General features: G+C 65.3%; 50 protein-coding genes and 1 pseudogene (1 of these 51 running past the window's edge). 22 read left to right on the plus strand and 29 right to left on the minus strand.

The genetic code is table 11. The annotated features are described in order from the left end of the window. The first annotated feature begins 8 nt into the window (after positions 1 to 8). The gene (locus RhoFasB10_RS07915; protein ID WP_277345856.1) at positions 9 to 7,532 is read left to right on the plus strand and encodes a non-ribosomal peptide synthetase; all 7,524 of its coding nucleotides are present in this window, start codon (positions 9 to 11) and stop codon (positions 7,530 to 7,532) included. A gap of 103 nt (positions 7,533 to 7,635) precedes the next feature. Beyond that, a complete protein-coding gene (locus RhoFasB10_RS07920) occupies positions 7,636 to 8,253 on the plus strand; it encodes a hypothetical protein (protein ID WP_206030658.1) in 618 nt (205 codons plus the stop codon). Between the two features lie 67 nt (positions 8,254 to 8,320). Here the strand turns inward: RhoFasB10_RS07920 and pabB are convergent, their stop codons facing one another. The 3 genes from pabB to RhoFasB10_RS07935 all read right to left on the minus strand — a co-directional run bounded on the left by pabB (position 8,321) and on the right by RhoFasB10_RS07935 (position 11,430). Then, positions 8,321 to 10,366, minus strand: coding sequence for an aminodeoxychorismate synthase component I (gene pabB, locus RhoFasB10_RS07925; RefSeq protein WP_068425844.1), 2,046 nt, complete (start codon positions 10,364 to 10,366; stop codon positions 8,321 to 8,323). 9 nt (positions 10,367 to 10,375) lie between these two features. Next, a complete protein-coding gene (locus tag RhoFasB10_RS07930) occupies positions 10,376 to 10,753 on the minus strand; it encodes a chorismate mutase (protein ID WP_068424077.1) in 378 nt (125 codons plus the stop codon). A 338-nt stretch (positions 10,754 to 11,091) separates the two neighbouring features. Then, positions 11,092 to 11,430 (minus strand): RNA polymerase-binding protein RbpA, encoded by a 339-nt coding sequence (locus RhoFasB10_RS07935; protein ID WP_068424075.1) that lies wholly within the window; start codon positions 11,428 to 11,430, stop codon positions 11,092 to 11,094. A gap of 199 nt (positions 11,431 to 11,629) precedes the next feature. Here RhoFasB10_RS07935 and RhoFasB10_RS07940 point away from each other — a divergent pair, with 199 nt between their 5' ends. Both RhoFasB10_RS07940 and RhoFasB10_RS07945 read left to right on the plus strand, forming a co-directional pair. Continuing rightward, entirely contained in the window at positions 11,630 to 11,953 is a 324-nt protein-coding gene (locus RhoFasB10_RS07940) for a hypothetical protein (protein ID WP_114331000.1), read from the plus strand. A gap of 41 nt (positions 11,954 to 11,994) precedes the next feature. Continuing rightward, positions 11,995 to 12,549, plus strand: a complete 555-nt coding sequence (locus RhoFasB10_RS07945) for a DUF6328 family protein (protein ID WP_222634166.1) — start codon at positions 11,995 to 11,997, stop codon at positions 12,547 to 12,549. Here the strand turns inward: RhoFasB10_RS07945 and RhoFasB10_RS07950 are convergent. The 3 genes from RhoFasB10_RS07950 to RhoFasB10_RS07960 form a co-directional block, all read right to left on the minus strand. Further along, complete coding sequence (locus tag RhoFasB10_RS07950) at positions 12,546 to 12,824, minus strand: Rho termination factor N-terminal domain-containing protein (RefSeq protein ID WP_167675889.1); 279 nt, start codon at positions 12,822 to 12,824, stop codon at positions 12,546 to 12,548. The genes RhoFasB10_RS07945 and RhoFasB10_RS07950 overlap by 4 nt on opposite strands. A 50-nt stretch (positions 12,825 to 12,874) precedes the next feature. Beyond that, positions 12,875 to 14,368 (minus strand): amidase, encoded by a 1,494-nt coding sequence (locus RhoFasB10_RS07955; protein WP_068424071.1) that lies wholly within the window; start codon positions 14,366 to 14,368, stop codon positions 12,875 to 12,877. Positions 14,369 to 14,445: 77 nt separating this feature from the next. Then, entirely contained in the window at positions 14,446 to 15,474 is a 1,029-nt protein-coding gene (locus tag RhoFasB10_RS07960; protein WP_068425838.1) for a pirin family protein, read from the minus strand. A gap of 123 nt (positions 15,475 to 15,597) precedes the next feature. On the opposite strand from RhoFasB10_RS07960, the gene RhoFasB10_RS07965 reads away from it, so the two are divergent. Continuing rightward, entirely contained in the window at positions 15,598 to 16,089 is a 492-nt protein-coding gene (locus tag RhoFasB10_RS07965) for a carboxymuconolactone decarboxylase family protein (RefSeq protein ID WP_254303468.1), read from the plus strand. Positions 16,090 to 16,101: 12 nt separating this feature from the next. Beyond that, complete coding sequence (locus tag RhoFasB10_RS07970; RefSeq protein ID WP_068424067.1) at positions 16,102 to 16,452, plus strand: GNAT family N-acetyltransferase; 351 nt, start codon at positions 16,102 to 16,104, stop codon at positions 16,450 to 16,452. A 344-nt stretch (positions 16,453 to 16,796) separates the two neighbouring features. Here the strand turns inward: RhoFasB10_RS07970 and RhoFasB10_RS07975 are convergent, their stop codons facing one another. Next, positions 16,797 to 17,342 carry a TetR/AcrR family transcriptional regulator gene (locus RhoFasB10_RS07975; protein WP_167676025.1) on the minus strand — a complete coding sequence of 182 codons (546 nt, stop codon included), beginning with the start codon at positions 17,340 to 17,342 and terminating at the stop codon, positions 16,797 to 16,799. A gap of 113 nt (positions 17,343 to 17,455) precedes the next feature. Between RhoFasB10_RS07975 and RhoFasB10_RS07980 the strand changes: the two genes are divergently transcribed. Next, positions 17,456 to 18,370 carry an alpha/beta fold hydrolase gene (locus RhoFasB10_RS07980; protein ID WP_167675891.1) on the plus strand — a complete coding sequence of 305 codons (915 nt, stop codon included), beginning with the start codon at positions 17,456 to 17,458 and terminating at the stop codon, positions 18,368 to 18,370. Beyond that, entirely contained in the window at positions 18,367 to 19,164 is a 798-nt protein-coding gene (locus RhoFasB10_RS07985) for an SDR family oxidoreductase (protein WP_167675893.1), read from the plus strand. Before RhoFasB10_RS07980 ends, RhoFasB10_RS07985 begins: the two co-directional genes overlap by 4 nt. 10 nt (positions 19,165 to 19,174) lie before the next feature. On the opposite strand, the gene RhoFasB10_RS07990 is transcribed toward RhoFasB10_RS07985, so the two are convergent. Beyond that, positions 19,175 to 20,140 (minus strand): DMT family transporter, encoded by a 966-nt coding sequence (locus tag RhoFasB10_RS07990; protein WP_167675895.1) that lies wholly within the window; start codon positions 20,138 to 20,140, stop codon positions 19,175 to 19,177. Between the two features lie 39 nt (positions 20,141 to 20,179). Between RhoFasB10_RS07990 and RhoFasB10_RS07995 the strand changes: the two genes are divergently transcribed. Beyond that, complete coding sequence (locus tag RhoFasB10_RS07995) at positions 20,180 to 20,731, plus strand: CGNR zinc finger domain-containing protein (protein ID WP_167675896.1); 552 nt, start codon at positions 20,180 to 20,182, stop codon at positions 20,729 to 20,731. Positions 20,732 to 20,853: 122 nt separating this feature from the next. Then, on the plus strand, positions 20,854 to 23,028 hold the full coding sequence (gene helR / locus RhoFasB10_RS08000; RefSeq protein WP_167675898.1) for an RNA polymerase recycling motor ATPase HelR: 2,175 nt from the start codon (positions 20,854 to 20,856) through the stop codon (positions 23,026 to 23,028). On the opposite strand, the pseudogene RhoFasB10_RS08005 reads toward helR, so the two are convergent. Beyond that, a pseudogene (locus tag RhoFasB10_RS08005) lies at positions 23,003 to 23,355 on the minus strand (VOC family protein). The gene helR and the pseudogene RhoFasB10_RS08005 sit on opposite strands and share 26 nt — an antisense overlap. A 123-nt stretch (positions 23,356 to 23,478) precedes the next feature. Between RhoFasB10_RS08005 and RhoFasB10_RS08010 the strand changes: the two are divergent. Then, positions 23,479 to 24,273: a DUF2470 domain-containing protein gene (locus RhoFasB10_RS08010; RefSeq protein WP_068431119.1), complete on the plus strand. Its 795-nt coding sequence runs from the start codon at positions 23,479 to 23,481 to the stop codon at positions 24,271 to 24,273. A 6-nt stretch (positions 24,274 to 24,279) separates the two neighbouring features. Here the strand turns inward: RhoFasB10_RS08010 and RhoFasB10_RS08015 are convergent, their stop codons facing one another. The 8 genes from RhoFasB10_RS08015 to RhoFasB10_RS08050 all read right to left on the minus strand — a co-directional run bounded on the left by RhoFasB10_RS08015 (position 24,280) and on the right by RhoFasB10_RS08050 (position 32,037). Further along, the gene (locus RhoFasB10_RS08015) at positions 24,280 to 24,936 is read right to left on the minus strand and encodes a nitroreductase family protein (RefSeq protein ID WP_068431122.1); all 657 of its coding nucleotides are present in this window, start codon (positions 24,934 to 24,936) and stop codon (positions 24,280 to 24,282) included. Positions 24,937 to 25,044: 108 nt separating this feature from the next. Continuing rightward, complete coding sequence (locus RhoFasB10_RS08020; protein WP_068431125.1) at positions 25,045 to 25,857, minus strand: ATP-binding cassette domain-containing protein; 813 nt, start codon at positions 25,855 to 25,857, stop codon at positions 25,045 to 25,047. A gap of 6 nt (positions 25,858 to 25,863) precedes the next feature. Then, positions 25,864 to 26,922 carry an ABC transporter permease gene (locus RhoFasB10_RS08025; protein WP_068431127.1) on the minus strand — a complete coding sequence of 353 codons (1,059 nt, stop codon included), beginning with the start codon at positions 26,920 to 26,922 and terminating at the stop codon, positions 25,864 to 25,866. A 64-nt stretch (positions 26,923 to 26,986) separates the two neighbouring features. After that, positions 26,987 to 28,027, minus strand: a complete 1,041-nt coding sequence (locus tag RhoFasB10_RS08030) for a substrate-binding domain-containing protein (protein ID WP_068431130.1) — start codon at positions 28,025 to 28,027, stop codon at positions 26,987 to 26,989. A gap of 152 nt (positions 28,028 to 28,179) precedes the next feature. Further along, a complete protein-coding gene (locus RhoFasB10_RS08035) occupies positions 28,180 to 29,508 on the minus strand; it encodes a hypothetical protein (RefSeq protein WP_068431133.1) in 1,329 nt (442 codons plus the stop codon). Further along, positions 29,505 to 29,921, minus strand: coding sequence for a hypothetical protein (locus RhoFasB10_RS08040; protein ID WP_068431136.1), 417 nt, complete (start codon positions 29,919 to 29,921; stop codon positions 29,505 to 29,507). The genes RhoFasB10_RS08035 and RhoFasB10_RS08040 overlap by 4 nt, the downstream gene beginning before the upstream one ends. Next, a complete protein-coding gene (locus tag RhoFasB10_RS08045; protein WP_068431138.1) occupies positions 29,918 to 30,139 on the minus strand; it encodes a hypothetical protein in 222 nt (73 codons plus the stop codon). Before RhoFasB10_RS08045 ends, RhoFasB10_RS08040 begins: the two co-directional genes overlap by 4 nt. Continuing rightward, a complete protein-coding gene (locus RhoFasB10_RS08050; RefSeq protein WP_068431141.1) occupies positions 30,136 to 32,037 on the minus strand; it encodes a hypothetical protein in 1,902 nt (633 codons plus the stop codon). Before RhoFasB10_RS08050 ends, RhoFasB10_RS08045 begins: the two co-directional genes overlap by 4 nt. Before the next feature lie 285 nt (positions 32,038 to 32,322). On the opposite strand from RhoFasB10_RS08050, the gene RhoFasB10_RS08055 reads away from it, so the two are divergent. Continuing rightward, positions 32,323 to 33,717, plus strand: coding sequence for an NAD(P)/FAD-dependent oxidoreductase (locus RhoFasB10_RS08055; RefSeq protein ID WP_068431144.1), 1,395 nt, complete (start codon positions 32,323 to 32,325; stop codon positions 33,715 to 33,717). A gap of 28 nt (positions 33,718 to 33,745) precedes the next feature. On the opposite strand, the gene RhoFasB10_RS08060 is transcribed toward RhoFasB10_RS08055, so the two are convergent. The 9 genes from RhoFasB10_RS08060 to RhoFasB10_RS08100 all read right to left on the minus strand — a co-directional run bounded on the left by RhoFasB10_RS08060 (position 33,746) and on the right by RhoFasB10_RS08100 (position 41,340). After that, the gene (locus RhoFasB10_RS08060) at positions 33,746 to 34,132 is read right to left on the minus strand and encodes a metalloregulator ArsR/SmtB family transcription factor (protein ID WP_068431147.1); all 387 of its coding nucleotides are present in this window, start codon (positions 34,130 to 34,132) and stop codon (positions 33,746 to 33,748) included. Next, a complete protein-coding gene (locus tag RhoFasB10_RS08065) occupies positions 34,129 to 34,794 on the minus strand; it encodes an urease accessory protein UreD (RefSeq protein WP_167675900.1) in 666 nt (221 codons plus the stop codon). The genes RhoFasB10_RS08060 and RhoFasB10_RS08065 overlap by 4 nt, the downstream gene beginning before the upstream one ends. Then, positions 34,784 to 35,476, minus strand: coding sequence for an urease accessory protein UreG (gene ureG, locus RhoFasB10_RS08070; RefSeq protein WP_167675902.1), 693 nt, complete (start codon positions 35,474 to 35,476; stop codon positions 34,784 to 34,786). The genes RhoFasB10_RS08065 and ureG overlap by 11 nt, the downstream gene beginning before the upstream one ends. 34 nt (positions 35,477 to 35,510) lie before the next feature. Beyond that, complete coding sequence (locus RhoFasB10_RS08075; RefSeq protein WP_068431155.1) at positions 35,511 to 36,167, minus strand: urease accessory UreF family protein; 657 nt, start codon at positions 36,165 to 36,167, stop codon at positions 35,511 to 35,513. Continuing rightward, positions 36,164 to 37,885: an urease subunit alpha gene (locus tag RhoFasB10_RS08080; protein ID WP_068431158.1), complete on the minus strand. Its 1,722-nt coding sequence runs from the start codon at positions 37,883 to 37,885 to the stop codon at positions 36,164 to 36,166. The genes RhoFasB10_RS08075 and RhoFasB10_RS08080 overlap by 4 nt, the downstream gene beginning before the upstream one ends. After that, entirely contained in the window at positions 37,885 to 38,517 is a 633-nt protein-coding gene (locus tag RhoFasB10_RS08085) for an urease subunit gamma (protein WP_114330977.1), read from the minus strand. Before RhoFasB10_RS08085 ends, RhoFasB10_RS08080 begins: the two co-directional genes overlap by 1 nt. Positions 38,518 to 38,635: 118 nt before the next feature. Further along, positions 38,636 to 39,919, minus strand: coding sequence for an aldolase/citrate lyase family protein (locus RhoFasB10_RS08090; protein ID WP_167675904.1), 1,284 nt, complete (start codon positions 39,917 to 39,919; stop codon positions 38,636 to 38,638). A 5-nt stretch (positions 39,920 to 39,924) separates the two neighbouring features. Then, positions 39,925 to 40,350 (minus strand): PaaI family thioesterase, encoded by a 426-nt coding sequence (locus RhoFasB10_RS08095; RefSeq protein WP_114330975.1) that lies wholly within the window; start codon positions 40,348 to 40,350, stop codon positions 39,925 to 39,927. A 267-nt stretch (positions 40,351 to 40,617) separates the two neighbouring features. Then, on the minus strand, positions 40,618 to 41,340 hold the full coding sequence (locus RhoFasB10_RS08100) for a hypothetical protein (RefSeq protein WP_254303651.1): 723 nt from the start codon (positions 41,338 to 41,340) through the stop codon (positions 40,618 to 40,620). Positions 41,341 to 41,600: 260 nt separating this feature from the next. Here RhoFasB10_RS08100 and RhoFasB10_RS08105 point away from each other — a divergent pair, with 260 nt between their 5' ends. Genes RhoFasB10_RS08105 through RhoFasB10_RS08115 form a run of 3 tightly spaced genes read left to right on the plus strand, consistent with a single transcriptional unit; the run spans position 41,601 to position 45,012 of the window. Beyond that, complete coding sequence (locus RhoFasB10_RS08105) at positions 41,601 to 43,061, plus strand: iron chelate uptake ABC transporter family permease subunit (RefSeq protein ID WP_206030673.1); 1,461 nt, start codon at positions 41,601 to 41,603, stop codon at positions 43,059 to 43,061. After that, positions 43,058 to 44,164: an iron chelate uptake ABC transporter family permease subunit gene (locus RhoFasB10_RS08110; protein ID WP_084424014.1), complete on the plus strand. Its 1,107-nt coding sequence runs from the start codon at positions 43,058 to 43,060 to the stop codon at positions 44,162 to 44,164. Before RhoFasB10_RS08105 ends, RhoFasB10_RS08110 begins: the two co-directional genes overlap by 4 nt. Continuing rightward, positions 44,161 to 45,012 (plus strand): ABC transporter ATP-binding protein, encoded by an 852-nt coding sequence (locus RhoFasB10_RS08115; protein ID WP_167675907.1) that lies wholly within the window; start codon positions 44,161 to 44,163, stop codon positions 45,010 to 45,012. The genes RhoFasB10_RS08110 and RhoFasB10_RS08115 overlap by 4 nt, the downstream gene beginning before the upstream one ends. Here RhoFasB10_RS08115 and RhoFasB10_RS08120 read toward each other — a convergent pair. Together RhoFasB10_RS08120 and RhoFasB10_RS08125 are read right to left on the minus strand one after the other, a co-directional pair. Further along, positions 45,009 to 47,534 (minus strand): phosphatidylglycerol lysyltransferase domain-containing protein, encoded by a 2,526-nt coding sequence (locus RhoFasB10_RS08120; protein WP_240930972.1) that lies wholly within the window; start codon positions 47,532 to 47,534, stop codon positions 45,009 to 45,011. The two genes, RhoFasB10_RS08115 and RhoFasB10_RS08120, sit on opposite strands and share 4 nt — an antisense overlap. Positions 47,535 to 47,617: 83 nt before the next feature. Next, positions 47,618 to 48,919: an alpha/beta hydrolase-fold protein gene (locus tag RhoFasB10_RS08125; protein ID WP_167675909.1), complete on the minus strand. Its 1,302-nt coding sequence runs from the start codon at positions 48,917 to 48,919 to the stop codon at positions 47,618 to 47,620. 180 nt (positions 48,920 to 49,099) lie between these two features. Here RhoFasB10_RS08125 and RhoFasB10_RS08130 point away from each other — a divergent pair, with 180 nt between their 5' ends. From RhoFasB10_RS08130 to gndA, 4 genes are all read left to right on the plus strand, one after another. Further along, positions 49,100 to 49,516: a BlaI/MecI/CopY family transcriptional regulator gene (locus tag RhoFasB10_RS08130; RefSeq protein WP_167675911.1), complete on the plus strand. Its 417-nt coding sequence runs from the start codon at positions 49,100 to 49,102 to the stop codon at positions 49,514 to 49,516. Positions 49,517 to 49,540: 24 nt separating this feature from the next. After that, positions 49,541 to 50,503: a M56 family metallopeptidase gene (locus RhoFasB10_RS08135; RefSeq protein WP_068431184.1), complete on the plus strand. Its 963-nt coding sequence runs from the start codon at positions 49,541 to 49,543 to the stop codon at positions 50,501 to 50,503. Between the two features lie 256 nt (positions 50,504 to 50,759). Further along, positions 50,760 to 52,511 (plus strand): DEAD/DEAH box helicase, encoded by a 1,752-nt coding sequence (locus RhoFasB10_RS08140; protein WP_167675913.1) that lies wholly within the window; start codon positions 50,760 to 50,762, stop codon positions 52,509 to 52,511. Positions 52,512 to 52,678: 167 nt separating this feature from the next. Further along, complete coding sequence (gene gndA / locus RhoFasB10_RS08145) at positions 52,679 to 54,130, plus strand: NADP-dependent phosphogluconate dehydrogenase (RefSeq protein WP_167675915.1); 1,452 nt, start codon at positions 52,679 to 52,681, stop codon at positions 54,128 to 54,130. Between the two features lie 67 nt (positions 54,131 to 54,197). Here the strand turns inward: gndA and RhoFasB10_RS08150 are convergent, their stop codons facing one another. After that, the gene (locus RhoFasB10_RS08150; RefSeq protein ID WP_240930965.1) at positions 54,198 to 54,704 is read right to left on the minus strand and encodes a DUF4262 domain-containing protein; all 507 of its coding nucleotides are present in this window, start codon (positions 54,702 to 54,704) and stop codon (positions 54,198 to 54,200) included. Between the two features lie 165 nt (positions 54,705 to 54,869). Here RhoFasB10_RS08150 and RhoFasB10_RS08155 point away from each other — a divergent pair, with 165 nt between their 5' ends. The 3 genes from RhoFasB10_RS08155 to RhoFasB10_RS08165 form a co-directional block, all read left to right on the plus strand. Beyond that, complete coding sequence (locus RhoFasB10_RS08155) at positions 54,870 to 55,727, plus strand: DMT family transporter (RefSeq protein ID WP_167676029.1); 858 nt, start codon at positions 54,870 to 54,872, stop codon at positions 55,725 to 55,727. An 18-nt stretch (positions 55,728 to 55,745) separates the two neighbouring features. Continuing rightward, the gene (locus tag RhoFasB10_RS08160; RefSeq protein ID WP_167675919.1) at positions 55,746 to 57,182 is read left to right on the plus strand and encodes a GuaB1 family IMP dehydrogenase-related protein; all 1,437 of its coding nucleotides are present in this window, start codon (positions 55,746 to 55,748) and stop codon (positions 57,180 to 57,182) included. Between the two features lie 361 nt (positions 57,183 to 57,543). Beyond that, positions 57,544 to 57,671, plus strand: partial view of a hemolysin family protein gene (locus RhoFasB10_RS08165; RefSeq protein ID WP_167675921.1) — the beginning only. It continues 1,255 nt past the right edge of the window; only the first 128 of its 1,383 coding nucleotides appear in the window; the start codon lies at positions 57,544 to 57,546; the stop codon falls past the right edge of the window.

The raw sequence follows: 57,671 nt of genomic DNA on the forward strand, positions 1-57,671 counted from the left end.
GGCAGGCACTGGGCGGGTTCGATCGTCCGCAGGTCAGCTTCAACTACCTCGGCCGGTTCGCGACCGCGTCGACCGAGGGCATGGACGACGTCGGCTGGATTCCGGTGTCCGACGCGTCCCTCGGGGATGCGCAGAATCCGACGATGCCGGTCCCCGCGCTGCTCGACATCAACGCAGTCACCAATTCGACGCCTGCCGGCCCGGTGCTCGACGCGACGTTCGCGTTCCCGACGGGTGTGTTGTCCGCGTCCGAGGTGGAGCGGCTCGTCGAACTGTGGATCGAAGCGCTGACGGCGCTGACCGTGCACGCGGCAGGTACCGATGCGGGTGGATACACCCCGTCCGACCTCGAGCTCGTCGATCTCGACCAGGCGACGATCGTGGACCTCGAACAGCGCTTCCCGGCGCTCGACGACGTCTGGTCGATGTCGCCTCTGCAGTCGGGTCTGCTGTTCCACGCGCGCCTCGCGGGCGAGGTGGGACACGGCGTCGCAGCGGGTGCCGACGACGGCGTCGACGCGTACATGGTGCAGCTCGGCCTCGAGCTCCGCGGAACGGTCGACGCGACGCGCATGAAGGCGGCAGCTCAGACGCTGCTGGATCGCCATGCGAACCTGCGTACCGCGTTCGTGCACGACGCCGCAGGCCACTCCGTGCAGGTCGTACAGACCGGGGTTCGGGTGCCGTGGAAGCAGGTCGACCTGCGCGGCGCCGACGACGCCGAGAGCGCGTTGGAATCCGTCCTGGCCGAGGACAGGGGCACGCGGTTCGTGCTCGATCGTGCGCCGTTGCTCCGGTTCACCCTGATCACGAAGGCCGACGGCGAGTGGCGACTGCTGCTGACCAATCACCACATACTGCTGGACGGCTGGTCCACCCCACTTCTCATCAAGGAACTGCTGACGCTGTACGCGACGGCGGGCGACGACTCGATGCTGCCGCGGGTGCCTGCATACCGTGACTATCTGTCGTGGATGAAGAAGCAGGACCCGGAAGTGTCGACGGCACAATGGGTTCGGGCGCTCGCGGGTGTCGAGGAGCCGACGCTGCTGGCCGCCGCGGACCGCGGCCGTCAGTTGTCGACGGTGTCGCTCGAGACGACGCGATCGCTGTCCCTGGAGACGACGGCGGCACTTCGCGACCGTGCGGCTCAGCGCGGTGCGACGCTCAACACGTTCGTGCAGAGCGCGTGGGGAATCGTGTTGGCCACGTTGACCGGTCGTCACGACGTCGTCTTCGGCGCCACCGTCTCGGGTAGACCGCCGGAGATTCCGGGCATCGAGTCCATGATCGGCCTGTTCATCAACACGCTGCCGGTCCGCGTCACACTCGACCCGGCAGAGCCGATCGGCGATCTCGTCGACCGGATCCAGGTGGAGCAGGCGTCACTGCTCGATCACCACTACATGGGTCTCACCGAGATCCAGCGTGCCGCCGGCGCCGGCGTCGCGTTCGACACCCTCACCGTGTTCGAGTCGTATCCTGTCGATCGCGCGGGACTGTCGGAGGACACCGACATCGCAGGCATGCGCGTCGCCGACGTCGTGGGCAAGGACGCCGCGCACTATCCGCTGACGCTCGTCGCGTCGGTGGACGATCGACTGCATCTGAAGGCGAAGTATCTCCCAGATCTGTTCGCCGAGAACGAGGTCGAGCGCATCGTCGGCCGCGTCGAACGCGTGCTCCACGCGATGCTGTCCGACGACCGCAGGCCGGTCGCAGGCATCAGGCTGGTCGACGACGCGGAGCACGACGCCCTGGCACCCGTCTCGGGACTCGAAGGCGGGTCGACGCGGTTGCTCGCGCAGGTCTTCGAGCGTGCGGCGTCGATGGACCCCGATCGGATCGCGCTGCGCTACGACGGCAGGTCCGTCGACTACCGCGAACTCGATCGCCGGTCGTCGCAGCTGGCACGCCTGCTGCTGCGCCGCGGAGTGGCAGCCGAAACGTTCGTTGCGCTCGGCCTGCCTCGGTCGGTGGAGTCGGTCGTCGCGGTGTGGGCCGTCGCCAAGACCGGAGCGGCATTCGTTCCGGTGGACCCGGGTTATCCACGCGATCGCATCGACCACATGCTGTCCGATTCGGCCGCCCGATTCGGCATCACGACGACGACGAATCGCGACGATCTTCCGGCCGCACTCGTCGGCGGTGAGCCCTGGATCGTCGTCGACGACGTCGACACCGAGTCCGAACTGGCGTCGTTGTCGTCCGAGCCTCTCACCGAGACCGAACGCGTCGCAGGCGTCGACATGTCCAGCGCGGCCTACGCGATCTACACATCGGGTTCGACGGGTCTGCCCAAGGGCGTCGTCGTCACCCACAGCGGCCTGGAGAATTTCGCGAACGAGCAGATCGATCGGTACTCGCTGACGCCGGACGCACGGACGTTGCACGTGTCGTCGCCGAGCTTCGACGCATCCGTACTCGAATATCTGCTGGCGTTCGGTGCAGGCTCGACCATGGTGATCGTCCCGCCCACCGTCTACGGCGGCGACGAACTACGGGCCATCATCGCGGCGGAAGGCGTCACGCACGCGTTCATCACGCCCGCTGTGCTGGCCTCGGTGAATCCGATCGGGCTCGACACGTTCGAAAACGTCGTCGTCGGCGGCGAAGCAGTGCCTGCCGAGCTCGTGACGACGTGGGCGCCCGGCCGTGCCCTGTTCAACGGATACGGCCCGACCGAGACCACCATCATGTCGAACATCAGCGATCCGCTCGACGGCGATTCGCTGCTCACCATCGGCGGCCCGATCCGCGGCGTGGAAGCGGTCGTCCTCGACGGCCGGATGCAGCCGGTTCCCGTCGGCGTGCAGGGAGAGCTCTACCTCGCGGGCGCAGGCCTGGCACGCGGCTACCACGATCGTCCCGGCCTCACCGCGGAGCGGTTCGTCGCCAATCCGTTCGGCAAGCCGGGAACGCGGATGTACCGCACCGGTGACGTCGTTCGGTGGACGCCGGAACGCACCGTCGAATACGTGGGACGCAGCGACTTCCAAGTCAAGGTGCGCGGCTTCCGTATCGAGCTCGGCGAGATCGACGCAGTGTTGTCCTCGCACCCGAGCGTCGACTTCGTCGCGACGGTGGGCGCCGAATCACCCTCCGGCACTACGGTTCTCGTGTCATACGTTCGTCCGGTGGACCGGACGGCGGAACTCGACGTGTCGGTACTGACCGAACACGCGGCCGCCAGCCTGCCCGGACACATGGTGCCGTCGATCATCGTTCCGCTGGAACAGATTCCGCTGACGCCCGTCGGCAAGCTCGATCGCCGAGCACTGCCGACACCCGAGTTCGGTGCCGAGACCGCCGACTACGTCGCGCCGCGCGACGCGGAGGAAGAAGCGGTCGCCGCGGTGTTCGCCGACATCCTCGGAGTCGACCGCGTCGGAGCACTGGACGGATTCTTCGACCGCGGTGGCGACTCGCTGTCCGCAACGCGCGTGATCGCACGTGTCAATGCGACGACGTCGAGCAGCCTCGGTGTCCGAGCCATCTTCGAAGCCCCGACGGTGGCGGCGCTCGCCGCACTCGTCCGCGGATCTTCGGCTGTGGACGGCCGTCCGGTACTCGGCGCGAAGGCGCGACCTGCGGAGATTCCGCTGTCGCTCGCGCAGCAGCGGATGTGGTTCATCAACCGCTTCGACCCGTCGTCACCGGCGTACAACGTGCCTCTCGTCGTCCGGCTGACCGGCGAGCTCGATCCGGCCGCTTTGACGGCGGCGGTGTCGGACCTGCTGGATCGGCACGAGTCGCTGCGCACGACGTTCCCCGCCGGAGCCGATGGACCGCAGCAGCTCGTACACCGCACCGAGGACGTCCTTCCGACGGTCGTCGTGACGCCGGTGGAGGAGAACGACATTCACGAGGCCGTCGGACGCTTCGTCGGCGTCGGTTTCGACGTGGCGACCGAGATTCCGATCCGCCTCGCGGTGTTCGAGGTCCCGTCGCCCGACGAGCCCGTCCACGTCCTCACCGTCGTCGTGCACCACATCTCGGCCGACGGCGCGTCGATGGCGCCGCTGGCTCGCGACGTCATGACCGCGTACCTGGCACGAACGCAGTCGACGGCTCCCGCGTGGGAACCGCTCGAGGTGCAGTACGCCGACTACACGCTGTGGCAGCGCGAGCTGCTCGGCGACGAGGACGATCCGACGAGCATCGCCTCACGTCAGCTCGAGTACTGGCGCACGACGCTGCGCGGTCTGCCCGAGCTGCTTCCGTTGCCGACGGACAAGCCCCGTCCGACCACGCAGACATTCGTCGGTGGCCGCGTCCGATTCACGATCGACGCCGAACTGCACGTCAGGCTGACCGAGTTCGCCCGGACTCACCCGGCGACGATGTTCATGATCGTGCACGGTGCGTTCGCGGTGACTCTGTCCAGGCTCAGCGGCACCGACGACATCGCCATCTCGACTCCGATCGCCGGCCGCGGCGAGGCGGCACTCGACGACATCGTCGGCATGTTCGTCAACACCCTCGTGCTGCGGACCGTCGTCGTGGGCGCCGAGTCGTTCGATGCGCTTCTGCGACGCCTCGTACACGACGACCTCGAAGCGTTCGCGCGCGGTGACATCCCGTTCGAGCGGGTGGTCGAAGTGCTCAACCCGTCGCGTTCCACCGCGTATGCGCCGTTGTCGCAGGTCGCGTTGTCGTTCCAGAACAACGAACGGGCGCGACTCGACCTGCCGGGCCTGGTCGTGGAAGGCGTCGACATCGACGTGCCGGTGGCCAAGCAGGACCTGCAACTGCTGCTGTCCGAAACGTTCGACGAACAGGGCGCACCCGCCGGTATCGACGGTGCGATCGACTATGCGACCGCGCTGTTCGAACCGTCGACCGTTTACTCGTTCGCCGAACGCTTCGTACGCATCCTCGATGCGGCGATCGGCGCACCCGATGCTCCAATCGGCGACATCGACATCCTCACCGAGACCGAACGGCCGCTGTTCGCGCCTGCGCGCGGCGACGACGGGGGAGAACCCTCGACGTGGCCCGAAATTCTCGCGCATGCCGTCCGGGAGAATCACGACGGCATCGCCCTCGAGTACCTCGACCGAACGCTGACGTACGCCGAACTGGACTCCGTCTCGACCCAGATCGCGCGCATGCTCATCGATTACGGCGCGGGACCGGAGACGTACGTGGCGCTCGCGATGCCGCGGTCGATCGAATCGGTCGTCTCGACATGGGGCGTCACCAAATCGGGCGCCGCGTTCCTCCCCGTCGATCCGAACTACCCGTCCGAGCGCATCGCTCACATGCTGGACGACTCCCGGTCTCCGATCGGCCTCACGTTGTCTGCGTTCCGAAATCAGTTGCCGGACAGCGTCACCTGGCTCGTCGTGGATGACCCGGAGTTCGTCGCCGACGCCGAGCAGTACCCGACGGATCCGGTGACCGATGCGGACCGAACGTCGGCTCTGCAACTCGACCATCCGGCGTACTTGATCTACACGTCGGGGTCCACGGGTCGTCCGAAGGGTGTGGCCGTCCGACACCGCGGAATGTCGAACCTCGAGCACGAGGTGACACTGCGGTTCCACCCGACGCGGCAATCGCGCATCTCGCACAACGCGTCACCGAGTTTCGACGCGTCCGTGTACGAGATGACGATGGCCATCGGCGTCGGTGCGATTCTGGTCATCGTCCCGCCCGGCCTCTACGGCGGCAGTGATCTGGCCGACTACCTCGAAGCGCACCGGGTGACGCACACGTTCCTGACACCCGCGGCGCTCGCGTCCATCGACGCCGACAGGCTTCCCGACGTGGAGGTGCTCGCACTCGGCGGCGAGGCGGTGACGTCCGAACTCGTCGCCCGCTGGGCGCCCGGACGCGAACTGTTCAACGGGTACGGCCCGACGGAGACGACCATCCAGGCCAGCGTCGGCGGCCCGCTCGCGGCCGGTGCTTCGATCGACGTCGGTAGCCCGGCGATCGGGTTCCGGTACCTCGTGTTGGACGAGCGACTCAGGCCCGTGCCTGCGGGGGTCGCCGGCGAGCTGTACATCGCCGGACCCGCGACGGCCCGCGGTTACCTGCACCGGTTCGCGTTGACCTCGGAACGGTTCGTCGCGGATCCGTTCGGCGAGCCCGGCGAGCGTATGTACCGCACGGGCGACGTCGTCCGCTGGACGAGTGGTCACACGATCGAGTTCGTCGGACGCAGCGACTTCCAGGTCAAGGTGCGCGGCTTCCGCATCGAACTCGGTGAGATCGACGCCGCGCTCACCGAGCACGACGCGGTCGGCTTCGCGGCGACGATCGGTCACACCGCGCCGTCGGGTGACACGGTTCTCGTCTCCTACATCCGGGTGAACGACGAGCACAGCGTCTCGACGACGCAGCTGACCGACTTCCTCGCCGCATCCCTTCCGCGGCACATGGTGCCGACGGCGATCGTCGAACTCGACGAGATTCCGTTGACTCCCGTCGGCAAGCTCGATCGCCGTGCTCTTCCGGTACCGGAGCTGGGGTCGACATCGACGCCGTACCGTGCGCCGTCGACCCCGACGGAGACCGCGGTCGTCGCGGTGTTCGCCGACATCCTCGGAGTCACCACGGTCGGAGTCGACGACAACTTCTTCGATCTCGGTGGTACCTCCCTCGTCGCGACGAGGATCGTGCCCGCACTCGAAGCGGCCGTCGGCGTCCGGGTTCCGCTGCAGGCGCTGTTCCTCGATCCGACGGCAGGCGGTCTCGCCGCGCGGATCGACGCAGGGGAAGGCACGTCGACATCCCAGCTCGACGCCGCGTTCTCGGTCGTGATCCCGTTGCGCGCGGAGGGCAACGGAACGCCGTTGTTCTGCGTCCACCCGGGAATCGGCCTGTCGTGGGGTTACTCGGGAATCGTGCGGCACCTCGACGACGACCGTCCCGTCTACGGTCTGCAGCTGCCGAGTATCTCCGAAGGTGGGCGGTTCGAGTCCATCCAGGAACTCGCACACCGGTACGTCGAGGAAATCCGCGCGGTTCAGCCGGACGGGCCGTACAACGTGCTCGGGTGGTCGCTCGGCGGCGCCATCGCGCATGCCGTCGCCGTCGAGTTGCGTGCGACGGGTGCGGAGATCGAGTCGCTGACGATCATGGACAGCTACGTTCTCGATCCTGCCGAGACGACCGCGGGTGAACTGACCGTCGAGGAACTTCTCGAGGGCCTCGGCGTGGACGTCTCGCGTGACGAGTCCGAACCTGCCCTGACCTACGACGGTGCCGTGACGTTGCTGAACGACGCCTTCGGACAGGACACCGGCCTGACTCCCGGTCACCTCGAACGAATCAATGCGGGATTCTCGAATTCGACAGCTTTGATGAATGCATTCGTTCCGGATGAGTTCGACGGTGATGTTCTGTTCTTCGCGGCCGCACGGGGATCCGGTGACGGAGTTCGACGAGAACCGTCGCAGTGGAATTCGTTCGTGTCCGGAGAAATACGTATTCGATCGATCGATTGCGCGCACAATCAAATGATCGAGCCGGAGGTTCTCGCGGAAATCGGAAAGGAACTCGAAGAGTATCTCGACAGATGATTTCTGGTTCCGACGAATTTTGCTTCATTCGGTCACAGAACGCGCGGTAGCGAATACCATCGTGACCTACGCACGATCCATTTCGCCGAACTACGGTCTGGGGATGCCTGTGAAACGAATCAAGTCCGTGTCAGCAACCATCGTGGCGGTCGTGGCCACGACCGCGGTCACCGTGGCTCTCGGCAGCGGCCCTGCGAATGCTGCACCCGCAGCAGAGTCGGTCGGCTTCGAAACGTCGGCCACCCCCGAAGGATCGGTGAGGACCGTCCTCGACGGCGGCGCCTTCCGCCTCGACGCGTCGGCGTCGGCGGTTCAGGTCGTCGGTGATTCGGGGGCGGTGCTCGCGAGCCTGCCGCTGACGTACACGGTGAACGGAACGCAGTATTCGATCGCACCGTCGATCACAGGGGAGCGGCAGCTTCTGCTCACACCGCAGCCGGCCGCGTTGGTCACCGACGTGGCCGGACCGGTGACGAAACAGCAGGCGCTGGACAACCTGCTCAGCCAGACCGGAATCGGACTGGCCAACGGGGGAGCGGCAGGAGCAGCCGTAGGTGCGGCACTCGGACTTGCGATCGGGTGTGTGTCGATCTTCCCCAATTTCATCGCGGGTTGCATCATCGGTACAGCGATCGGTGTCGTGGCGGGCACGATCATCGGGACGAACAACGCGAACCCCAACATCGGGCCTGCGGCGTTCGAGTACTTCAACACTCCGTAGACGGCACGACGAAAGATCGGGCCGCAACGGTGTCACCGTTGCGGCCCGATCTTTTTCGATGGGTAGGTCAGTTGTTCGTGTTGTCCAACGCGCGGCGCATCGAGACGGCCTTCACCATGGTCTCGGTGAATTCCTCCTCGGGATCCGACAACGCCACGATTGCGCCGCCGACACCGAAGGTCACCTCGTGCTCGGTGGAGACGATGGTTCTGATCACGATCGAGAAGTCGGCGGTGCCGGTCAACGAGAAGTAGCCGATCGCTCCGGAATACACCCCGCGAGGGCCGTCTTCCAGCTTGTCGATGATCGCCATCGTACGGATCTTCGGCGCTCCCGTCATCGAGCCGCCCGGGAATGCAGCCCCGATGCAGTCCACGGCCGACGCGTCCTCACGCAGACGGCCCCGAACAGTCGACACCAATTGGTGCACAGGAGCATAGGTTTCGACATCGAACAGCTTCGGTACGTGCACCGAACCGGGCACGCACACGCGAGCGAGATCGTTACGGACCAGATCGACGATCATGAGGTTCTCGGCGTTGTCCTTCTCGTTCGAGAGAAGATCCGCCCGCAGCAACTCGTCTTCCGCCTCCGTTGCGCCCCGGGGACGCGTGCCCTTGATGGGCTTCGACTCCACGATGCGGTCGGCGTCGATGCGGAGGAAGCGTTCGGGCGATGCGCTGGAGACGGACAGGTCGTCGAACCCGAGGAACGCGCTGTACGGGGTCGGATTGATCTCGCGCAGACACGAATACGTGCCGAGCGCGTCGATCGGTCCCGGGAACGTCGCCATGTTGGTCAGACACACCTCGTAGGTCTCACCCGACCGGATGTCGGCGAGACACTGTTCGATCAGTCCGATGTACTTCGCGCGATCGTGGCGGAGCTGCAGATCCGCTTGCACCGTCGGAGCGACCAACGGCTGTTCGGGCTCCGGCTCGGAACGACCTCGAACTCCGTCGAGACGCCGCAGCGACTCGGTGATCGATGCGAACCAGTCGAGTGTCGCCGGCTCCTCGTGATCGGCGACCAGCGCCAGAACATGGCACCGCCCGGCGTCGTGATCGAACACGAGCGCGCGGTCGGCGAAGACCATCGACGCGTCCGGAGTCGGGGCAGTGTGGACCAGCTGACCTCCCACGTCTGCCTTCAGTTCGTACCCCAGATAGCCGACGTACCCGAGACCGAAGGCGAACGGATGGTCGTGCAGCGGCGGGACGGCGCGTTCCGTCAACTGCCGATTCAGGTAGTCGAAGAACGTCGAATCCACCGACTCGACGGTGCCGTCGCTGCGCTGCACGTTCACGCGCGCCGCGGCGACGCTGTAGGTCACGTATTCCGCACGGGGACCGGAACAATCACCCATGATGGAGAACCGTGAGTCCGCCTCCAACGCCGAGCTCCCGTCGAGCCAGAACTTGTTCGGACCGTCGGCGAACAATGCGCGAAAGACCTGTTCGGTATCGAAATCGCCCTCGACGCAACGGGTTTCGATGGCGTACGCGGACCGGGTAGGCGCAGTCTGCGACGTCGCGGCGGGCAGACTCAGATCGCGAAAGTTCGCCAGAAGCTCCCGTCCGTATTCGGTGCTGATCGACTCGGGGTGAAACTGCACTCCCCACATCGGAAGCGTGCGGTGGCGAACAGCCATGACGAGGCCGTCGGCCGTCCACGCACACGGCTCCAGGTCGTCGGGAAGCTCGATTGCGACGAGCGAGTGATACCTGACCACCGAGAACGACGACGGCAGCCCGTCGAACAGATCGGTGCCGGCGTGCGTGATCGTCGAGACACGACCATGCATCGGGAGCGGCGCGAGATCGACGTGACCACCCAGCACGTGACAGATGGCCTGGTGCCCCAGACAGACACCCAGCACCGGTAGACCACTCTCGAGAATCACACGCGACGAGATGCCGAGGTCGTGGGCGGTGGCGGGTCGGCCGGGGCCGGGGGAGATGACAACGTTGTCGTATCGGGCGAAATCCAATGTCTCCCAAGCGACGTCGTTCTTCACGACGGTGGGCGGAGTTCCGTTGACCTCGGCGAGTAGTCCGTACAGGTTGTACGTGAACGAATCGTAATTGTCGATCAACAAAGTGCGCACTGCCATGACGGCCACCTAACGCTGCCGCGGAGTCGAGGCGGGTCCGTCGCCGTTCGTCGATGCTGCGCCGTCCGAGTTCGACTCCAGCGAGGCTGCGACCGGGTCCGCGTCGATGATGACGTCCTCGACGCGACAAGCCTCTGCGATGAGCAGGGAATACACCGACGCCAGGAAGTCCTCGGACAGATCGTTGTTCCGCGCGAATTCACGAGCGCGGTCCTGCACGACACCGACACGGCCGGGCTGCATCATCGGAATATCGAAGTCTCGCTTCACATGTGCGACGCGAACGCACACGTCGATGCGTTCCTTGACCGCTTCCAGCAGCCGCCGGTCGATCGCATCGAGTTCACCGCGAAGCGATCTCAACAATCCGTCGGACTCGTCGCTCACGATTCGCTGCCCCCTCGTTCTGCAGCACAGCGCTGCGATTGCTCGATTTCAACGGTATTCACAACATATCGCGCTGACTTTCTGGACCGTTACCCCGACGACGATCGGCTCAGCCTTCGATTCTGACATCTCGGCGCGCCCCACGAGGGGAACAATGACCGACATTTTCGTTTTCGTCGTCGGATCGTTGCACGACGCCCGAAAAACAAACTTCGAGCCCATTCGAGACGAAAAAACTGCGCCGAACGAATGAATTCGTTCGGCGCAGTTGCATTTCGTACGCTCGGATTCGCGGAGTCCGAACGCGAACGGTGGTGCGCATCGGCGCTACCCGAGTATCAGGCTCCGCGTCGCTTCACCTTGAGGAGGTCCATTCGCTCCTTGAGAAGCTCTTCGAGCTCCTCGACCGAGCGACGCTCGAGCAACATGTCCCAGTGAGTACGAGGAGGCTTGACCTTCTTGGTCTCGGGCGCAGCGCCCTCGATCAGGGTGCCTTCCAGACCGTTGCGGCACATCCAGGTGCCCGGAATTTCGGCGTCGTCCGCGAACGGCACATCGAACTCTTCGCCGTTGTCGCAGCGGTAGCGGGCGACGCGACGAGGCGCGAGGTCGTGATCTCGATCGGTCTCGTAGCTGACAGCGCCGAGTCGGCTACCCCGAAGTACACGATCTGCCATTGTGAAGTCCTCTCCCTCGATAGTGCGTGCTGGGGCGGACGTCGTGCCTGCTGTACACGATCCCCACGCCACTCACAGATTCTTCAACGCGCCGAGCACGCCGATCGTTCCCGGTTCGGCGTGCGACACGAATCGATCCGCGCACAAGTACGCATCATTCTACCCGGCAGCACGCCGTAGGCTCGTGGGCATGTCACCGATGTCCCGACGAGCCCATGCGTGCGAATGGTGTGGACGCGAAGTCGCGGATTCCGGAATGGGGCGTCGGCGACGGTACTGCAGGCAGTCGTGCCGTCAACGCGCCTACGAACACCGAAGCGCAGTCAAGGGCACGTCGATCGCGGAGGATGCGGTCGTCCTGTCCGCGGACGAGGCGTCGGCCCTGATCGATCGAGCCTTCGAGGTCCGGTGCGCCGCCGAGGACGTGGCGATCGCGATAGGTGAAGGTGCCACGGCCGAGGAATTGACGCGCCTGTGCGACGACCTCGTATCGCGAGCACGGGACGCCGAACGACTTCGGTGAGGTGGGAGGGATCTGGACCGGTCCGGCAGTAGTGTTGTCGAATGAACACCGGCGAGGGCGAGGCTCAGCGCGAATGGAATGGCAAGGCGCGGAACGAGACCCCGACTCAGCAACTCGATCGCAAGAGGAACGCACTGCTTCAGGAGCTTCGAGTCGTGCAGACCGGTGTTCAGCTGTTGACCGGATTTCTGCTCACGGTCCCGTTCCAAGGCCGCTTCGATCAGCTGTCGTCGACTGGCCGGGCCGTGTATCTGGTCACGGTCGCTGCGTCGATCGTCGCGACGATACTGCTGATCGCCCCAGTCGGTATGCACCGTCTTCTGTTCCGCAAGCGGGCCATCGGATATCTGGTCCGAGTCGGAAACCGACTTGCCATTCTCGGGCTGTTGTCACTCGCCGTGGCGCTCGTCGGGGTAGTGACTCTGACGTTCGACCTGGTGCTGGGCATCGTCGGAGCCGTCAGTGCTGCGATCGTCGTCGCGGTACTGCTGATCGGCCTGTGGTGGGTCCTGCCGCGTAGCCATCTCGCGCATGGCGACATGGATTCCGGCGACGAATCCCGGATATCGGACTCTAGGGGTCCGACTGCGTCCTAGTGGTCGCGCAGCTTCTCGATAAGATCGTCCTTCTTCAGATCCGAGTAGCCCGACAGGCCGAGTTCCTTGGCCCGCGACTTCAGGTCGTCGACGGTCCAGTCCTTGTACGAACCCGAATGACCGCCCTTCGCGCCGACGGACGACCGACCCTTGTTCGCCGCGGCGTTGGAAATGCGAGCCGCTTTTTCTTTCGAGTTGCCTTCCTTGCGGAGCTCCTCGTACATGTCCTGGTCCTTGAGCTGCGGCTTCGAGTCGCTCGACGAATTCTTCGGCATGGTTCCTCCTGACGTCGTGTCGGGAGTCGGATATCCGTGCGTTGCGCTGTTCAAACGACGCCGTGCGGGGCCGGGAACCGTTGAATCCACGGCTGCGCTTCCTCGAGCTGCGCCGCGAGCTGAAGCAGGAGACGCTCCGAGCCGAGAGGTCCGACGAACTGCACTCCGAGGGGGAGGCCGTCGTCGGTCCAGTGCAACGGAACGCTGATCGCGGGGCGGCCGGTCAGATTGGCCAGCTGGGTGTACGGCACCCAACCGAGGTTCTGCTCGATCGCGTCGTCGAGCAAGCCGCTCAGTGCCATGACGCGCCCGCCACGCATGGCGTTCATGACGCGTGCTGCAAGTTGGACCAGAGGCGACGTCGCGGTTGCGCCGAGCCGCGGTGGGGGAGTTGCGAGCGTGGGGGTGAGGAACAGATCGAACCGAGTGTGGAACTCGGCGAGGGACCGTACGTAGGTCCTCGTGTTCTCGAGAGCGGCGATCATCGCGTTCATCCCGCTGTGACGGCCGAACTCGGCCATCGCCAGCGTGTCTGGTTCGAACTGCGAGTTCTTCGCACCGAGACGGGCCTTGATGTCGACGACCTGGGCGTACACCTGCGCGAACCAGATCGTCAGGAAGTCACGGGACAAGGACCGGTCGTCGTAGGGGGGAGCCACCTGTTCGACGCGGTGGCCGAGCCCGGTCAGCAGCGTCGCGGCCCGTTCGACCGCCGCGACGGCTTCACGGTCGGGGTTCGGGTTCACCGACGACGAGATGGACCAGCCGATGCGCAGCTTCGCAGGACGGCGGTCGAGATCGGACGCGAACGGCGTGGTCGGGAACTGCGCCGAATAGTCGGCGTACGGGTCGGGGCCGACGATGGCGTCGCACAGTGCTGCGCTGTCGCGAACGGTTCGGCTCACCACACCTTGCCCGACCATCCCGAACAGGACCTCACCGGTCTGTGGTCCGTACGGCGAGAGACCGCGACCGAGTTTCAACCCGACCAGTCCATTGCAGGCAGCCGGGATGCGGATGGATCCACCGCCGTCGTTGGCGCCCGCTGCAGGGACGATACCGGCGGCGACTGCGGCGCCGGCACCACCGGACGATCCACCCGGCGTGCGTTCCGGGTTCCACGGATTACGGGCGGGGCCCCACAGTTCCGATTCGGTGACGCCCTTCGCGCCGAACTCGGGGGTGTTGGTCTTTCCGAAGATCACCAGACCGGCATCGAGGAACCGCTGTGTGACCAGTGCATGTTCTGCGGCGACATCGTTCTTCAGTGATTGTGAACCGTACGACGTCGGGTAACCCTTGTACTCCTGCGCCAGATCCTTGATCAGGAACGGGACACCGGCCAACGGCCCGGTCAATTCGCCGCTGTCGGCACGCTCGTCGGCAGCAGCGTCCATTCGCATGACGATGGAGTTGAGGCCACCGTCGACGGCGTCCGCCCGCGTGCGCGCCAGATTCAGCAGTTCGCGGGGCTTGACCTCGCCGGTTCGAACCAGCTCGGCCAGAGACGTGGCGTCGTTGGACACGTATTCGGCGAATTCCACCGGGCGATGCTATCCCGGGCCGGGCCGCCGTTCGATGGATTCCGCCCCGCGAATCGTTCCCCGGCTGGGCTACTCGGCTATCGATCGCGAAAAGCGCGCCCGGCCTTGTTCTCTCGCGGCCTGAGGCTGCTGTTCGGCAGCGTCGGCGCGGGCAGATGTTGAGTATCCCCCTCGTAGCCCTGCACCTGGCCGAACCTGTCACTGTGCGCCTGCCACTGCTCGCGGTAGCGCTCGATCTCGGAGTGCGTGCGGCCGACGAAGTTCCACCACATGATGATGTCCTCGTTCAACGGCGTTCCACCGAGCAACACGACACGGGCCGCAACGTCGGCGCCGACGTTGCGCAGGTGAAGACGCGTCGCGCCGACCCCGATGTATCCCATCTCGGTTCGAACGAGCGGTTCGGCTGCGGACTCGACGACCTGCACTGTTCCGTCGTCGACGAGGACACCGTGTTCGAACGTGGGGTCCACGTCGAGCTCGATCTCGGCACCCGGCGCGAACGTCAGCTCGGCCCCGAGCAACGGCGTGAAGGTGTGCACCGGCGACCGATCACCCGCACATTCGCCGAGAAACACGCGAACGGCGACGCCGCTCCGCTCGACGGCAGGCGGCACGTAGTGCGCGAAGTCGCGCGGCGTGTCCGCGGCGTCGGCCGGAAGGGCCACCCAGAGCTGGACGCCGTGCAGGATCGTGGTGTTCGACGTCGACACCTCGGTGTGCGCGATCCCGTGGCCTGCCGTCATCAGGTTCAGCTCACCGGGCCGCACCATCGCGTGATTGCCCATCGTGTCGCGATGTTCGATCTCGCCGGTGAACAGCCAACTGACCGTCTGCAGACCGGTGTGTGGATGCGGTGGTACGTCCATGCCACCCGTCGTCGACACGTCGTCGGGACCGTAGTGGTCGGCGAAACACCAGGCGCCGATCAACGACCGTTCACGCTGGGGCAGTGTGCGACGCACCGTCATCGCACGCGGTCCACCGAGCGGCACATCGCGCGCTGTGAGCACCTCCACGACGATGTCGCCGACGTCACCAGCAGTACCTGCGTCCGCGTCCGACCGGCAGTCGATCTCGGACGGCCGGGTTTCGAGGTTGCTCATGTGCTCATGTTCCTCCTCACCGGCGCACCTCGCCGGATCGGGGTGGGAACTGCCGTCGGTCGACGAGTAATGTCGATGCGCGAGAACGTGTTCGATCCCCTCCGTACGACCCGAGAGGCTTCCGTGACCCACAGCGATTCCGACGATGCACACTCTCCAGTGCTGCGGGTGTTGATCGACAAACATGATCCCGAAGTGTTCAAAGCGCAAGTCGCTGTGGCCAAGGCTGTCCGCGCCGCCACGCACGACGCCGGTATGGATCGCCGGTTCGTCGAGCTGGTCAACGTCCGTGTTTCCCAGATCAACAGGTGCGCATACTGTCTGGACGTCCATGGCGCAGCCGCAGTGGCAGCGGGGGAGACGCCGCAGCGGCTCTCGGTGTTGCCCGCGTGGCGGGACACGACGTTGTTCGACGATCGTGAACGCGCCGCTCTGACGCTCGCCGAGTCGGTCACCACGCTGCCCGACAGCGCCAGCCAGGATCGCGACTACGCATTCTCCCGAAAGGTGTTGTCCGACAAAGAGATTTCGGCATTGTGCTGGGTAGCAATCGCCATGAATGCCTTCAACCGCATATCGATCGTCAGCCGACACACGGTGCGACCTCAACAGTAGAAAGGCCACACGATGACCGCTTCGAACGACGACATCCGCGACCGCGTCACCGTCGCTCACGATGCTCCCGGGCAGCGCTACACCCTCGGAATCGACGACTCCGTCATCGGCTTCACCGAGTACCGCGACCACGACGGCCGGAGGGTGTTCTTTCACACCGAGACTGACGACGCCTATGCGGGCCACGGCCTCAGTTCGATCCTGGTGAAGAACGCACTCGACGACGTGCGTGCACAGGGCCTGCGAGTGGTCGCCGTCTGTCCGCTGGTGGCCAAGTACGTCGGCAAGCACACGGAGGTCCAGGACATCGTGGACCCGGTTACCCCACAGGTTCTCGAATTTCTCGACGCAGCGTCACAGTGAGCTAGATCCCGGCGACGAACTCCACACCTATAGAAACGTCACTGTGACGTTTCTATAGGTGTGGGCAGGGTCGGTGAGTCGGGGGTCCCGTGGCTTTGCGGTGCCGCCGAGACTCCATGAGGTGAACGACGATCGTGGGGCGAGAACCGCGACAATCGTGGGCCGTCGACGTCCCGGCGGATGCCGGCTGGACCGAGTGCGCGAACCGCGTGGAGATCGACGTTACGAGCGGTGTGAGACAGAGCGTTCCGATGTGTCGAGGCGTGACGCGTGTGCACCGTGTACAGCCAGTTCATGACTCGGCGCCCATGTCGGCGTTTTGCCGATAATCTACATTATGTCAACTAAGCGACCGGCCATCGACTAGCCAGCGCTTCGCAGATGGCACGCTGCTCTCCCTCGTCGTGCGTGTGCATCAGCAGCCCTTCGACGGTGAACACCGCAATCATCACTTCGGCGTCGACGGTCTCCGCGGAGACGCCGGCTGCTTCCAGTTCGGCACGGAACAGACTGCCTGTGAGTAGATGAAAGTTGTTGTGCCACTCCGCTACCGCCGGTGAATGCGCCACGCGAGCATGGACTGTCGTCACCAGGCCGCTCATCTCGGTCAAACGCCGCACGATCCACAGCACCCGAGCCGCAATCGGCTCACCCGAAATTGCCTGATACATCGGCCAGACGTCGGCCATGACAGCCGAGACGACCGCGACGAGTACGTCGTCCTTGTCCCCGAAATACCAGTAGATCGTGTTGGCTGCTACCCCGGCTTCCTTCGCCAGCTTGCTCATCGACGTCGCGTCGAACCCGCCCTCGACGAACAACCTGCGCGCCGCCGCGACGATCTCTTCGCGCTTCTCATCGGCAGCTTGCGGTTTCTTGTTCCGCGCCACGGCGACGTTCACCTCCACGACGATGTTTCTGGATTGGTCACTGGCTCTTGAATGGCATTCAAGAGCCTGCTAGCTTGTTGAATACCATTCAAGATACCTCGTGGAGGTTCTCTATGACGTCTCAGCGCAGTTACGTTCGGTCCGATGTCACCTTCGGATCCGGCGACGCGTCGTGCGCAGCCTGGCTCTACCGTCCGGACGGCGTCGCGAACCCGCCGATCGTCGTGCTCGCGCACGGCTTCGCGGCGTTCCGTGAACTCCGGCTCGACGCGTACGCCGCGCGGTTCGCCCAAGCCGGCTATGCCGCATTCGTCTTCGACTATCGCCATTGGGGTGCCAGCGAGGGTATGCCGCGCCGCATTCTCGACATCGGCAAGCAGCAGGCCGATTGGGCTGCTGCACTCGCCTATGTTCGGAGCCTCGACGGCATCGACACACGGCGAGTGGTGGCGTGGGGGTCGTCGTTCGGCGGTGGCCACGTCCTGAAGCTGGCCGCCCGAGACACCGGCCTGGCCGCTGCGATCATCCAAGTTCCTCACGTGAGCGGACCTGCGTCGGCGTTCTCCCAATCTCCGGCGTTGGTGGCGCGACTGATCCTGGGTGGAATCCGTGACCAAGTCCGGGCATGGACGGGGCGAGCGCCCTACCGCATGGCCGCGGTGGGACGGCCTGGCGACATCGCGATGATGACCTCACCCGGCGCCTACGAGCTGGTCGAACGCATGGGCGACATGCGTGAGGAACTCCTGGCGGAGAACGACGTCGCCGCCCGGATCGCTCTACGCGTCCCGCTCTACTCCCCCGGGCGCTACGCACGCGACGTGAGCGCCCCCGTCCTGGTCCAACTCGCTGCGAAAGACGACGTCACACCGATCGAGAAGGCCCAGGCCGTCGCTCGCCGAATTCCGAACGGTGAAGTCCACACCTACGACATCGGCCACTTCGAGCCGTACCTCGATCCCTACTTCGACACCATCGTCGCCGAGCAAATCGATTTCCTCGACCACCACTTGGGAGACCCACGATGACCACCGACACCGTTCGACGTACAGCCCTCGTCACGGGCGCCTCCGCGGGAATCGGAACCGCATTCGCCCGCCATCTCGCGGCAGAGGGTCACGACCTCGTTCTGGTCGCCCGACGCGCAGACCGGTTGGAGACGCTCGCACACGAACTGCGTCGGCAACACGCGGTACGCGCCGAGATCGTCGCGGCAGACTTGAGCGACCCGTCGACTCCAGCCGCGATCGTCGACCGTGCACACGAACTGGGCATGCCGATCGACATCCTCGTCAACAACGCAGGGCTGTCCTCGAGTACCAAATTCTCCGATACACCCTGGGAGTCGGTCGCTGCCGAGATTCAGCTCATGGTGACTGCGGTGACCGAACTGACTCACCGCGTAATACCCGGAATGAAGACGCGACGGTGGGGCCGCGTCGTGAATCTTTCGTCCCTCGCCGCGGTGTCTCCGCCGGGAGAAGGCCTGCTCTACACCGGAATAAAGACCTACGTCCTGAACATGTCCCAATCGCTCGACATGGAGCTGAAGCCCCACGGCATTCACGTCACCGCATTGTGCCCGGGCTTCACTTACAGCGAATTTCACGACGTCATGGGCACCCGCGACGCCGCAGACCGCCTACCGGGATTCATGTGGCAGCACCCCGAAGCCGTGGTCCGCGAGGGATGGGCAGCAGTCACCGCAGGAAAGCCCGTGTGCATACCCGGCGTGGTCAACAAGGTCTCCGCGGCAGCCATGCGGCCCATCCCTGGCCGTATCGGCTACTTCCTCGGACGGACACTCAACCCGTTCAAGTAAAGGTTCTTCGTCAGAAACCAGCCTGAGCCCGCCTCCGCACACGGTTCTCCCCCAGTTTCACAGCGACGACCCCGGCGAGGATCAGCACACCACCGCCGATTTGAACCGCCCGTGGAACTTCACCCAGCAGTAGCCATGCGAACACCAATGCCGACACCACCTCGGTCAGTCCGACGAACGACGCCAGTCGCGAGCCGAGCCGCCGGCCGGCAGCGATTCCACATACGTACGCCACTGCGGCCGTCACGACGCCCAGCACCAGAATCGAGACCCACCACGGCACACTCGCGCTCGCGAGCACCACCGAACGCGTCGTCGCGGTGAACGGCACGATGCCGACCAGCCCCGCGAAAAGGAGAATCGTTCCGCCGCACAGTAACCCGCCGGCCGCGAGCGTCAACGGCGGCAACCCGTTCGACTCGTCTGCTGACACGATCCAGTACACGGCCGCACCGGCCATGGCACCCAAGGCCCACAGAACACCGACCGGATTCAGCGAGGTACCCGAGACGAGGTCGAGCACCAGCACCAAGCCGACAGCTGCGAGTGCAGCGCCGCCGACGGTCTGCAGAGTGGGACGTTGCTTGTGCCGCAACCACATCCACAGAACGACGACGACAGGCGAGGTGAACTCGATCAACAGGGCTACCCCGACCGGCATGTACCCCACCGCGTTGAAGTAGGCCAGCTGACAACCGGCGACGGCGATGGCCCCGTACGCGACGAGTACACCGATGTTGCGTGACAACACGTTCCATCGTCCACGCAGTGCAAGCAGGCCTGGAACGAGCAGAACGGCGGCGGCGATCAGAATTCGCGCTGTCACGGCTGCGCCTGCGCTCCACCCCGCGTCGAGCAGACCCTTGGCCAACGGGCCCGACAATCCGAACGATGCCGACGACACGAGCGCCAGTCCCAGACCGGACGCGAGACGAGATGGGCGTCGGACCGCGATGTCATCAGTCAAGGAGGTCATGAGTCATGACGGTAGAAGGTGAAGATGTAAGGTGTCAATATGGTTTTCGCTCATGACACGGAGAGCGCGTTGGTGTCAGCGGTCGCCCTGGCCAACTCGGCCGAGGATCCCGACACACTCGAGACTCGAGCCGACCTGCGCGAGTTCTACCGGAGCCACGAATACACGGGCCGATTCGACGGCGACGAGCTCGAGCTGGCTGCAGTGCGCAACCTGCGACCACTGCTCAGGCAGTTGCTGACGAGCGACCGTGACTCTGCGGTCGACGTCGTCAATCACATCCTCGCCGACGCGAATGCTCTCCCGCGTCTCGTGCGACATGGCGACACCGACTGGCATCTGCACGCGGTCGGCGACGACCGTCCCTTCGCGGAACGCATCGCCGTCGAGTCCGCTATGGCGATGATCGACGTCATCCGGTCGAACGAGATGTCGAGACTGCAGATCTGCGCCGCCGACTGCGACGGGATCGTCCTCGACCTCTCGCGGAACCGATCGCGCAAGTTCTGCAGCACGGCATGTGGCAACCGCACCGCAGTAGCGGCATATCGGAGTCGACAGAGCGAACGGGAACCGTCGGCCGAGGAATGAAGGAAGCGACGTATCTCGTCCTTCCACTGTCAATCTATAGCGCACCCGGGGCCTTGCGGCAAGACCCCGTCCGTCCCTCATACTCGTGGATCCAACGCTTCGACCAGCGAAAACGAGAACACATGAGTGGGAAACCGCAGACTGCCGACAGTGCCTTCGACCTTCCCGCGCACCTGCGCCACAAGAACGACCCGACTCTGATCGCCCACGACGAGGCCTTCTTCGCATCCGTCGCCGCGAGTCTCGAGCGCTCCATCACGGACTTGCTCGCTCGGCTCGACGCCACAAGGAAAGCGCCCGTCGAGATAGGTCGAGAAGCGCTCGAACGCGACATGGAGGTGCATCGGCTGAACGCTCGTATCCGGACGATGCGTCGGTACGGCCTCGATCTCTGCCTGGGCCACATCGTGAAAGCGGGGAGCGGCCGGACGGTCTACATCGGGCGACTCGGCCTGGTGGACTCGAACGGCGACCAGTTGCTGATCGACTGGCGCTCCCCCGCCGCCGAACCGTTCTTCGGCGCGACGCATGCACAGCCGATGGGCCTCGAACGACGTCGACGCTATCGCTGGACCCGGGGCCGGATCAGCGACTACTGGGACGAGGTCTTCACCGCCGACGGATACGACGGTCCGCGCAAGGCAGCGCTCGACGATCAATCGGCGTTCATCGCGAGTCTCGGCGGTTCGCGGTCGCCGAAGATGCGCGACGTCCTGGGCACGATCCAGGCCGATCAGGACGCGATCGTTCGGGCCGGGTCGTCCGGAGCGCTCGTCGTCGACGGTGGGCCGGGGACGGGCAAGACCGTCGTCGCGCTGCACCGTACGGCTTATCTGCTCTACGCCGATCCACGTCTCGGGCGGGGCCACGGCGGCGTGTTGTTCGTCGGACCGCACAAGCACTATCTCGCATACGTGTCCGATGTCCTACCCAGTCTCGGCGAGGAAGGCGTCACCACCTGTACGCTCGCGGACCTCGTGTCCGAGGGCGAGAGAGCCGTCCCTGAGACGGATGCCGAGGTGGCCAGGCTGAAATCCTCCGTCGAACTCGTCCGTGCGATCGACAAGGCGGTTGCGTTCTACGAACAGTCGCCGAAGACGGGCATGACCGTCGAGACCGAGTGGGCGAACATCCGATTGACCCCGGACGACTGGAAGGAGGCATTCGATGTTCCCGACCCCGGTACCCCGCACAACGAGGCACGCGAGATCATCTGGGACGCACTGATCGCCATTCTGATGGACAAGTACGCAGGCGACGAGCCGATATCGTCGGTGCGGAAGTCGTTGCAGGAGAACGACGATCTGCGTACCGCGCTCGACAACGCGTGGACTCTGATCGAGGCGGCCGACCTGGTCGGCGATCTGTGGTCGGTGCCGGCCTATCTGCGTCACTGCGCGCCCTGGCTGTCGGCGACCGACGTTCGCACGCTGTACCGCGTCGATGCGCACAAGTGGACGACCGCCGATCTTCCGTTGCTCGACGCTGCGCGTGCACGTTTGGGTGACCCGGAAACCGCACGGAGACAACGCCGTCGGTCCGCGGCTGCCGCAGCCGAGCGTTGTCGGATGGACAGGGTGGTCGACGAACTTCTTCAACTCGACGACGAGGACGGTTTGATGGCCCAGCTGCGTCAGGACGGCATTCGCGACGCGCTCGTCGACGGCGCCGCGGTTCCCGACGTCGACCCCGACCGCCTGGCCGGGCCGTTTGCTCACGTCGTCGTCGACGAGGCGCAGGAACTGACCGACGCCGAATGGCAGATGTTGTTGTTGCGCTGCCCTTCTCACAGTTTCACGATCGTCGGAGACCGGGCGCAGGCACGTCACGGGTTCGTCGAGACATGGCAGGAACGATTGGAGAGAACAGGACTGAGGCGCGTCCAGATGGCGTCGTTGAGCATGAACTACCGGACGCCGGAAGAAGTCATGACCGTGGCCGAGCCCGTCATCAAGGCGGCGCTTCCCGACGCCAACGTTCCGAAGTCCATCCGTCGCAGCGGAATTCCCGTCGTCCATGCGCCGGTTGTCCAGCTCGACCAGATCGTCGACGCATGGACCGACAGCAATCCCGACGGAATCGGGTGTGTCATCGGACGCCCAGCTTTTCGCGCCAGGGACAGGATTTCGTCGCTGTCGCCGGAACTGGCGAAAGGACTCGAGTTCGATCTGGTGGTGGTCGTCGATCCGGAGTCGTTCGGATCCGGTATCGAAGGTGCCGTCGATCGGTACGTCGCGATGACCCGTGCGACGCAGAAGCTCGTCGTGCTGACTACGAGTGGTGCCGAACGATGTTGACGACGTTGCCGTCGGGGGCGCGGACGAGGAATCGCCGCATTCCCCACGCTTCGGTCGTCAGCGGGTGGACGATGTCGTAGCCGAGGCGTTCGGCTTCCTCGTACGCGGCATCGACGTCGTCGACCATCACCGACATGACGGAGTCCGCTGGTGAGGTTGCGTCACCGGTGACCACCTGCACGCTCGACTTCCCGTCGGGCGTCGTGAAGCGGGCCACCCAGCCGAGATCGAACTCCTTGTTCTCGGACCGAGGAATTCGCCGTAGAAGCTCTTGGACTGCTCGATGTTCCCGACTGCAAGATTCGGGACGATCTTACGCACTCGCATCGGCTCTCCTCGTGACGACCAGTGACGACCAGGCCAGCGTAGTGACGGCTCGAGGAACATGGGTACGGTTTCGCGTCGCGGAGCCGGTCCTATTCCGGCAGGTGCAGTACGTACACTTCGTCCATGGCACTCGACCACGGTGATCCCGGTGACGCACCCTCGACTCCTCCCCCGCTGACCGAGACCGAAACGGTGCGACGGCCCACCGCGGCCGAAGAAGCCCGAACCGTTGCCGCGTCGACCAACATCGCGACCCTCGCGAGCCTGACGGCAGACGGCGACCCATGGGCGTCGTACATCACCTACGGGCTCGTGGACGGCTCCCCTGTCCTGTGTGTGTCACGGATGGCCGAGCACGGGCGCAACCTTCTGCACGATGCGCGGGCGAGCCTGGCCATCGTTGCTCCCGAGTCCGCGAGCGATCCCCTGTCCGTCTCTCGGGTGACGTTGGCGGGCGTCGTCGAGTCGCCACGTGACGACGAACTGGACGCGGCCCGCGAAGCCCACCTCGCGGCGGTACCCGCAGCGAAGTACTACATCGACTACAGCGACTTCACGCTCTGGATTCTGCGTGTCCACCGGGCGCGGTGGGTCGGCGGGTACGGCCGCATGGATTCGGCGACCGCCGAGGACTACGCGGCCGCAGCCGCGGATCCCGTTTCGCCGCACGCCGCGTCGGCGATCACGCATTTGAACGACGACCACGCGGATTCACTGCTCGCCATGGCGCAACGTCTCGGCGGTTACCCCGACGCGACCGCGGCAACCTGCACGTCGGCCGACCGCTACGGTCTCGATCTCAGCGTGCGGACGCCGCGCGGCAATGCGACGACGCGCGTCGGATATGCACACCCCATCGATGCGATCGACGAGCTTCGTTCGGCGACAGTCGAATTGGCTCGACGCGCGCGAGGATGAACGCATTCACCACTTGTCGATGTGCAGAACGGAGTCGATCGGTTCCCGGGGCGCGGGCTTGAACGTCTCGCCGGTGAAGTACGCCGTCGGCATCAACGCTGCCTGGTGGAAGCCTTGCGGAATGCCGAGAAGGTCGGCCACCTCGGCTTCACGCGACAGATGCAGTGTGGTCCACGCCGTTCCCAGACCTCGCGCACGCGCAGCGAGCGAGTAGCTCCAGACGGCGGGCAGTAGCGATCCCCACAGTCCCGCCTGATTGCCTGCGGGCAACTCGACAGCTCCGCGGATGCACGGAATGACCAGGACCGGAACCTCGCCCATGTGCTCCCCCAGCCACGCGACACTGTCTCCGACCCGCCGCTGGACCGGAGCTCGGTCGGGGTCGTCGGAGAACAGCTTCGCTGCAGAACCGCGGGAGTCGAGGTACTTCTCGACTTCCTCGCGATAGATTTCGCCCAGCTGAGCGCGCAGCGATCTGTCGGTCACCACCATCCATTGCCAGCCTTGACGGTTCGAACCCGACGGAGCCTGCAGGGCGATCTCGAGACATTCGCGAATGAGTTCGACGGGAACCTCTTTGGACAGGTCCAGCCGTTTACGCACGGTCCTCGTGGTAGTCAGCAGCTCGTCGGGTGTCAGGTCGAGAACAGGAAACGACGTCATTCCTCGAGTGTGTCACCGACGGGTCGACGACTCAAAGACGTGGCCTCCGACCCGTGCGCGGATAGTTGTAGTGGGGTGTAACTATCCGCGCACGGGCGCGTCAGCGCACTACCGCCGTAGTTCGTGGGTGAGGGTGTCGAGTTCGTCGCCGCCTGCCATTTCACGGGTCAGATCATCGAGGCTGATCTCGTCGTAGGTGCAGTCGAGTTTCTGGCGTCCTCGGTTGAGCAGGACGAAGTGGTCACCGACCATGTAGGCGTGGTGCGGGTTGTGGGTGATGAACACGACCCCGAACCCTTGTTCCTTCGCCGCGGAAATGTACCGCAACACCATCCCGGACTGCTTCACACCCAACGCGGCGGTCGGCTCGTCCAGAATCAACACCCGCGCACCGAAGAAAATCGCCCGCGCGATCGCCACACACTGACGCTGACCACCCGACAACGATCCGATCGGGGCGTCGACGTCGGGCAGATCGATACCCATCTTGTGCAGCTCTTCGATCGTCGTCGCCCGCATCGCCGCCGCATCCAGGGTTTTGAACGGACCCTTCCGCAATTCCTGGCCGAGGAAGAAGTTCCGCCACACCGGCATCAACGACACCACAGCCAAATCCTGATACACCGTCGCGATGCCCTTCGACAGAGCATCTTTCGGAGAATCGAACTTGGTGTCGACACCATCGACCAACAACTCGCCCTCGGTCTGCTGGTGCAGACCGGCCATGATCTTGATCAACGTGGACTTACCCGCACCGTTGTCACCGAGCACACCGGTGACCTCACCGGCACCCACGCGCAGATTGATGTCCTTCAAAGCAATGATGTTGCCGTAGGACTTACCGACACCCTTGAGTTCGATCAACGGGGTCTTCCCACCCGACGGCGGAGTGCTGGTAGGAGTTTCAGCATGTGTGGTCATGACCGGTCACCTTTTCGCTGCATAATTACGGAAGCTGTTGTTGGCGATGACGGCGAACAGCAGCATCGCACCGAGGAAGAACTTGAACCAGTCCGGATTCCAGCCGGCATAAACGATGCCCTGGTTGGCCATACCGAAGATGAACGCACCGATCATCGCACCGACGGTGGTGCCGAAACCACCGGTCAACAAGCAGCCACCGATGACCGCGGCAATGATGTACAAGAACTCGTTACCCACACCCTGGCCGGACTGGACGGTGTTGAACGCGAACAACAGGTGCATACCGACGAACCAGGCACAGAACCCGACGAACATGAACAACCCGATCTTCACCTTCGTCACCGGCACACCGATCGCGCGGGCGGAATCCTGATTGCCGCCGACGGCGAAGATCCAGTTGCCGATGCGGGTCTTCATCAACACATACGTCGAGATCGCGGTGAACAGCAGCCACCACACCACCGTGATCCGAATCGACACACCGCCGATGGTGAACGAGGACGCGAACACCTTCTTCGCCGAATCGAAGCCGGCCATGTCCGAAATCGACGGGGTCGCGACCTGACCGGTGACCATCTTGGTCACCGCAAGATTGATACCGGTGAGCATCAGAAAACTAGCGAGGGTGATCAGGAACGACGGGATCTTCGTCTTCATCACCAGATAACCGTTGAAGAAACCGACGGCGAGGGCGAGTACCAGCGCGAGGGCCGAGCCGAGCCACACGTTCAGGTGCAGGTTGTAGGCGATCATCGAGGCCATGATCGAGGAGAACGTCACCGCGACACCGGTCGAGAGATCGAACTCGCCACCGATCATCAACAACGACACACCGATCGCCATGATCCCGATCGTCGACGACGCATACAACACCGTCGCCAACGCCTCAGGAGACCGGAACGGCGGCGCAACGATACAGAAGAACACGAAAATAGCGATCGCACCGAACAGGGCACCGATCTCCGGACGAACCAGCAACCGCTGCAACGGCTTCTGCTTCTTCACCCGCTCATCGGTGACCACAGTGTGCTTCGACAGATCCAAATCGGCCTGTGTACTCATAAGATTTCCCTTTCGCGCTGGACGAAAGGTGGCCCGGCCGGCGACAGCCGGGCCACCGACGGTCCTAGCGAGTTCCGTTCTTGGCGTACTCGGCAATTGCGTCGATGTTGGAGGAGTCGATGAACGCAGGACCGGTCAGGACCGGGGTGCCGCCACCGATGGTGTTGCCGTTGTTCAGGTACAGCCACAGCGAGTCGACTGCGAGGTAGCCCTGCAGGTACGGCTGCTGGTCGATCGCCCACTCGACGTCGCCTGCCTTGATGGCGTCGACCAGAGCGGAGTTGGTGTCGAAGGTGACAATCGTCGCGTCGCTGCCGGCGTTGGCCTTGGACTGCACCGCGGTAAGTGCGATCGGTGCGCCCAGAGCCACGATGTGATCGATGCTCGGATCCTGCTGCAGCTTGGCCGTGATGGTCGCCTCGACGGACGGCATGTCCTTGCTGTTCACGTTGAGGATTTCGGTGGTGCCACCGGTGAAGCCCTGCGTCACACCGGCGCAACGGGATTCGAGGGCAACCTGTCCCTGCTCCTGGATGATGCACAGCGTCTTACGTGCACCGTCGGCAGTCAGACGTTCTCCGGCGGCACGGCCTGCGATGGTCTCGTCCTGGCCGAAGTACTGCTGGACGCCCTGGTCCTTCCACGAGTCGTAGCCCGAATTGAATGCGACGACGGGAATGCCTGCGGCGGTTGCGGCTTCGACGGCAGGCGCCATGGCGTCGGGCTTCGCGAGGGTGACAGCGATCCCGTCCACGTCCGAGTCGATCGCGCTCTGAACGAGGTTGGCCTGGTTGGGAGCCTCGGGGTCTGCGGAATAGCGGAGCTCGATGTTGTCCTTCGCCGCTGCAGCCTCGGCGCCCTTCCGGATCAGGTCCCAGAACGTGTCACCGGGAACCTCGTGGGTGATCATGGCAATCGTCGCGCGAGGGGTGTCGGCCGTTCCGGCGTTGGATCCGCCGCCGGAGCTTTCCGGCGCACCGCCGGTGCTCGAGCAACCCGCCACGACGACGGTGGCACACAGCGCCAGCCCGATGGCGGCGCCCGAAGAGCGCAGCCTGCGGAGCGAACCCGGACGGCCAGTGCCGCGACTCGTGTGAAGTGTCATCAATTCTCTTTCTCGACGCCGGACCTAATGGCCCGGTGGTGAATCAATCGATGGTGCGATCAATATGTAAGCCACATCACAGCCGAATGTCAAGCATTTGTCCTGACATTAAAAACTCTCGCGTTCCGACGCCCGTCTCGCCGCGGTGCCGTTCAGCCTCCGAACAGCAAGAACAAACCTCCGAACGTGAAGAAGACCATCAGAACCATCAGCGCAAGTTGGCCGGTCAGACGGTGGTCTTTCGGCAATATCCTGAGCGACGCATCGTGTGCCCCGGAGACCCCGACGATGTGTCCCGCAAGCACGCACAGGACCTTGACCGTCGAGACGACGCCAGGGTGTTCCGACAGGACGTACGACACTTCCCAACCCTGCTGACCGACGAAGTTCCATCCCCGATGGAAGGGGTCCGCAAGGAGCAGTACGGTCGCCTGCCCCTTCTCGACGAGGTAGGTCAAGTAGTGAGCGAGTACGTAGCCGAACACGATCGGAACCAGCGAATGAACCAGCAGCCCCGGCAGTGTCGCGCGCTGCGCGGAGGTCACGCCTCCCGTCGCCCGGCTGCACAGCCAGAACGAGACACCGACGAACGAAACCAGCGCCAGCAATCCCCCGGTCCGCCACAGCATTGCCTCGGTGCTCGTCGACGACATGTCGTCGACGAGGTTGCGCCACGCGGGGAGTTGCGACGCGCTGTCGAACGCCGTCGACCCGAGCAATACTGCGACGACTGCAACCGAACCCGGAAGGACCGGCAGAGACGGCAAGCCGTTCAACGGATTTCGTAGAATCAGTGCCCTGTCCGCCGGGCTACGCGCCAGAATCGCGAGCCTGGAGATCGTATCGCTGTACTTCTCGAAGGGATCTGCGTTCTCGAACCACACACGTCCGAACACGACGCCGCCGACGATCATGACGAACACGTATGCGAGACACCAGGTTCGGATCGCGCCGAGTGATCCGGGGTCCGCGGACGCCAGCTCGAGCCAGACGAACGCGAACAGTCCGGCAGCGGAAGGCCAGGCGCCCCACCGTTTCGGGTAGGGCACCAGCATGCGGTCCGGCGACCGTCCGATCGCTCGGCATGCCAGGGTGTGCACCGTCCGCACCGGCGAGACCATTCGCCACACCGGTCCGAGTAACGCCGACACGACGGGAACGCCCACCCAAAGCAGCACGTAGAAGACTCCCGGCAGCGCGTTGGACGCGTCGTCCGGGCCGGTGATCGCGATCCAGACGACGAAGACCGTGAATGCCAGCGCTACGAGTCGGATCGCCGCCCGAGTAGTGGTCGCGTCGGCGACTCGGGTGACTCCCGCCGGAATCGTCGCCCACCGACGCGACGGATTCAATCGTGGTGTGCGCCAAGCGAAGATCAACACCGCGAACGAGATCGACAACGCCCACGCGCCGCCGATCAGAACGAAAGTGACCGGAAGCGGTAGGTCGGTGGATCCGCCGAGGCCGTGAGCGAGGATCACGGCCTGACGACGAGTGTGGCGATCGTCCGGTCTGCGTCGTGTAGTTCGAGAGCGACCTGTCCCGGAACGTCGACGGTGAACTCGAAGAGCTGTCCCTTCGTCGGCGCTATGTCGAACGAGTGCTCGGGCACCGAGTGGACGTGTAGTTCGTCCTCGGCGTCGCTGTCGACGCGCACCGTGACCTTCTCGCCCACCGACCCGTCGACGCGTTCGTTCGTGGGCGTGACCGAACCGTCCGCGATCACGACGTCGATGGTCAGCGAATCGGGTTCGGCCGTGACCGCAGACGTGGCGGCGGACGCCGACGTCGAGGTGACGGCCCCGTCATCGTCGTTCGACTGGCCGGACGAGCATCCGACCGCCAGACACAGCATCGCGGCGCCCGATATCGCGGCGCAGCGGACGTACTTCATGAACTCTCCTCGTCGTGGTGATCGTGCCCGGCGGGTCCTTCGCCTCGTGGCGTGCCCTCTGCTTGTTCGTTGCGTTCGGCGCGGCGGTCCTTGGCGACGACGTACAGGACCACCGCGACGATGACGAACGCCGGAATCAGGGCTGGTAGAGCGAGCACCACCGAATGGTCGGCCAGGTAGACGACGTTGTCCGGTGGTGTCGTCGCGAAAGCGGTCATGTTCGGCTCGGTGTCTTCGCGGTCCGTGCGTTACGAAGTGAGTTGCGTGGGGTGACCTCGCTGATGCGGACCGTGCCCCACGCCAGCGCCCACACGAGCGCCAGCGTGCAGACAAGAACCACCAGCGATGCCGCGCCGAACAGCCACGACGGGTGATCGAAGTTGCGTTCACGCTGCAGCAGTGTGATCTCCGAGACCAGATCGCGTGTGAACTCGGCGTCCGCGGACACTTCCGGCGCGCCGATGCCCGGGTCCGCGGCCATGAACACCGGTGCGGCGGTGAGCAATCGGCCGTCGTGGACGCGGAGCACCGTCTTCCACGTTCCGTCGACGGGCACAGGCTTGGTCGACCGATACGTCCCAGGGCCGGTCTGCTCGAGCTTGTCGACGACCAGGCCCCGCAACGTGTCACCCGCGCCCTGCCACGCCAGGATCGCCAACCATTCGGGATCGTCGCTGACGAGGTCGGGCGGGTCGATCGTGACGTCCGCGGTGACCATGCGGTAGCCGTCGACCGGCGGCGCGTCGGTGAGGCGGACCGTCGCGGTGGCGTCGGTGGGGACGTCGAACATCAGACCATTCGCAGTCGTGCCGGCGAGCGCCAGAATCATCGCCAGCACGATGCTGCGACGGACCGCCGCGCGGGGTAACCCGTCGCCGCTCAGCGCCTGGGCGAACAGTCCGGCGCAGAGTCCGGTCGTGATGCCCACCGGGACCGTCATCAGCAGCGTGTCCGCCCACATGCTCGACGTCCACGGAAAGATGTAGACGGCGTCGACCCACAGCGACTCGCCCCAGATGCCGATCGTTCCGACGCCGAGGCCTGCGACGGCTCCGAACAGCAGACGACGCCTGACCAACGGAGTCAACGCGATCAGTTCGACGACGATCGCAGCACCCAGATACAACGCGAACACGTTGTGCGGTTGGCCGAACACCGGCCCGACGAGCAGGGCCGTGATCTCGCGAACGACGGCCGCGAACGCCACGGCGAAGAGCGCGGCACCGGGGCCGACCATGAGACGAGCGGCAACCAGCGCGAACGCACCCGCTCCCGCGATCAGCATCGGCTGGAAGATCAACTGGAACTGTTCGACTCCGAAGTCGAACTCGATCTGGAACACCGACAGACCGATCACCAGGCCGCCGAACGCGGAGCTCCGCAGAAGCCAGGTGACGACAGGACTTTTGTGCCAGCGGGGATCCGGGCCGTCGGCGTCGGACCCCATCGCGATACGGCCCTCGTGTTCGAGAAGGATCACGCCGACGAGCGACAGCCCCGCACCGCCGATCAACATCAGGTGCGTCGGACCCCACAACGTGACGTCCTGGCCGAAGATGCGGTGCCAGATGTCGTCGAGCGGGAAGCCGATCAGTGCATACAACCCTGCCCCGGCGATGAGGACACCACCGGTCGGCACGTACCAGGTTCGCGTCAGCTTGATCGCCGCACGGCCGGGCTTCTCGTCGAGCGGGAGGATCATCGCCAGTGCGCCGGCGATGAAGAGGAAGAACAGCCCGACGAGGATGAAGTAGTGCGCTGGGTTCGCGAGGGGTCCCTCGTCGCGCCCTTTCCCGATGTGCAGGCTGACATCCCAGATGAAGCCCAGGAACGCCGTCAGGATCGTCGATACGAACATCACCAACGGCAGCGCGGCCCAGCCCGGCAGGTTGGCCTTGCTGCCGGCGAAATCGGCAAGGCGTCCCAGCCAGGTGATCCGCCGAGTACGGTGCAAGAAGGCGAGATAGAGCAATCCCAACGAGATCACTCCGGCTGCCGCGCTCATGCCGAAGACCTGGTCGAGCGCCGCACCTCCACCTTGCCCGCCGCTACCTTGAGCGACGACGGTCGTCGGCGCCGCGTTGAGGTTACTCGCGGTAACACTTATCTCGAACATGGTCAGAGTATGTACCGCCTCTGCTCGAAAAACCAGAGTTTCGTCGTATTGCTCGACGCCACCCGCCGGTCGTATGTCCGGTGGTCACCGCACGTGTCGTTCTGAAGCGATCCAGTAGCTTCGACGCAACCATCGACGACCGCGCCGAAGACGCCGCCCCAGGTCAGTGGCCCTGCGGCATGTCGTCAGCAGCTAAAATGCCTGCCGCATGGGAACCTTGCCGCGACGACGAATCCGATGGCGACTACCGTTGCGTGAGACATCGCAATCTCTAGGGAGCAGGTAATGAGCATCCAACCGGTCGAATCGAAGCGTCATCATGTCGTCGTCATCGGTTCCGGATTCGGAGGACTATTCGGCGTCAAGGCACTCAAGAAGGCCGACGTCGACATCACGCTGGTCGCCAAGACCACCCACCACCTGTTCCAGCCGCTTCTCTACCAGGTGGCGACGGGCATCCTCTCCGTCGGCGAGATCGCGCCGACCACCCGAGTGATTCTGCGTAACCAGAAGAACGCCGAAGTTCTGATGGGTGAGGTTCTCGACATCGACCTCACGGCGAAGACGGTCACGTCGAAGCTGCTCGAGCGTGAGACGGTGACGCACTTCGACAGCCTTATCGTCGCGGCGGGCGCCCAGCAGTCCTATTTCGGAAACGACCACTTCGCCGAGTTCGCACCCGGCATGAAGACCATCGACGACGCGCTCGAGCTGCGCGGAAGGATCCTCGGCGCGTTCGAACAGGCCGAGCTGTCGAACGACCAGGAAGAGCGCGACCGTTTGATGACCTTCGTGGTCGTCGGCGCAGGCCCCACCGGCGTCGAGCTGGCAGGTCAGATCGCCGAGCTCGCGGACCGCACCCTCGACGGTGCCTTCCGCAACATCGATCCGCGCGACGCACGCGTCATCCTCCTCGATGCCGCTCCTGCCGTGCTGCCCCCGATGGGCGAGAAGCTCGGCAAGAAGGCAGCGGACAAGCTCGAGAAGCTCGGCGTCGAGATCCAGCTGAACGCGATGGTCACCGACGTCGACAACGACGGTCTGACCGTCAAGGAAAAGGACGGCACGACGCGTCGCATCGAGGCGCAGTGCAAGGTGTGGTCCGCGGGAGTTCAGGGCAGCCCCCTCGGCAAGCAGCTCGCAGATCAGTCCGAGTCGGAGACGGACCGTGCCGGTCGCGTCATCGTCGAGCCCGACCTGACTGTCAAGGGTCATCCGAACGTCTTCGTCGTCGGCGACCTCATGTCGGTTCCCGGCGTTCCCGGTATGGCTCAGGGCGCCATCCAGGGTGCGACGTATGCAGCCAAGCAGATCAAGGCATCGTTGAAGGGCGCCGACGCGACGCAGCGCGAGCCGTTCAAGTACTTCGACAAGGGATCCATGGCCACGGTCTCGCGCTTCAACGCGGTCGCCAAGGTCGGCAAGCTCGAATTCGGTGGCTTCATCGCCTGGCTGATGTGGTTGGCTCTGCACCTGTACTACCTGGTGGGATACCGCAGCCGCATCACGACCGTCATCTCGTGGTTCGTGACGTTCCTCGGCCGCGGTCGCGCGCAGATGGCGTCGACCGAGCAGCAGGTGTTCGCGCGACTTGCCATCGAGCAACTCAACTCGCTGGAGCCGTCACCTCCGGCGGTCGACGGTGACGGCAACCGTCGTGAGGAGAAAGCGGCCGGCTAGCCCGCCCGACGCTGCACCGAACTCGGCGTCACTCGTGCCCGTGATGGGCATGGGTGGCGCCGAGTTCGTGCAACATGGAGTGCACGATGTCGTCGTCGAGCCGGTACGACATCTTCTTCCCGTCGCGCTGAACCGCCACCCACCCCTCGTTCCGGAGAAGTCGGAGTGCGTGGGACACCGACGTCGCCGACATGCCGAGCGCCGCAGACAGATCCGACACGCAGATCCCCGGCGCGCGGTGCATGCACAGCAGAATGCGCAGCCTCGTCAGGTCGCCCAGAAGGTCGAAACGCTGAACCCAGTCTCCGATGTCGTCGACGGCATCGAGTGCGGCTCTGGCCTGCGCTACGTGTTCCGGATCGAAGGCTTCGGTCGAGTCGGTCGATGCCGGATCGGCAGTGGACGGGTCGGTCATGGCACCAACGTTAGTGCGTCGAGCGCGGGACCGGTGCTCGTCGTCAAACTCCCTCCCGCGGCCAACGGCATACGGACGGCGGAACTGCCGACGGCCCCGGCCGGTCGATCGTCCGGATACACGAGTATGCTGGACAACGACCGCGGCGCGGACAACACGTCGTGTCCGACCGTGCCGACGCCCAATTCGACGCGGTGACGGAGATGAGCGTGTCCGTCCACATCGGTGTGCATCGTTCCGATCCACCGACCGAGGTTCTCGCCGACACGCCCGATCTGGACGCGCTCGCGATACTCGATTCGCGACGACGCAGCGAACTCGATCCGCGTGCGAGTGTGATGTATCGCGTTGCCCGCGACGACCATCGGCTCGGGATCGAAGACGAGGACGCCTCCCTCGTCCACGCTCACGAGCCATTCCGCATTCGACTCGACGACCGACCGGCCGGGAAGCGCGACCGACGCGGCCACGCTGTGCAGCGACAGCGTGGCACCGGCCCCGACGACGATCCTGATGCACAGAGTGTCGCCGCCGAGAGGCGTTGCGGCAGTACCGATCATGTGGACGGTGTCCGGACCCGTCAGACGCGCGGCCAACCCACCGACTGCGTCGATCCTCGGACTTCGATCGGCGGACGCGACGATGGTGAGCTCAGTGCGCATCGGCCGCGGCCGACTCCCGCAGCTGCGTTCTGATCCATTCGAGCACCAGCGACGCCGACGGATCCTCGGTCAGCGAGACGAGAGCGGTAGGGCGGCCTTCCCGAACGCGGACGGCGTCGTTCTCCATCACGGTCAGGTCGGCGCCGACGAACGGGGCCAGGTCGGTCTTGTTGATCACCAACAGATCCGAGTAGGTGACGCCAGGTCCGCCCTTGCGCGGAACTTTGTCGCCGCCTGCGACGTCGACGACGAAAATCTGCACGTCGATCAGTCCCGAGGAGAACGTGGCGGTCAGATTGTCTCCACCCGACTCGACCAGGATCAGGTCCAGCGGCGGGTTGCCCTCCACCAAGTCGTCGATGGCATCGAGGTTGGCGGTGATGTCGTCGCGGATCGCGGTGTGGGGGCACCCACCGGTCTGCACGGCCGTGATGCGCTCGTCGGGCAGCACGGCATGACGCCGCAGGAAGTCGGCGTCCTCCGTCGTGTAGATGTCGTTGGTCAACACCGCGAGCGACAGCTCGTCACGTAGTTCCCGGCACAGCGCCGCCACCAGAGCGGTCTTGCCGGATCCGACGGGTCCGCCGATTCCGACGCGCAGCGCCTCCCCGGGAATGCGGGTCCGGCGCGGTCGGTCGTGGCTGTGGTCGTGCGGTTCGCCGTCGATCAGATGCGGAGGCATGGGTTTTCCGCCTTTCTTGTGGTGTGCCGATCGGTCAGGACACGAACAGAGGTCGTTCGCGAAGGGCATGGGACTCGGACAGGACGTCGAGCAGTGGATCGGACAGGTCGACCAACTCAGGATGCGTCGACACGACGACATCGGTGACCTCGTCACACGTGCGTGCCAGTCGCAGCGTGCAGGCGGCCACGTCCGATGGATCGAGGGCGAGCAGCCGCTGTGCCGCAATCGCCGACCCGGTCATCGTCGTGTAGATCTGAACCGCCGCGATGTCGCGATACGACAGGCCGGCGACTCGGCCGACGAGTCCGGCCACGACCGGTAGGTGCGGTCGGCGGGCCACGCCGTTCCAATCATGTTCGGGCCACGTCGTTTTCGCGAGCCTGAGCAGACCTCTCCCCTGCGCCCGTGACGCACCACGCGCTGCAGGCGACGGAATGCGCGCGTCCGTCTCGGCGTCCGCGGTCGTCGGGTCGAGCAGCCCGGCGCAGACCGAAGCGGCGATCGACGCACCCACGGCACCGCTTGTACGGAGACGACGGTTCAGGAATGCCTCGACCGTCGGCAGGTCGCGGACCACACCCTGTTCGACGGCTTCCTCGACGCCGCCGGAGTGCACGTGGCCCCCGGTGGGCAGGCGCGAATCGGCCAGGGTGAGAAGCGTCGAAACCTGAGCTGTCACTGCACTCAAAACAGGAAATACCTTTGCGCCATGGGCAACTCGGTGGCCGGCTGCTCGGTCCAGACCTCACCGTCGATACGCACGGTGAACGTGTCGGGATCGACCTCGATCCGCGGTTGCGCGTCGTTGTGCGGCATGTCGGCCTTTCCGACAGCGCGCACGTTACCGACCGGGACGAGCCTGCGGTCGCAGTTCAACCGGTCCGCCAAACCGTCCTCGATGGCCTGCGGGGCGACGAAGTGCACCGACGTCGCGGCCGCTGCCTTCGCGGAGGCACCGAACATCGGACGCGGCAGTTCGGGCTGAGGGGTCGGGATGGATGCGTTGGCGTCACCCATCTGGGCCCACGCGATCATGCCGCCCTTGATCACCAGGTGGGGCCGGACACCGAAGAACGCCGGATCCCACAACACGAGGTCGGCCAGCTTGCCCGGTTCGACCGAGCCGACCTCGTGATCCAGCCCATGAGCCACCGCAGGACAGATGGTGTACTTCGCGATGTAGCGCATGACGCGGGCGTTGTCGGCGCGGACATCGCCCGACAGGTAGCCGCGACGCTTCTTCATGACGTGCGCCGTCTGCCACGTCCGCAGTACGACCTCACCGATACGACCCATCGCCTGCGCGTCGCTGCCGATCATCGAGATGGCGCCCATGTCGTGCAACAGATCCTCGGCAGCAATCGTCGACGGCCGAATCCGGCTCTCCGCGAACGCGAGATCCTCCGGAATGGACGGGCTGAGGTGATGGCACACCATCAGCATGTCGAGATGCTCGTCGAGGGTGTTGACGGTGTGCGGCCGCGTCGGATTCGTGGAACTGGGCAGCACGTACCCCTCGGACGCGACGGTGATGATGTCCGGCGCGTGCCCTCCGCCTGCGCCCTCGGTGTGATAGGCGTGGATGCCGCGACCCTTGATCGCGGCGAGCGTCGTCTCGACGAACCCTGCTTCGTTCAGAGTGTCCGAGTGCAGCGCCGCCTGGACCCCTGCCTCCTCGCACACCGACAGGCACGCATCGATCGCCGCGGGCGTCGATCCCCAGTCCTCGTGCAGTTTGAACCCCGAAGCGCCTGCGCGCAGTTGCTCCCACATCGCATCGCGGCTGACCGTGTTGCCCTTGCCGAGCAACACGATGTTCATCGGCCAGTCGTCGAGCGACTCGAGCATGCGCGACAGGTGCCACGCGCCCGGCGTCACGGTCGTCGCCTTGCTGCCCTCCGCAGGCCCCGTGCCACCCCCGATGACCGTGGTGATGCCGCCTGCGAGTGCCTCGTCCATGATCTGCGGGCAGATGAAGTGGACATGGCAGTCGATTCCGCCTGCGGTGAGAATCTTGCCGTTGCCCGCGATGATCTCCGTCGACGGCCCGATCACGAGATCGGGATGCACCCCGGACATCGTGTCCGGGTTACCCGCCTTGCCGAGCGCCACGATTCGGCCGTCGCGAATTCCGACATCGGCCTTGACGATGCCCCAATGGTCGACGACGACCACTCCGGTGATGACGGTGTCGGGTGCGCCGTCGGCACGCGACGCGCGGGACTGTCCCATCGATTCGCGAATGACCTTGCCGCCACCGAACACGGCCTCTTCTCCGGCCAGACCGGGTCCGCCACTGCGATCCTCGGTGATCTCGATCAGAAGATCCGTGTCCGCCAACCGGATTCGGTCACCCGTCGTCGGTCCGAACAGTTGCGCATAGCGGGCTCGACTCAGGTGCGCCATCAGGCATCCAACTTTCCGGGAGGGTTCATGCTCAGCCCGTGCACTTCTCGTCCGCCGGCGAGGGGGACCAACTGCACCGTCATCGCGATGCCGGGTTCGAACCGCACTGCCGTGCCTGCGGGAATGTCGAGTCGCCGCCCGTACGCGGCGGCGCGGTCGTAGTCCAGTGCCTCGTTCGATTGCGGGAAGTGCACGTGGCTTCCGACCTGGACGGGTCTGTCCCCGGTGTTGACGACGTCGATCGTCACCACGTCGGCGCCTTCGTTGATCTCGATCGTTCCGTCCTCGGTGATGATCTCCCCCGGAACGACATGGCCGTCACCACGCTTCGGCGAGATCGGCTCGTGCACGGTGATGAGCTTCGTTCCGTCCGGGAACGTCGCTTCCACCTGCACTTCCGGAAGCAGTTCCGGTACACCGCCGATGACGTCGTCTGCCGTGAGAACCTCACGACCCGACACCATCAGTTCGGCCACCGAGCGACCGTCACGCGCCCCCTCGAGCAGATGATCGGTGATCAGAGCGATCGCCTCGGGATGGTTGAGCTTGCGCCCGCGAGCCTGGCGTTTTCGAGCCAGCTCGGCTGCATAGCTGAGCAGTAGGCGATCCTGCTCGTGCGGAGTCAGCCGCATCGAATCTCCATCCCTCTCACGCGAACACCGTCGGGCGTCCACGCTAGTACCGACGCAGACCCACTCGGCGCGCGGGCGATGCTGAACGCCAGGGTGTTTCGCGGTGGAAACCCAGGTTTTACACGCTCGAAACAGGACCGGCCGGAGCGCCGGCGGTACCGTCGGACCGATCGAGAAGGCTGCGGAGCGACGCCCGCGTGATCGACGACGACACGTCCGACAACTCCCGTTCGGTCACCGCCCCGGAATCGAGGCCGCGAACGAGCACTCCCGCGAGTGCCTGTGCGGTCGCGGGCTCGTCCATGATGCCGCTGTCCTGTCGACTCAGATAGGCCGCCACCCGTGACGCAGCGGTCGGCATCGCGTCACGGAAGAATCCGAGCGTCGCCGCCCACCGCGTCACGAGGTGCCCCGGGTGCATGTCCCACCCCTGGTAGAACCCACGCTCGAGCGAACGGGTGACCAGACCGAAGTGCCTGCGCAACGCCGCCTCGATGTCGGCCTGCGAGCCGGTCGGGACCACCTGAGTGGATCCGTCGCACACCCAGACGCCGGTCTGCGCCGCCGCCGCGAGCATCACGTTCTTGGCGTGATCGGCCACCGGATGCGCCAGCGACTGCTGAGCGGACGTGATTCCGCACGCGGCGCTGTAGTCGTAGGTTCCGTAGTGCAGAGACGTGCATCTGCCGTCTGTCAGGCGCAGTGCCCGCGCGACGGTCGCCGTACCGTCGGGACCCACGACGGCCTGGGGACTCTCGATCTGCAACTCGAAGCGCAGCGCGTGATCCGTCAGCCCGTGCGCACGTTCGAGCTCCTCGCACAGTGCGACCACCGCGGTGACTTGTTCGGCCACACGCAGTTTCGGAACCGTGAAGACGAAGCCGTTCGGGACACCGCCCGCACCATCGAGAACCAGTTCGAGTGTGCGAACGGCACGTCGCCGTTCGTGGGCGGCAAGTCCTTTGGGCCGGATGCCCACCCACGAAGGACCCGTCGGATCCGCCGCCAGCGCGGAAAGAACCTGCCCTGCGTGACGTGCATCGCGGTCCTCGTCCTCGTCCGAACGCCAGCCGTAACCGTCCTCGAAATCGAGCCGAAGATCCTGGATCGGCGACGTGTGCAGGACATCGCGGACCGTCGTCAGAACCCCTGCGGCGTCGAGGGATTCGACGACGTCGGCGTGCGCGTCGACGAGACGGGCTGCCTGACTACCCCACTGCTGCGGGATGCCGACGTCGGCGACCGACGCGGGTACGTACACGGTGTGGATCGGCTGACCGCCGATACGGTCACCGGGATAGTCACGGGCGAGTTGCTCGTCGACGGGGCGGAGAATCGACTCGATGCGGCCGAGGGCTGCACCGTCCAGCCTGGTGTCGAAATATTCGGCGTCTCTCGTCACGCGCCCTAGTGTCCCAGAACTGCCGTGTCCACGATGTTCGCGAGACGGACCTTCCCCTGCGCGACGGCCTTTCCTGCCTCGTCGACGATGTCGACCCGCCACAGTTGTTGCGTACGACCGCGATGCACCGGTACTGCCTCGGCGGACAGCGTGCCCGAACGTGACGCACGCAGGAAGTCGGTGTTGTTGTTCACGCCGACGACGTGGCCACGATCCCCCAGCCATACGCTCGCGCCGATGCTGGCCAGCGACTCGACCACGGAACAGAGAACTCCACCGTGCATGATTCCTGCAGGCTGATGCAGGCTCGGCGTGACGTCCCAGCGCGCACGCACGCGGTCGGCGGTGACCTCGGTGTACTCCAACCCGATCGCACCGTCGAAGCCACGCGAACTCACTTCGGTGATCGCAGCTACATCGCCGCTCGCCATCACGGCCGCGTCGACGGTGGGTCCTGGCTCGCTCATCGAATCTCCTCAAGCTGGTCCTGGTGTCACGACGGTTCGAACACCGACGAATCCAGAACTACACGAGGACATCTGCACATGGATCGGCGGGCCTCACATCGAGAGATGTAAGGCCCGCCGTGGCAAGGACCGGGAGTCACTGCAGCCCTCAGGACTCCGGCGCGGTCCGTTCGTCTGAGATCTAGAATAGGCAAGCCTTACCTGATTGGCAAGGGCTTCCGGCGTCCTTCTTCAGGAGGCTCGCGAGCGCAGTCGCGCCGCTGTCGACAGGCGTGACCGAACCGGCGCGCCGGCCGCTACGAACGCGTCGAGCAATGCTTGACCACGACGCGCCCCGTCGGACACCCGGGCGCCGGCCAGAACCGGAACGTAGGTCGACGCACCCAGCACGGCGTCGCCGACAAGACTCCAGAATGTCCGCGCATCCAACGGCGCACGTGCTCCGATCGAGCGCAGTACTGCATGCAGCGAGGTGATGCATCGGTGGGCCGTCCAGACGAGAAGGGCTTCCTCGCACGGAAGGGTCACCGCACCCGGCTGGCCTTCGAGGTGGTCTCCGGGCAGGACGCGGAGCATCGGCGACGACACTCCCGCCCAATCGATTCCGCCGTCGCTGTCCATGTGAATCCACAGGTTGTCGATGCCGGGGTCCCAGGCACGACCCTCGAGCACGATCAGCGCCGCCACGCGCCCGACGACCGCATGAATGAGCGCGGTCGCGACCTGCGCGGCCGCAGCTTCGGGTAGCCGAAGGTCTTCCAACGACCTCGCGAGCATCTGATCGGTTCGGCCGTCCTCGAGCCCCACGCCTAGCTGCCACCAGCGCCGCTTGGCCTCCTGCGCCATGGATGCGATCGCGTACATGCGGGGGTAATCGGGGTTCAGCGCTCGAAGTTCGATACACGAGCGTGACAGCGCACCACCGTCGTCGATGCGGGTGATCGATCGATGCACCTCGGCCCATGCGGCGGACGTCGTAGTCGCAACTGACACCGAAACACTCCCTCTGTTGTTCCCTCGGCCCACGGCCGCTGTGCATAGGCTAGCCTAACCAATGCCACACGGTAGCGGTCCATCAGGCCATGTCTCCTGCATCACTGGAATGCGTTGGCTAGCCTTACCTGGACGCACGCTGAAGCAGAGGGTTCCGTAACCTAACTGCGTGGACCTTCGAACACAGTGAGGAATCAGGAACGACAGTGACTACGGCCCCCCTGCTCGGTCCGGGAGCACCTCACCCGACGCCCGACGACGACTTCGCCACCGAGGACATCCCCCGCGGACCTGCGCCGTGGGGTCCCAGAATCGCTGCGACCGTCGTCGATCTCGCGATCGTGCTGCTTCCACTGGGCATCGGGTGGTCCATCGTCGACTCGCTTCGGGACGACAACGGCGGCGGTGAAGCCGACAGGTTCGTGTTCGGCGCGATTTCGGTTGCCGTCGCCATCGGACTTCTGGTGTGGAATCAGGGGTTTCGTGAGGGTCGCGAAGGCCAGAGCACAGGAATGCGGTGGACCGACCTCGTCGTGCGCGACGCCGACACCCTGGATCCGATCGGTCCGAAGCGGTCACTGCTGCGCGCGGCAGGAGTCGGCCGGGGACGCACCGAGGTAGTACGCCAGAAGACCGCGCTGGACGAACAATTCGAGCCCATCCCCCGTGACAACTCGGTGGCGGGAATACGCAAGCGACGAATTCTCGGACTGATCGTGCTCGTCGTGGCGCTGGCCGCCGCCATACTCGCCAGCATCGCGATCGGGGCAAGGCCACTCACATTCGCCGAGATCGGCCACGCGCTGCTGAATTCCACCGGCACGGACACCGACATCATCGTTCGTACGCTACGAGTTCCACGTACGGTGCTCGCTCTCGTCGTGGGAATCGCGCTCGGTATCGCAGGTGCCTTGATTCAGGGGCACACCCGAAACCCATTGGCGGACGCGGGACTTCTCGGACTGAACGCCGGAGCCGCGTTCCTCGTCGTCCTCGCGATCTACCTGTTCCGCTTCAACTCTCCGAGTCAGTACCTGTGGTTCGCCTTCGCGGGCTCCGCCATCGCAAGTGTCGTGGTGTTCGGGCTGTCGTCGATAGGAAACGGAAAAGCCAGCCCGTTGAACTTGGCGCTCGCAGGCGCGGGGGTTGCGTTCTTCCTGTCGGCCATGACGAACGCCATCGTGCTGCTCGACCAGACAAGTCTCGACGGCTATCGCTTCTGGTCCGTCGGGTCCGTTGCAGGCCGCGGGCTCGACATCTTCTGGACGGTCCTCCCCTTCCTCGTCATCGGCGTCCTCATCGCGTTGGCCAGCACTCCTGGACTGAACGTGATGAGCCTCGGTGACGACGTCGCTCGGTCGCTCGGCACGAACATCGCCCTGACGCGCACCGTCGGAATCGTCGCGATCACTCTGCTCACCGGTGCCGCCACAGCCGCGTGCGGCCCCATCGCGTTCATCGGTCTCGTCGTACCGCACGTCGCGCGTGTGGTCACCGGCCCCGACTATCGATGGCTCGTGCCCTACGCGGGATTGATGGGCGGGGTGATGCTCATGATCGCCGACGTCATCGGCCGCGTCGTCGTCAGGCCCGGCGAGCTGCAGGTCGGCATCGTGCTCGCACTGTTCGGCGCGCCGTTCTTCATCGCTCTCGTCCGTCGTCGGAAGTTGGCAAGCCTGTGACCGCTCACCTCGAAACGCCGCTGTCCGAGTCGGATACGCCCGCGTCCACGGTTCCGTCCAGGCCTGCGTTCCGCTTCGGGCCTCTGTCTCTGGTCCGTCGTACGTTCATGGTCGTCGTGACCCTGATGTTGGTCGTTGCACTGTTCTTCGTCGTCTGCATCAACATCGGGCGCGGCGACTTCCCTCTGTCGATCGCGCAGGTCGTCGACGTGCTGTTGGGCGGCGGCTCCCGCATCGATCGATTCATCGTGATGGACCTGCGACTCCCGAGGTCTCTCACCGGCCTTCTCGTCGGTATGGCGCTCGGTATGTCCGGCGCTGTCACGCAGTCGATCTCGCGGAACGCTCTCGCCAGCCCGGACATCCTCGGCATCACGTCGGGCGCAAGTGCCGCTGCCGTCGCATTGATCGTGCTCGGCGGCGGCGGGTCGTTCGTCGGTGTGCTCGCGACGCTGGGCCTGCCCCTCGCTGCCCTGGTGGGTGGCCTCGTCACCGCCGTGTTGATCTACGCGCTTGCGTGGAAGCGGGGCGTCGAGGGCTTCCGGTTGATTCTCGTGGGCATCGCGATCAACGCGATGCTCGTCGCCGCGATCGGCTGGTTGCTGATCAGCGCCGACATCAACGACGTCTCGCGAGCGCAGCTGTGGCTCAACGGCTCGCTCAACGGCGCGGACTGGAGCAAGGTGTGGCCCGTGGCCGTGGCCGTCCTGGTCGTCGGCACGCTGACGATCATCTCGACGTTCACACTCGGCGCGCTTCGACTGGGCGACGACAACGCCAAGTCACTCGGTGTCCGCTTGCAATCGGGTCAGGCGACGCTCCTGCTCGCTTCGGTCGCACTCGCGGCGATCGCCACCGCCGCGGCAGGACCGATCGGGTTCGTCGCCCTCGCGGCACCGCAGATAGCACTCCGGCTGCTGCGGACTCCGGGGCCGCCGATCATCGCGTCGGCCATCCTCGGTGGTCTGCTCGTCGTCGGGAGCGATCTCATCGCGCGCACCATCCTTCCCGTCGAACTTCCCGTGGGCATCGTGACGTCCGCGCTGGGTGGCCCCTTCCTGCTCTACCTCCTGGTCCGCAGCAATCGAAAGGTCTCCGCATGACAACCATCGACCCGTTGCGCCTCGTCGCGGAAGACCTCACCCTCGGCTACGGCGACCGAACCATCGTCGAGAATCTCGACCTCGAAGTGCACACCGGTGTCATCACCACCGTCATCGGGCCGAACGGGTGCGGCAAGTCGACGCTGCTGCGATCCCTCGGCCGCCTGCTCAAGCCGAAGGCCGGTCGCGTCGTCCTCGACGGCAAGGCGATCTCGTCGATGCGCACCAAGGACGTCGCGCGGGTGCTCGGAATGCTCCCCCAGGCGCCGACCGCTCCCGAGGGACTCACCGTCGCCGACCTCGTGTCGCGCGGCCGCCACCCGCATCAGTCGTGGATCAGGCAGTGGAGTTCCGACGACGAATCCGAGGTCGCCAACGCACTCGAACTGACCGGCGTCGGCGACCTCGCCGACCGACCGGTCGACGAACTGTCCGGCGGCCAGCGGCAACGCGCCTGGATTTCGATGGCTCTGGCGCAGGGCACCGACATCCTGCTCCTCGACGAGCCGACGACGTACCTCGACCTCGCGCACTCCGTCGAGGTCCTCGACCTCGTCGACCGCATGCACGAGGACATGGGTCGCACGGTCGTGATGGTGTTGCACGACCTCAATCTGGCCGTGCGCTACAGCGATCAGCTGATCGTCATGTCCAAGGGCAAGATCGTCGAGAGCGGTCGACCGCAGGACGTCATCTCCGAAGAATTGCTGCTCGACGTCTTCGGTCTCGAGGCGACGGTCATCGAGGATCCCGTGTCGGACAGGCCGCTCATCGTCCCGATCGGCACGCGGCACGTGTACGGCGCGACCGGCGGGCCTCGCAAGACCGTGACACGCGGGAACGCCTAGCGCTCGATCATCGTGCGCACGAGTCGATAACCCTGACCGAGAGACACCTCGGGCAGATACGCACGACCGACGGCGTTGCCGATGCTCGGTAGCGCGGCAGGGTCGGCGTACGTCATGTGCATCGATTCGTACCGCGGCTGGAACTTCGACTTGAACGCCAGCAACGACCGGAAGCCGTAGACCGGTTCGAGCGTCCTGCCCAGCACGTCGAGCAAACGGTCGAGCAGACGCGAGAACGTCAGCTCTTCCGGTGTGCCGTTCTCGGAACTCTCGTCGTCGACCTTGGCCAGTGGCGCTCCGGACAGACTCAGGAAACGGACCCCTTCCTCCTTCAGCAGGATTGCCGCCGACGCGATCAGGAATTCCATCGTCGGCCGGAATCCCTCCGACCGCCTCCGCATGAAATCCAGTGTCCACCCGACTATCTCGCCGTTCTCGTATACCGGCATCCACGACGTGACGCCGTGCACGGTCCGGTGCTCGTCGACCGCGATAAGACACCGCACCTGCGCGTCGTCCACCTCTTCGAGGCCACCGAGAGTGAAGCCCATCTCGGGCATCCCCTTGTCGGCGACCCACTCCTCCGAGATCGCCTCGATCTGATCCGTGATCGCGAGGGGAGCATCAGGAAAACGAATCCATTCCGCATCGACGCCGGCTTTCTTGGCACGGTTCAGCGCGGTCCGCACATCCTGGAATCGCTTGCCGGTGAACGCCAATTCCTCCAGGTCGAGGATGGTCTCCTCCCCGACCTGGATTCCGCCCCAGCCGAGACCGTCGGTGATCTCTCGGACAGCAGGCGTCACCGAGTAGAAACACGGGATCCACCCGTTCTCCGACGCATACTCCGCGAATCCGACGACGTACTCGCGCAGCCGTTCTCGGGGACCGACCGGATCGCCCGTCGTCAGTGCCACGCCGGAGATGACCCGGTACGCGACGTAGCCGCTGCCGTCCGGCGAGAACCAGTACGTGTTCCCTCGCCAGGTCGTCATCCACGAGAGCGCGCTGCCGGAGCTCGACGTCAATACCTCACGTGCCCGCTCGGCCGCGTCGGACTCGGCTCCGAAGGCGGGCGTCAGAAAGGTTCCGAAGGTCAGGACGCATACCGCGACCCAGAAAACCACCCCGGTCCATTCGAACAGCAGCGTGGTCGGAATGTCCTCGGGCAGGAACCGAGGTTCGAGCCACTGGAGGTACACGGGTGGGATGAGTCGCTGGGGGAAGTCCGCGAGCAATCGAAGCGCAGTCGGGGTGTTGTCGAATCCACCTCGCGCCGCGAGCCCGCCCAGGACGTACAGGACCGCCAGGACCGCACCGGTGCCGATCACCGACAGGGTCCATCGCCGATAGGTTCCCTTCGGGGCCGACACGTCGAAGAACTTTCTGGTCGCCACCAGGATCGTGAGCACCACGAGTGGAAGGAGGAACGGAATCACGGTGCGGTACACCGTCGGCGATTCGAGACCGTAGAACAGGGACTCGTCGTCGCCGGACTCGAGGTATCGGATGGCGAAGTTGGCGACCGACACCACGAGGAGCACGACCTGAGCGACGACCGTTGCCCCCCATGCGAAGCGACGACCCCGGCGAAGGCCGTCGGCGAGAAACAGCAAGAAGATCGACGGCATCAACGACAGGATCGTCGGACCGACACCGCCGAGACGCAATTCGAGAAGACCCGTTCGACATTCGGGATCGGTCGCGGAATCGGCGCAGATCTCGCGTACCTCGGCGGCGGTGTACGGCACGCCGCGTACGACCTCACGCAGAACTGCGAAGGGGCCGACCGCATCGGGGCTCAGCGCGGCGAGCACAGGGCCGAGTGCACTCGCCGCGACCACGAGCGCCACCAACACGCGGCCTTCGCGCTGAGTGCCTGCAAGCCGCGAACCGCGTGCAGATCGGCCCACGAACGCCGGCCCGAGCATCAGCCCGACGATCGCCGCAGCCAGCCGAATGACGTCCTGAAGGTGGCCACTGAAGAGCGCCGACGTGATGAGAAGCGCAAGAAGCCCGACGCGAATGCGTCGGCGCCACAACGTGTCCATGCGGGCGCTCGCCACCATGACGACACCGACGATCCAGGTGGTGGGCCCGATGGCGGTTCCCACGTGCAGACGAAAACCCCAGTCCGCGTCGAACATCTTGGCCAGCGCCGCGAGCCCGAGTCCGAGCAACGCACCGAGCACCTGGGTCACGACGGCCGCGAGCGCGAACTTGCCCGACCCCATGCGTCGCTCGATCGGTGCCGCCGCGACGACGACGGCCACCACGACGACGATGTAGCCGAGAACGTTCGGCGCGAAGAGTCCGGCCGTCAGGACAGTCCACACGCGGAAATCCTGGAACGCCATGATGCCGGTCGCGAAGTCTCGGTGCAGAGTGTTTCCGCCGACCGCCACACCGATGATGCCGAGCGCGAGGATGACGGCGAGAGCACCGAAACTGACCGGAGCCCCTTTGGCGCCGTACACGATCAGCGAGCGCAGCCGTACGAGCTGACGGCCGGTGTTTCTCAGACCGGCGGCCACACGAATGCGGCGTAGTTCCAGCCAACTCGGCTCGGAGACCACGTCGTCCGTGGTGTCCTCGACGGCTTCGTTCACGAGATCAACCCCACTCTCTTCATCAGCCAGGGCAGCTCGAGTTCCAGTCCCTGCGACCACACGGCGAAACTGTGGCCCCCGGGAACCTCGTCGTAGCGCACGTCCATTCCAGCAGCCTTCGCCGCTTGATACATCGTTTGCTGGCCAGGCTTGTAGTCGTTGTCGTCGGCGCCGACGACGAATGCTCCACCCGAGTTCGGGAACTGCTCGGACTTCAGCAGATCGAGCGGGTTGACCGCGACGAACGCCGCATCGTTCCCGCCGAAAGCTTCGTCGACCGTGCGGGTCCGGTCACCCAGAGTCGGCTCGACCTGGCCCGACAGATCGAGGAACGTCGGATAGACGTCGGGATGATTCGTCGCCATCTGTATCGAGCAGGTACCGCCGTACGACAGGCCACCGATGATCCAGCTCCGGGGATCGGTCGACACCTGCAAGTTCTGCTTGATCCACGCCGGCACGTCCTGAGAGAGGTACGTCGCGACGTTGCCGAGAGGCGAGTCGACGCACAACGGATTGGCGAGTGTCGACCCTGTCGCGTCGGCCACGACCACGACCGGCGCGAGACCGCCGTGGTCCCGCGCGAAGGCGTCCATGGTCTCGGCCAGCTTGCCGCCCTTGAGCCAGTCGTCCGGCTCACCCGGCTGTCCGGCGAGGAGAACGAGGACCGGCAGTAGCGGACGTGGATTCGCGAAGTACGACGGCGGCAGATAGATCTCGGCCTGCCTGGCCGAGAAAGACGACGCCGTCGGAGGAATGGTGACCGACGTCAACTTGCCGGCCGACGGCATCGACGACGGCGGTTGCCATGCGTCGGACGTCGGATTGCCGCTGACGACCTGCTCCTGCGGCCCCGGTATGTCGGCGATCGAGATCCTGTCGACGTCCTCGACCCCGAACAGCGTCCCGACCGTCGGATACGCGGAGAACACGAGGTTGACGTGTGCGGACGCCGCCAGCACGACGAGAACGGCCGCGATCACCGATGCCGCCTTCGCCAGCACTCCCCGGGCAGCGATGGTGCGCGGTACGACGAGCAGCACCGCGGCGAGCCCGATGCCGATCCAGACGTAGATCTCCGTTTCGATGGGGTCGGGGAACGGACGCCACACCTTCTCGACGACGTAATAGAGCACCACACCGATCACGAACGCCGCGGTCGCGCCGATCGGCAGTGCCCGCAGCACATACCAACGCCGCTTCGACACGACCAGCCACACGCCTCCGAGGGCACCGAGAACGGACAGGACCGTCGTCGTGGCGCTACTGACGAGCGACAGAGAGACGAACCAGTTCACGCGGTGCCTCCAGTTGTCTCGTCGTCGAGATGCTTCTGCAGAATAGGCGCATTCACCACCGGGCCCCGAAGCCGACACAGGCGCGTGTGCAATGGACTATGACACATCACACAAGCAGTGGCGACGCTTACTACCACCAGTAGTACGCATTCCTGTCGGACTACCCGTAAACTCGGACGAATGGCAGGTCTAGGGGAACTCGAACGCGCAGTGATGGATCATCTGTGGGACTCCGCGGAGCCACAGACTGTTCGGCAGGTGCACGAAGCGCTCGCCGCACACCGTGAGTTGGCCTACACGACCGTCATGACGGTTCTGCAGCGTCTCGCGAAGAAGCAGTTGGTGAAGCAGCAACGCGACGACCGCGCACACCGCTACGCCCCGTTGCACGGGCGAGACGAGCTGGTGGCGAGTCTCATGGTGGATGCGCTCGCGCAGGCTCCAGAGTCCGGAGGCCGTGCAGCAGCACTCGTTCACTTCGTCGGACAGGTGGGTGCCGACGAAGCGGCAGCTCTCCGTGACGCTCTCGCCGCGCTCGAGGTGGCACAATCGGGTGGACGTGCCGGCGCGGCCGAAGCCGGACGACAATCGGACTGACCCCAGCCCTCGGTTAGTGAGGAAATGAACTCCACCACAGCTCTGGTCTTCGCACTACTTGCTCTGCTGCTTGCCGGGCCGGTTCCTGCCGTCCTGAGCAGGGCTACGTGGCCGTATCGAGCTCCCCGTGCAGCTCTCGTGCTGTGGCAGGCGATCGCCATCGCCGCAGTGTTCTCTGCGTTCTCCTCCGGCCTCGCCATCGGCGGACTGCTGCTGGTCCCTGGCCCCGACGGCCGCCCGACGACGGCGCCGACCGACGAAATCGATGCCCTCGGCCTGCCGCTGTGGCTTCTGTACGTCGTCGTTCTCGCGATCACCTTGGGTATCGGCGCGAAATTGATCTTCTCCGTGGTCCAGGTCGCCGTGCGTACGCGTCGCCGTCGCGCGCGGCACCGCGTTCTGGTCGACCTGCTCGACCGCAGCAGCGACGACGGTCGGCCGTTCCCCGGAGTCCGAGACGCGGATGTCCGAGTGCTCGACGCGGTCGAACCCATCGCGTACTGCCTGCCGGGACTGAGACAGCGAGTCGTACTGAGCGAAGGCGTTCTGACCAATCTTTCTCGTTCCGAGGTCAAGGCCATCCTCTCTCACGAACGCTCCCACCTGAGGTCGCGTCATGACCTGGTCCTCGAAGCGTTCACCGCGGTCAACGAAGCGTTTCCCCGCATCGTCCGTAGCAAGTCGGCTCTAGGCAGCGTCCAACTGCTGGTCGAACTGCTCGCCGACGATTCGGCAGTCAAGGTGACCGGTCCGACTCCACTCGCCCGCGCGTTGGTGACGTGTGCAGGTTCGACGGCTCCCCGAGGCGCGCTGGCCGCGGGTGGACCGAGCACCTTGATTCGAGTGCAGAGGCTGGCGGGTCCCCGCAGCGACATGCCGCTCAGCGTCGCCGCGTACGCAGCGGCGGCGGTGATTCTCGTCGTGCCGACCATCTTCGTCGCCATGCCGTGGCTCGAGGAGCTCAGCCGACTGCTCGGCCACCGCTAGCAGTCGGCCAGCTCACAACTGTTCGAATCGAGGAATCGAACAGTTGTCGCGTACACTCGATCGAGGTCGCCATCGCGGCCGAGAAATTCGAAAAGGCACAAGCAGCTCCATTCTGCGCGACTTCAGTTCGCTCATCGATGGCCAGGTGACAGTGCCCTGGCTCGTCTCACTGTTTTGGCTGTGCCCACGTCTTCGATCGGCGTTTTCTACGGCTGTGGCTTCGTGGCGTGCCCGTAATCCGGAGAGGTTCAACTGCGTGACCCACGCTGTTCCATCTAGTACATCCGTTTCTCCTACCGCGGACGCCGACGACGCGACCGTCACATTCGCTGAGCTCGGCCTCCCCGAGCCCGTCGTCGCCGCACTCGCGCGCAACTCCATCACGGTGCCGTCGCCGATTCAGGCCAAGGCGCTTCCCGACGCCATCGCCGGCAAGAACGTTCTCGGTCGCGCTCAGACCGGCTCGGGTAAGACCCTCGCCTTCGGCCTGCCGATTCTGGCGCGCCTCGCACAGCACACGGATCGTCCCGCTGCGAAGCGACCCCGTGCGCTGGTCCTCGTTCCTACCCGTGAGCTGGCATTCCAGGTCGTCGACTCGCTGTCTCCGTATGCCGGAGCAGTCGGACTGAACGTGCGCGCCGCTGTCGGTGGCACGCCGTTCAACAAGCAGGTCGAGCAGCTGCGACGCGGCATCGACGTCTTCGTCGCCACTCCCGGTCGGCTTGCCGACCACCTCCGCCAGGGCACGTGCGTCCTGGACGCCATCGAGATCACGGCCCTGGACGAGGCCGATCAGATGGCCGACATGGGCTTCCTGCCCGAGGTTCGCGCCGTGCTGGCCGAGACCCCGTCCGACGGACAGCGGATGCTGTTCTCGGCGACACTCGACCGCGAGGTGCAGTCCCTCGTTCGCCAGTTCCTGCCCGACCACGTCGAGCACTCGACGCAGGACGGCAAGGCGAGCGTCCGCACCATGGACCACTACATGCTGATGGTCGACCGTGGCCAGAAAGACCTCGTGCTGTCCGAGATCGGCGCTCGCGAGGGTGGCCGCACCATCATGTTCGCGCGTACCAAGCTCGGGTGCGACGGCATCACCGATCGCCTGCGCGCAGTGGGCGTCGCTGCGGAGTCCCTGCACGGCGGTAAGGCACAGAACCAGCGCACCCGTGTCCTCGAGCGTTTCAAGAGTGGGCGCACACCGGTTCTGGTCGCCACCGACGTCGCTGCCCGCGGTATTCACGTCGACGGCATCGATCTCGTCGTGCACGTCGATCCCCCGGCCGACCACAAGGATTACCTGCACCGCGCAGGCCGTACAGCTCGTGCCGGCGAGAAGGGAACGGTCGTCGCGATCGTTCTGCCGAACCAGCGTCGACAGATTCAGCGTCTGACCGGAATGGCCGGGGTCAAGGCCACCTCCGTGAACGTCGCACCGGGGTCCGCCGAATTGACCGACATCACCGGCGCACAGAAGCCGTCGGGCGAGCCGCTGCGCGCGGTCAGCAGCGGTGTGCGCGATCGACGTGACGACCGGCCTCGTTCCGGCAGCTACCAGGGCGACCGGCCTCGTTCCGGCGGCTACCAAGGCGACCGCCCCCGCACCGGCGGCTACCAAGGCGACCGCCCCCGCACCGGCGGCTACCAGGGCGACCGCCCCCGCACCGGCGGCTACCAAGGCGACCGGCCTCGCACCGGCGGCTACCAGGGTGACCGCCCTCGCACCGGCGGCTACCAAGGCGACCGGCCTCGCACCGGCGGCTACCAAGGCGACCGCCCCCGCACCGGCGGCTACCAGGGCGACCGCCCCCGCACCGGCGGCTACCAAGGCGACCGGCCCCGCACCGGCGGCTACCAAGGCGACCGCCCTCGCACGGGCGGCTACCAGGGCGACAACTCTCGTACCCGGCCCAGCTACGCCCAGGACGACGCGAAGGCCGGCGGTTTCCGCAGCCGCACCGAGCGCCGCTCCTACGACGGATTCGACGGGCCTGCACGCGCCCGGTAATTCCGTTCGGAATTCCTGATCGTCCGATGGCTGCCACCTCTTCCGAGGTGGCAGCCATCGTGCTTTCCGTGCGTCGGACAACCGGCGAAACGATGGGATCCTCGGCCTGAAACGGGGACCGCTTCGCTTGTCGTACGTTCGCGCGCCCGGCATGAAAAGCTGTACCTATGACCTCAGCAGTGAACTCGTCAGAACTCGCCCAGATCGGCGTCACCGGACTCGCCGTGATGGGCTCGAACATCGCCCGTAATTTCGCGCGCCACGGACACACCGTCGCGCTGCACAACCGCAGCATCGCCAAGACCGACGCATTGCTCGAGGAGCACGGAAGCGAAGGAAAGTTCGTCCGTACGGAGACGATCGAGGAATTCGTCGCCGCATTGCAGAAGCCACGCCGAGTCCTGATCATGGTCAAGGCAGGCGACCCCACCGATGCCGTCATCGAGGAGCTCGCGTCCGCGATGGAAGAGGGCGACATCATCATCGACGGCGGTAACGCGCTGTACACCGACACCATCCGCCGTGAGGCGTCCCTCAAGGAGCGTGGACTGCACTTCGTCGGTGCAGGCATCTCCGGCGGCGAGGAGGGCGCGCTGAACGGCCCCTCGATCATGCCCGGCGGTCCGGCCGAGTCGTACAAGGCTCTGGGCCCCCTCCTCGAGTCGATCGCCGCTCAGGTCGACGGCACTCCGTGCTGCACCCACATCGGTCCCGACGGTTCGGGCCACTTCGTGAAGATGGTCCACAACGGCATCGAATACGCCGACATGCAGCTGATCGGCGAGGCGTACAACCTGTTCCGCGACGCACTCGACCTCACCCCGGCCCAGATCGCCGACGTCTTCACCGAATGGAACAACGGTGACCTCGAGAGCTACCTCGTCGAAATCACCGCGGAGGTGCTGAAGCAGGTCGACGCGAAGACGGGCCAGCCGCTCGTCGACGTCATCGTCGACGCTGCAGAGCAGAAGGGCACCGGGCGGTGGACCGTCAAGGCCGCACTCGACCTCGGCGTACCGGTCACCGGCATCGCCGAGGCTGTCTTCGCTCGTGCACTGTCCGGTTCGCGCACTCAGCGGAAAGCCGCCGTCGGCCTTGCGTCCGGCACGTTGTCGGAGAAGCCGTCCGATGCCGAGCAGTTCACGCACGACATCAGCCGCGCGCTGTACGCATCGAAAATCGTCGCGTACGCGCAGGGTTTCGACCAGATCGCCGCAGGCAGTGCCGAATACGACTGGAACCTCCACCCCGGTGACCTTGCGACGATCTGGCGCGGTGGCTGCATCATCCGTGCACGTTTCCTCGACCGCATCAAGGACGCGTACGACGACAATGCCGAGCTTCCCAGCCTGATCCTGGCGCCGTACTTCCGCGAGGCGATCGAGAACGCGATCGACAGCTGGCGCCGCGTCGTCATCACGGCTGCGTCGCTCGGCATTCCGGTGCCTGCGTTCGCGTCGTCGCTCGCGTACTACGACGCGCTTCGCGCCGAGCGTCTACCGGCGGCGCTGACCCAGGGACAACGGGACTTCTTCGGGGCGCACACCTACGAGCGCACCGATTCCGAGGGCAAGTTCCACACACTGTGGAGCGGCGACCGCTCCGAGGTGCAGGCCTAGTAAGCCACCGCCGCGACGAGACGCCGGTCACGACACTCGCAGAGATGTCGTGACCGGCGGCTCGCTGTCACCATTCGCCGGCGTCGTACCACCCCGGCGGTGGACCGAGGACCGGTTGGACGATGGTCGACGGGGCGTCACCCTCCCACGGCAGGACGCCCTCGCAGTCTCTCCAGACGGCCTGGACGGCCCGTACCGAAGCTGGAGAATAGATGCCGTTCGCCATTGCCAACCACTCGTCGGTACGGTCGACGTCGACGACATAGAAGTCGAAACCCGCTGCCGAGACGTGCATTCCGGCGCCCAGACGATCTCCACCGACGACCACGCGTCGCGCCAGGGCGTTCAATATCGCGGCGGAATCCGACGGGTCCCGGCCGGTCACCACGATCTCGGGGTGACCGTGGGCGGTCAAACCGATCGTGTAACAGAACGCGGGATCGATCCTGCCGTGCGGCAGGTCGGCGAGCGATCCTCGGGTGTCGGACTCCACGTACTGCAACGCCCACCCGTGTTTGTCGATCAGTTCTTCGATACTGCGTAGGTACTCCGGAAACGATCGACCCTCACACATAGCGCACATGGCTCCCCCAAGTTCTCGACGTGGTGCTCGACAATCGATCGAACACATGTTCTCGCCGCGCATGTTGACTCGAGGCACCGACAGAAACCCGCCACAGCGGTACTGTTCCGCTATGACGCACCCTCGTACGTTCGACGACGTGAGGTGACGGGCGAGATGCCCGTGCTGGCGATCGTCCTCGCTCTCGTCGCAGCATTTCTGTTCGCGTGCGCGTCGGTGGCGCAACAAAGTGCCGCAGCTGCGGTACCCGAGGGCGAATCCTTGGTCGCTTCGCTCGTTCGCAGTCCGCGGTGGTGGGCCGGTGTCCTCGGCGACGTGGGCGGGTACGCCGTTCAGGTCGCGGCGCTCTGGGCTGGATCCGTGCTGCTGGTTCAACCACTGCTGGTGTCGATGCTGTTGTTCGCGCTTCCGCTGTCGGCCAAGTTCTCCGGCTACCGAATGACGCGGACGACATGGGTTCTCGCGATCTCGCTCGCTCTCGCGCTTGCGGTGTTCATCGTCGTCGGCGATCCCACCGAGGGACATGCGAATGCACCGCTGTCGCAATGGATCGTGCCTCTGGTGATCGCGTTCGGCGTCGTGCTGGCGTGTATTGCTGCGGGCTCGATGTCGAGAAGACCCGGGTCCCGTGCGCTGCTTCTGGGCGCCGCGGGTGGACTGTTGTTCGGCATGGCCGTCGCGTTCACGAAGTTCGTGACCGACCTGGTCGAGCATGATGCGACGACCGCAGTGACTGCGTGGCAGACCTACGCACTGGTCTTCTGCGGCATAGCAGGCTTCTACCTGCAGCAACGCGCATTCCAGTCCGGGCCGCTGTCTGCTTCGCTCCCCGCCGTCACGATCGGCGAACCCTTCGGAGCGGCCTTCCTCGGCATCACGGTTCTGGACGAGCGCGTGCGCCACGATGCTTTCGAGCTGACCGTCATCGCCGCGGCCGTCGCCGTCATGATCTACGCGACGATCACCTTGTCACGCTCGCAGGCGGAGGTCGCCGCACACGCGGACGCCGTCTGACCGGTACGCTGGCGCACCGTGCAGTTCCTCGATGGCCAGCAGCCCCCGTACGACTTGACCTACGACGACGTCTTCCTGGTGCCCAACAGGACCGACGTGACGAGCCGGTTCGACGTCGACCTCTCGACCGTCGACGGATCCGGAACCACCATCCCGATCGTCGTCTCCAACATGACCGCTGTCGCCGGTCGTCGTATGGCGGAAACCGTCGCGCGACGCGGTGGAATCACGGTCATTCCCCAGGATCTTCCGGTCGCAGCCGTGGCGGACACCGTCGCATTCGTCAAGAGCCGCGATCTGGTGGCCGACACCCCCGTCGTCCTCGGTCCCGACGCGTCGGTGTCGGATGCACTCGCGTTGATGCACAAGCGTTCACACGGCGCCGTCGTGGTCGTCGAGGCAGGCAAGCCTGTCGGAGTCGTCACCGAGAGCGCCTGCACCGATGTCGACCGCTTCGCACGGCTCAGTTCGGTGGCCGTCACCGATTTCGTGACGGTGTCCTCGGACGCCACTCCTCGCGCGGTGTTCGAGTCGCTCGAGGCGTCACACGAGGGCCTGGCCGTTCTCGTGGCTCCGGACGGAAGCCTCGCCGGCGTCCTCACTCGCACGGGCGCGATCCGGACCGGTATCTACACACCGGCCGTCGACGCCGCAGGCAAGCTTCGGATCGCAGCAGCGGTGGGCATCAACGGCGACGTCGCCGCGAAGGCGAAGGCACTCGTCGAGGCGGGCGCCGATCTGCTCGTCGTCGACACCGCGCACGGCCATCAGGAGAAGATGATCGAAGCGCTGTCCGCCATCAAGGCGTTGGACCTGCCGGTCCCCCTCGCCGCCGGAAACGTGGTCTCGGCAGCGGGTACACGCGATCTCGTGCAGGCAGGCGCGGACATCGTGAAGGTCGGCGTCGGCCCAGGCGCGATGTGCACGACTCGCATGATGACCGGTGTGGGGCGGCCTCAGTTCTCCGCCGTCGCTGAATGTTCCGCCGCCGCGGCGGAACTCGGCGCGTCGGTCTGGGCCGACGGCGGTGTGCGGCACCCGCGCGACGTCGCCCTGGCGCTCGCTGCAGGCGCGGCGAACGTGATGATCGGCTCGTGGTTCGCCGGGACGTACGAGTCACCGGGTGATCTGCGATTCGATCCCGCGGGCAACGCCTACAAGGAGAGCTTCGGCATGGCGTCCAAGCGTGCCGTGGCGGCGAGGACTGCAACCGACAGCGCCTTCGACCGCGCACGGAAGGGTCTCTTCGAAGAAGGCATTTCGAGCTCGCGGATGCGACTGGACCCCGATCGTCCCGGCGTCGAAGATCTGATCGACCACATCTGCTCGGGGGTCCGAAGCACGTGCACCTACGCGGGCGCGCGAACGCTACCGGAACTTCACGAACGCGCCGTCCTGGGCGTTCAGTCCGCGGCCGGCTTCGCCGAGGGACGCCCGCTGCCCAGCGGATGGTGACGTCCACCGCGGCACACGGGCGCGTCGTCGGCCCCAGACGTTAGACTGATGGCTTCGCGATTCATCGAACATCCTTCGGCCCGGTTCACGGACGTCACGTGCGTGGACAGGGTTCGGTGGAACAACGGAAAGGAACAAGGTGCCTGAGGCACCCGTCATCACCAGCGCCGCCGTCGCGTCCAGCGACCAGGGCGACGAGGGCTCCACTTCGGAGGGCTCCTCTATCGAGCCGGGTGACGAACCCGGCGATCTCACTTCCTCTCGATCACCCTCACCATCTCGATCGACACTGCCTCGCCGTTCGCGGCAGCCGGAACCTCATGGCGCCATGCGCCTGTCTCAACTACGGCGGCGATGAGCCATGGACTTGATCCTGAGCATCCTCAGCCTCGTCGGATTCGTGGCACTGACCGCAGGCACTGCCCTCTTCGTCGCAGCCGAGTTCTCGCTGACGGCGCTCGAGAAGAGCGCGGTCGACTCGGCTGCTGC

Origin of the sequence: Rhodococcus sp. B10 (assembly GCF_011770055.1) — a bacterium.
Lineage (GTDB): Bacteria > Actinomycetota > Actinomycetes > Mycobacteriales > Mycobacteriaceae > Rhodococcoides > Rhodococcoides kyotonensis_B.

What these genes read in the sequence shown, in the direction of transcription:
- RhoFasB10_RS08130 (WP_167675911.1), top strand. Translation starts at nt 49,100, where the DNA reads ATGGCAGGTCTAGGGGAACTCGAACGCGCAGTGATGGATCATCTGTGG.
- RhoFasB10_RS08080 (WP_068431158.1), bottom strand. Translation starts at nt 37,885, where the DNA reads ATGGCGCACCTGAGTCGAGCCCGCTATGCGCAACTGTTCGGACCGACG.
- RhoFasB10_RS07935 (WP_068424075.1), bottom strand. Translation starts at nt 11,430, where the DNA reads ATGGCAGATCGTGTACTTCGGGGTAGCCGACTCGGCGCTGTCAGCTAC.
- RhoFasB10_RS08095 (WP_114330975.1), bottom strand. Translation starts at nt 40,350, where the DNA reads ATGGCGAGCGGCGATGTAGCTGCGATCACCGAAGTGAGTTCGCGTGGC.
- RhoFasB10_RS08150 (WP_240930965.1), bottom strand. Translation starts at nt 54,704, where the DNA reads ATGTGTGAGGGTCGATCGTTTCCGGAGTACCTACGCAGTATCGAAGAA.
- RhoFasB10_RS08015 (WP_068431122.1), bottom strand. Translation starts at nt 24,936, where the DNA reads ATGACGTCGTTTCCTGTTCTCGACCTGACACCCGACGAGCTGCTGACT.
- RhoFasB10_RS08040 (WP_068431136.1), bottom strand. Translation starts at nt 29,921, where the DNA reads ATGAAGTACGTCCGCTGCGCCGCGATATCGGGCGCCGCGATGCTGTGT.
- RhoFasB10_RS08055 (WP_068431144.1), top strand. Translation starts at nt 32,323, where the DNA reads ATGAGCATCCAACCGGTCGAATCGAAGCGTCATCATGTCGTCGTCATC.
- RhoFasB10_RS08050 (WP_068431141.1), bottom strand. Translation starts at nt 32,037, where the DNA reads ATGTTCGAGATAAGTGTTACCGCGAGTAACCTCAACGCGGCGCCGACG.
- helR (WP_167675898.1), top strand. Translation starts at nt 20,854, where the DNA reads ATGAGTGGGAAACCGCAGACTGCCGACAGTGCCTTCGACCTTCCCGCG.
- RhoFasB10_RS07960 (WP_068425838.1), bottom strand. Translation starts at nt 15,474, where the DNA reads ATGAGCAACCTCGAAACCCGGCCGTCCGAGATCGACTGCCGGTCGGAC.
- RhoFasB10_RS08155 (WP_167676029.1), top strand. Translation starts at nt 54,870, where the DNA reads ATGCCCGTGCTGGCGATCGTCCTCGCTCTCGTCGCAGCATTTCTGTTC.
- RhoFasB10_RS08020 (WP_068431125.1), bottom strand. Translation starts at nt 25,857, where the DNA reads ATGACCACACATGCTGAAACTCCTACCAGCACTCCGCCGTCGGGTGGG.
- RhoFasB10_RS07980 (WP_167675891.1), top strand. Translation starts at nt 17,456, where the DNA reads ATGACGTCTCAGCGCAGTTACGTTCGGTCCGATGTCACCTTCGGATCC.
- gndA (WP_167675915.1), top strand. Translation starts at nt 52,679, where the DNA reads ATGACCTCAGCAGTGAACTCGTCAGAACTCGCCCAGATCGGCGTCACC.
- RhoFasB10_RS08135 (WP_068431184.1), top strand. Translation starts at nt 49,541, where the DNA reads ATGAACTCCACCACAGCTCTGGTCTTCGCACTACTTGCTCTGCTGCTT.
- RhoFasB10_RS07940 (WP_114331000.1), top strand. Translation starts at nt 11,630, where the DNA reads ATGTCCCGACGAGCCCATGCGTGCGAATGGTGTGGACGCGAAGTCGCG.
- ureG (WP_167675902.1), bottom strand. Translation starts at nt 35,476, where the DNA reads ATGCCTCCGCATCTGATCGACGGCGAACCGCACGACCACAGCCACGAC.
- RhoFasB10_RS07990 (WP_167675895.1), bottom strand. Translation starts at nt 20,140, where the DNA reads ATGACCTCCTTGACTGATGACATCGCGGTCCGACGCCCATCTCGTCTC.
- RhoFasB10_RS07945 (WP_222634166.1), top strand. Translation starts at nt 11,995, where the DNA reads ATGAACACCGGCGAGGGCGAGGCTCAGCGCGAATGGAATGGCAAGGCG.
- RhoFasB10_RS08010 (WP_068431119.1), top strand. Translation starts at nt 23,479, where the DNA reads ATGGCACTCGACCACGGTGATCCCGGTGACGCACCCTCGACTCCTCCC.
- RhoFasB10_RS07950 (WP_167675889.1), bottom strand. Translation starts at nt 12,824, where the DNA reads ATGCCGAAGAATTCGTCGAGCGACTCGAAGCCGCAGCTCAAGGACCAG.
- RhoFasB10_RS08085 (WP_114330977.1), bottom strand. Translation starts at nt 38,517, where the DNA reads ATGCGGCTGACTCCGCACGAGCAGGATCGCCTACTGCTCAGCTATGCA.
- RhoFasB10_RS08115 (WP_167675907.1), top strand. Translation starts at nt 44,161, where the DNA reads ATGACAACCATCGACCCGTTGCGCCTCGTCGCGGAAGACCTCACCCTC.
- RhoFasB10_RS08045 (WP_068431138.1), bottom strand. Translation starts at nt 30,139, where the DNA reads ATGACCGCTTTCGCGACGACACCACCGGACAACGTCGTCTACCTGGCC.
- RhoFasB10_RS08060 (WP_068431147.1), bottom strand. Translation starts at nt 34,132, where the DNA reads ATGACCGACCCGTCCACTGCCGATCCGGCATCGACCGACTCGACCGAA.
- RhoFasB10_RS08025 (WP_068431127.1), bottom strand. Translation starts at nt 26,922, where the DNA reads ATGAGTACACAGGCCGATTTGGATCTGTCGAAGCACACTGTGGTCACC.
- RhoFasB10_RS07995 (WP_167675896.1), top strand. Translation starts at nt 20,180, where the DNA reads ATGGTTTTCGCTCATGACACGGAGAGCGCGTTGGTGTCAGCGGTCGCC.
- RhoFasB10_RS07985 (WP_167675893.1), top strand. Translation starts at nt 18,367, where the DNA reads ATGACCACCGACACCGTTCGACGTACAGCCCTCGTCACGGGCGCCTCC.
- RhoFasB10_RS07920 (WP_206030658.1), top strand. Translation starts at nt 7,636, where the DNA reads ATGCCTGTGAAACGAATCAAGTCCGTGTCAGCAACCATCGTGGCGGTC.
- RhoFasB10_RS08030 (WP_068431130.1), bottom strand. Translation starts at nt 28,027, where the DNA reads ATGACACTTCACACGAGTCGCGGCACTGGCCGTCCGGGTTCGCTCCGC.
- pabB (WP_068425844.1), bottom strand. Translation starts at nt 10,366, where the DNA reads ATGGCAGTGCGCACTTTGTTGATCGACAATTACGATTCGTTCACGTAC.
- RhoFasB10_RS08065 (WP_167675900.1), bottom strand. Translation starts at nt 34,794, where the DNA reads ATGCGCACTGAGCTCACCATCGTCGCGTCCGCCGATCGAAGTCCGAGG.
- RhoFasB10_RS07970 (WP_068424067.1), top strand. Translation starts at nt 16,102, where the DNA reads ATGACCGCTTCGAACGACGACATCCGCGACCGCGTCACCGTCGCTCAC.